Genomic DNA, 57671 nt, shown 5'->3' on the forward strand with positions numbered 1-57671 from the left:
CGATCCGGTGTTCGACGAACGCGCCTCGCCGCTGTCCTTCGCCGGGCCGAAGCGTCACCAGCCGCCGGGCGTGGCGCTCGCCGACCTGCCGCGCATCGACGTGGTCCTGATCAGCCACTCGCACTACGACCACCTGTCGCGCGACTCGCTGCGCCGGCTGTACCGCCAGGCCGGCGGCCCGCCGCTGCTAGTGGCGCCGCTGGGCGTGGACCTGTGGCTGGAAAAGAACGTCACCGGCGGCGACCGTTCGCGCATCGTCAAGCTGGACTGGTGGGACAAGACCGTCTTCCAGGGGCTCGAGCTGCACCTGCTGCCGGTGCACCACTGGTCGGCGCGCTCGCTGTGGGACCGCAACGAGACCCTGTGGGGCGGCTTCGCGGTGACCCGCCCGGGGCATTCCTTCTTCTTCTCGGGCGACCTGGGGTATTCCAAGGACATCCAGGACATCGCGGCGCGCTTCGACGGCTTCGACCTGGCGGCGATCGGCATCGGCGCCTACCAGCCGGTCTGGTACCGCAATTCGCACGTCAGTCCGGACGAAGCGGTGCGCATCCACCGCGAGCTGCGCGTCAAACGCAGCGTCGGCATGCACTGGGGGACGTATCCGATGGGGCAGGAGCGGCTGGACCAGGCCGCGATCGACCTCGCCACCGCGCGCGAGGCGCAGGGCGTGGCCGATGACGAATTCTTCGTCATGAAGATCGGCGAGACCTACCGCGCGTCGGGTCCGCGCTGACACTCACGGTTGTGGCGCGCGCAGGGTCAGCTTGAGGATCTCGCCCGGTTGCCACAGCCGCATGCGCGGCCCCCAGCCGCCGGCGCCGCGGCTGGTCACCAGCTGCATGTCGCCTTCGCGGTGCAGCCCGACCAGGTGCGGGAATTCGCGCTTGACCAGGTAGCTGAACGGCCAGATCTGGCCGCCATGGGTATGGCCGGACAGCATCAGGCTCACGCCTTCGCGCGCCGCGCGTTCGACCAGGCCGGGCGCCGGGATGTGCGCCAGCAGGATGGTGGCGCCCTGCGCGCGGCTCGGAATCGTGCGCTCCAGTCCGGCGTAAATATCGCCGCCGCCGCGCATGGCGCGACCGATGTCGTCCAGGCCCGCCAGGTGCAGGCCGGGCGCGATCTCGACCCGCTCGTCGCGCAGCCATTGCACGCCGCCAGCGGAGAATTCGGCGATCGTGCCGCCGGCGTCGCCGTAGTATTCGTGGTTCCCCGTCACCGCCCACACGCCCAGCGGCGCGCGCAGGCGTTTGAGCACCGGCGCCAGCTGGTCGTCGTTGATCGGCTCGTCCTCGACCTGGTCGCCCAGCATCACGACCGCGGCCGGTTCCAGGGCATTGATCTGGTCGACCCGCTTGCCGAGCCAGGCGGCGCGGCGCTGGGCGCCGAGGTGGGTGTCGCTGATCGCGACCAGGGTCGTGCCGTCGAGCGCTTGCGGCAGTCCGGCCAGCGTCAATTCGTGCTCGACGATGCCGGGCGCGCGCACCGCCTGGAAGATGGCGAAGGCGCTGACCGACACGCCGGCGATGGCGCCGGCCGCCAGGATCCCTGGCGCCCACTGGCGCAGCCATAGCCCGAAGCCGGTCGCCAGGTCGGCCAGCAGCAGGTATTGCGTCATCACGAACAGGATGCCGAGCCAGGTCATGGCGAACTGACCCGGCCACCAGCGCCAGTCGAGGGCGGCGTCGCCCAGGCGCACGCCGAGCAGGTAGACGGCCCAGACCACCACGGCGCCGAGCCACCACCAGCGCGCCTTGACGCGCGTGCGTATCGGCGCCAGCGCATACAGGCGATGCGCCACGTAGAAATGCATCAGTGTGCCGATGCCGTTGAGGATGAGTGAAAACATGCGTACTTACACCGGTTCGGGCCGGCGAGCGTAGTCCAGAACCGGGCAATCATAGCGGGAATGCAATCTGCATGTCGCCAGGAATTATCCTTAGGTCAGTGTCGGGTTTATACTGCGTTGTTCCCGTTCATGAACCATCGCCCCAGTGACAGAACTGCTTAACGCGGTCGCGCGCAACCTGATCCTTCCTCCCGCCAGCCTGCTCCTCCTGATCGCGATCGGCCTGCTGCTGCGCCACCGCTGGCGCCGTGCCGGCGGCATCGTCGCCGGCGCGGCGCTGGCGTTGCTGGTCTTCTTGTCGAGCGGCGCCGGCGCGGGCTTCCTGGTCCGGCCGCTGGAAGCGATGGCGACCCCGCTGCGCGAGCCGGAAAAGGCCGGGGCGCAGGCGATCGTGGTGCTGGCGGCCGGCCGCCTGCGGGCGGCGCCGGAATACGGCGACCGCGACATCCCCGACCATATCGCGCTGGCGCGCCTGCGCTACGCGGCGCACCTGCACCGGCGCACCGGGCTGCCGATCCTGGTCAGCGGCGGCGCGCCAGGTCCAGGCGCCATGAGCCTCGCCGATGCGATGGCCGCCGCGTTGCGCGAGGACTTCGGGGTTCCGGTACGCTGGGTCGAGGGACGCTCGCGCAATACGGCCGAGAATGCGATGTTCAGCGCCGCGCTGCTGCGTCCCGAGAAGGTCGGACGCGTGCTGCTGGTGACCGATGCGATGCACATGGAGCGCGCCCGCACCGTATTCCAGCGCGGCGGGCTGCAGGTGACGGATGCGCCGACCATGTTCTTCGGCGAGCAGGCGCGCGGCGCGGGCGCCTGGGCGCCGAGTGCCGAAGGCATGCGGCGCGCGTGGTATGCCTCGTATGAGCTGATCGGGATTGCCTGGTACCGGCTGAAGTCGAGCTAGGCCGCTTCGGCATGCTCCACCAGCAACTGCACCTTGGTCACCCCATTGTATTCATTCGCATCGAGCCTGAACGCCACCCGCGCGCGCTCGGGCAGGCTGTCGGGATGCCCGAACCAGATCGCATCGTAACGGCGGCCGTTTTTCTCCAGCAGCAGTTTCAAATGGCGCTCCTTCAGGACGCGCTGGCTGATCACGCGGAACTCGTCGCAGAACACCGGCGGCGCGAAGCCCTGGCCCCAGACCTGGCCATCCATCAGTTCGATGAACTGGGTCGAGTAGAACTCATCTTCCAGCGGCCCGTCGGTCTCGACGATGCGCTCGAGCTGGGCCTCGGTCAGCCAGGCCTGGCCGACCGCCTCGAAGGCCTGGCAAAAATGCTCGAAGGCGTCGTGGCGGATCGACAGGCCGGCCGCCATTGAATGGCCGCCGAACTTGTCGATCAGGCCCGGCACGCGCTTGGACACCAGGTCGAGCGCATCGCGCAAGTGAAAGCCCGGGATCGAGCGGCCCGAGCCCTTGATCCAGCCGTCGCCGGCCGGGGCGAAGGTGATCGTCGGCCGATAGAATTTTTCCTTCAGGCGCGAGGCCACGATGCCGATCACGCCCTGGTGCCAGCCTTCGTCGAACACGGCGATGGTGCTGGCGCTGGTGGGCTCGAAGGTATCCAGGTGCAGCAGGGCGGTGTCCTGCATCTCGGCCTCGATCTCGCGCCGCTTGAGGTTGATCTCGTTGAGCTGCTGGGCGATGGCCCAGGCGCGGCCCTCGTCGTCGGTGGTCAGGCACTCGATGCCGAGCGCCATGTCTTCCAGCCGGCCGGCGGCGTTCAGGCGCGGGCCGACGGCAAAGCCCAGGTCGAACGGCGAGGCGCAGCGCGCTTCGCGGCCGGCCACGCGGAACAGGGCGGCCACGCCCGGATGCATGCGGCCGGCGCGCATGCGCTTGAGGCCTTGCGCGACCAGGATGCGGTTGTTGGCATCGAGCTTGACCACGTCGGCCACGGTGCCCAGCGCAACCAGGTCGAGCAGGCTGTCGAGTTTGGGCTGGGTCTGGGCGTCGAACACGCCGCGCCGGCGCAGCTCGGCGCGCAGGGCCAGCAGCACGTAGAACACCACGCCGACGCCGGCCAGGTTCTTGCTGGGGAAGCCGCATTCGGGCTGGTTCGGATTGACGATCACGCGCGCCGGGGGCAGCGTGTCGCCCGGCAGGTGGTGGTCGGTGACCACGACTTCGATGCCGAGCCGGTTGGCCTCGAGCACGCCCTCGATGCTGGCGATGCCGTTGTCGACCGTGACGATGATGTCGGGATTCTTTTCGCGCGCGGTGATCTCGACGATGCCGGGCGTGAGGCCATAGCCGTGCACGACGCGGTTGGGCACGAAGTAGTCGACCTCGGCGCCCATCGCGCGCAGGCCGCGCAGGGCGACCGCGCAGGCGGTGGCGCCGTCGCAATCGTAGTCGGCGACGATGGTCATGCGCTTGCCGGCCTGGATGGCGTCGGCCAGGAACACGGCGGCGGCGTCGATGTGCTTCAGGCCCGAGGGTGGGGACAGCGCCGCCAGCTCGCTCGAGAGTTCGCGCACGTGCTCCAGGCCGCGCGCGGCATAGATGCGCGCCAGCACCGGGTGGACGCCATCCTGGCGCAGCAGTTCCGAGATGCGGAACGGGCAGGGGCGGGTGGAGATACGGGTCTTCTGGGTCAAGTCAGTGAATCCAATGTCGGGCGGCGCCAGAATTTGCGCTGCGCCATCGCGGTCGTCGTGTGCTCGGCCAGGCCTTCGCGGCTGCTCAGGACCAGGCGCAGTTCGCGCACGCGGCCATCCTTGAGGGAAGCCAGCAGCGGCGCGAACAGTGTGTCTTCGAGGTGCTGCATGCCCTGCAGCCAGCCGTTCCAGTCGGCGGCCAGCGCCGCCTCGCCCAGGTTGCCGGCGACCAGCAGGCCATCCTGCGCCAGGATGCCGTCCAGGCGTTCGAGCGACGTCAGGCGCTGCTGGCCGAGGGCGGCCAGCCAACCGGGGACGGCATAGGTGGCCATCGTTGTCGAAGGCGGCTGCGCCTGCATGCTTGCACCCCACACCCAGAACGCGTTCACCACCGGCAGCCGGCGCGCCTCGCGCGCGGCGTTGACGGGGTGCGCGTGCCAGGCCATCTGCACCTCGTTCTGCAGGCGCCGGTAGGCTTGCGCCCCGACGCCCTTCGGCATGAAGTCGGTCAGGTCCATATTGGCGACCGTGTCCGGGCTGGCGGTCTCGAAACCGGTCCAGTCGTCGGCGCGCAGGAACCAGGTGTGGGCGTCGCCGTAGCGCAGTTCGTGGCCGATCTCTTCGCACAGGCCCCGGGCGGCCTCGAACAGCGCGCGGCCGTCCGCGTCGTCCAGGCTCACCTGGCGCGTGTCGGCCATCATCAGGTGGCTGCGCGCGATCTGGATGTGGGCCGGCGTGACGAGATGCCAGCGGCCGGCGCCGGGTTCGAGCCCGAAGCCGCGCATGGCGGCCACGGCGAACGGGGTATGGCCATCGTCGGCAAGGCCGAGCTCGCGCGCCAGCCAGGTTTCATGCGGCAGGGCGTGGGCAATGTCGGCCTTTGGGGCGCGCCGGTCGCTCGACGTGCGCGACAGCAGCGCGCTGAGTGCCGGCGCCTGCAGGGCGCGGACCAGGTCGGGAGCGAATTCGGGGAGCGGGAGGGAGAACGGCAGGACAAGCGTAATATGAGCCATCCCGCTATTTTAGGCCAAAATCGGCCGGCCGGCGGGTTTGATCTTGGCTTGCCGCACAGCGTTTGCACATGGTTTTTTGCTAATCCGCGCCACAAAAGTGGTTTGTCTGGCAAACTGCCGGGTTGGCGCAGCCAAAAGAACAAGAACCGACAGGATTGTATGAGCATCACCCATAAACTTCCGTATGAATGGCAGATCGGCCTGCGTTATACCCGCGCCGGCAAGCGCAGCGGCCGCAACAGTTTTATTTCGTTCATCTCGATGGCGTCGGTGGCCGGCATCGCCCTCGGCGTGGCCGCCCTGATCGTGGTGCTGTCGGTGATGAACGGCTTCCAGAAGGAGGTCACCAACCGCATGCTGTCGATGCTGGCGCACGTCGAGATCTTCGATGCGCGCGGCGCGCTGCCGGACTGGCGCGCGACAAGCGCTGATGCGCTGCGCCATCCCGAAGTGCGCGCCGCCGCACCTTTCCTCGATGCGCAATCGATGCTGCTGGTCGATGGCGTCATGAAGCCGGCACTGCTGCGCGGGGTCGAGCCGACCGAGGAAGCCAGGGTATCCGACGTCGCCAAACAGATGAAGGAAGGCAGCTTCGATTCGCTGCGTCCCGGATCCTTCAACGTCGTGCTGGGCCGTGCGCTGGCCAAGTCGCTCGGCGTCGGCGTCGGCGACCGCGTGTCGCTGCTGGTGGCCAGCAGCGGCATCCTGGGTGGCGCCGCTTCGCCCGGCGAAAATCCCTTGCCGCGCTCGCGGGCGCTGACGGTGTCGGGCATTTTCGAGGCCGGCCACTTCGAATTCGATTCCACGCTGGCGCTGGTGAACATTGTCGACGCCGAGGCCGCGACCGGGGCCACGGCGCCGCTCGGCCTGCGCCTGCGCCTGGCCGACCTGCAGCAGGCGCCGCGCGTGGCCTACGAGCTGCAGCAGTCGATGGGGGGCGACCTGATCATGCGCGACTGGACCAAGGTAAACACCGTGTGGTTCGCCGCCGTGCAGTCGCAGAAAAACATGATGTTCATTATCCTGACCATGATCGTGGCGGTGGCCGCCTTCAACCTGGTCTCGACCCTGGTCATGACGGTCAAGGACAAGCAGGCCGACATCGCCATCCTGCGCACCCTGGGCGCCTCGCCGCGCGGCATCATGAAGATCTTCATCGTGCAGGGCACGCTGGTGGGCATGCTGGGCGGCCTGCTCGGCGTCGGCCTGGGTGTGCTGGTGGCGCTGAACGTCGATGTCATCGTGCCGGCCATCGAGCGCGTGCTCGGCGTGCACTTCCTGTCGCAAGAGGTCTACCTGATCAGCGAGATGCCGTCCGAGCTGCTGTGGCGCGACGTCGGCTGGATCGGCGGCGTGGCCGTGCTGCTGTCCTTCCTGGCCACGATCTACCCGAGCTGGGCGGCGTCGCGCGTCAAGCCGGCCGAGGCGCTCAGGTATGAATAACACCGTAGCAGTCATCACCAATCCGATCATGGGAACACATGAGCATCATCCACAAACTGCCGTATGAGTGGCAGGTCGGCCTGCGCTACACGCGGGCCGGCAAGCGCAGCGGGCGCAGCAGCTTCATCTCTTTCATTTCGCTGATCTCGGTGGCCGGCATCGCCCTCGGCGTCGCGGCCCTGATCATCGTGCTGTCGGTGATGAACGGCTTTCAGAAACAGGTCACCGACCGCATGCTGTCGGTGCTGGCCCATATCGAGGTATTCGACGCTTCCGGCAGTCTGCCCGACTGGCGCGCGTCCGCGCAGGAGGCGCTGCGCAATCCAAACGTGCTGGGCGCGGCGCCATTCGTCGAGACCCAGGGCCTCCTGGTGCGCGACGGCGTGATGCGTCCGTCGATCGTGCGCGGCGTGCTGCCGGGCGAGGAAGACAAGGTCTCGACCGTGGCGCGCCAGGTGCGCGCCGGCAGCTTCGACGCCCTGAAGCCCGGCAGTTTCAACATCGTGCTGGGCTACGCGCTGGCGCGCGCGCTCGGCGTCGGCCTGGGCGACAAGGTCACGATGGTGCTGGCCCAGGGTCAGGTGACGCCGGCCGGCATGGTGCCGCGCACCCGCAGCTTCACCGTCGCCGGCATCTTCGAGGCCGGCCACTTCGATTTCGATGCGGCGCTGTCCTTCATCCACGTGGAAGACGCCCAGCGCCTGGAGCGCTTGCCGGCGCCGTCCGGCCTGCGCCTGCGCATCGCGAACATGCGCGAGGCGCCCGAAGTGGCCGAGCAGCTGAAGGGCCAGATGAGCGGCGCGAAGGAGGGTAACCTCACGGTGCGCGACTGGCCCAAGCTCAACGCCAACTGGTACGCTGCCGTACAGACCGAAAAAAAGATGATGTTCATTATCCTCACCCTGATCATCGCGGTGGCCGCCTTCAACCTGGTCTCGAGCCTGGTGATGACGGTGACCGAGAAGCAGGCCGATATCGCGATCCTGCGCACGCTGGGGTCGTCGCCGCAATCGATCATGAAGATCTTCATGGTGCAGGGCGGGGCGATCGGCGTGCTGGGGACGCTGGCCGGCGTCGGCATGGGGGTGGCGGTGAGCCTGAACATCGATGTCATCGTTCCGTTCATCGAACGTTTGCTGGGAGTGGAGTTCTTGTCCAAAGATATATATTTGATCAGTACCGTGCCGTCCGACCTGCATGGACCGGACGTCGCCGTCATCGGCGTCATCTCGGTGCTGCTGGCGTTTGCCGCCACCGTGTATCCGAGCTGGGCCGCCTCGCGCGTGAAACCGGCGGAGGCGCTGCGTTATGAGTGATGCATTCAACGGCGCCCCGGTGCTGGCCTGCCGCAGCCTCGGCAAAACCTTCAAGCAGGGCGACGCCAATGTGCGTGTGATCGACGGCATCGATTTCGCCGTCCACCGCGGCGAGCGCGTCGCCATCGTCGGCGCCTCCGGTTCCGGCAAATCCACCTTGCTGCACCTGCTGGGCGGCCTGGATACGCCGAGCAGCGGCTCGGTGACCCTGCACGGCGAGGATTTCGCCAACCTGTCCGAGGCGCGCCGCGGCGAGCTGCGCAACACGGCGCTGGGCTTCGTCTATCAGTTCCACCACCTGCTGCCCGAGTTCACGGCGCTCGACAACGTCATGATGCCGCTCCTGATCCGGCGCGAGCAGCGCCCGGTCGCGATGGAGCGCGCGCAGGCGATCCTGGAACGCGTGGGCCTGGGCAAGCGCGTGGCGCACCGTCCGGGCGAACTGTCGGGCGGCGAGCGCCAGCGGGTGGCGCTGGCGCGCGCGCTGGTGACCCAGCCCGCATGCGTGCTGGCCGACGAACCGACCGGCAACCTCGATCACACCACGGCGCAGATCATCTTCGACCTGATGCTCGAACTGTCGCGCACCCTCGGCACCGCCTTCGTGATCGTCACCCACGACATGGAACTGGCGCGCCGCTGCGACCGCGTGCTGCGCATGACGGAACACGGCCTGCAGCCGGCGCAAGGCTGAACCATGTGGATCGATACCCACGTCCATCTGGATGCGCGCGAGTACGGCGGTGACGGCGCTGGCGTGGCGCGCAAGGCGCAGGAAAGCGGCGTGTCGATGATCGTGATCGTTGCGGTCGAGCGGGGCAACTTCGACGCCGTGGCCAGCCTGGCGCACGGCAGCCCGAATGCCTGCTATGCGCTCGGGATACACCCGATCTGCGTGCCGCAGGCGCGGGACGACGACCTGGCCTATATGCGCACGCGGGTCGAGCAGGCGATGAGCGACCCGCGCTTCGTGGGCATCGGCGAGATCGGGCTGGATTTCTTCATTCCCGAACTGAAGGAACCCGCCATGCGCGACAAGCAGGAGCGGTTCTTCCGCGAACAGTTGCGCATCGCGCGCGACTTCGGCCTGCCGGTCTTGACCCATGTGCGGCGCTCGCAAGACCAGGTGCTCAAGCACCTGCGCCAGATTCGCCCGCCAGGGGGCATCGCCCATGCATTCAACGGCAGTTTCCAGCAGGCGCAGAATTTCATTGAGCTGGGATTTCACCTGGGATTCGGCGGCAACATGACCTTCACGCGCGCGCTGCAGATCCGGCGCCTGGCGGCCGAGCTGCCACTGGAATCGATCGTGCTGGAGACCGACTCGCCCGACATCGCACCGAGCTGGATTCATCCGGGACGCAACAGTCCCGATCAACTCCCGGGCATCGGCGCCACCCTGGCCGAATTGCGCGGGATGAGCGTCGACGAGGTGCGTGTTGCGGCATATCGTGCTTCGCTCGCCGCGATTCCCCGTCTTTCCGGGCTGTGTGGCGCCATTTAGATGACCATCAGCCCTGCGGGAAGTTCAATCGATCTCACTCGACAGTTGCTGACACGCCCCAAATCCCGTATTTACCCGCTGTGACAAGATGTGCTTCCTCATGAGTAAAAACCGGACGGGAGAGACACTTGGACAGCGCGAGCGAATTCCTGCGCATGCTGCAGCACGAGAAATCGCTGACGACCGCCCATCGGGCGATCCGGCTGCGCCTGGGCCACGCCGACCACCTTGCCGATGAGGTGCTGCTGCCGCAGCGGGTCAGCGGCAACGAGTCCGTCTGCGGCAGCCTCGAATACGTCGTCACCTGCGTCGCTTCCACGCCGCGCCTGCCGCTCAAGGAACTGATCGCGCTGCCGGCCGAGATCCAGTTCGTCACCGACCGCGGCCAGTTGCGCGGTGCCTGCGGCATCGTGGCCGAAGCCCGCGCCGGCGACTACGACGGCGGCCTGGGCGTTTACCAGCTGGTGATCCGCGACGCGCTGGCGATCATGGAAAAGCGCGTCAACAGTCGCGTGTTCCGCTACCAGAACGAACTCGAGATCGTGCAGGTGCTGTTCGACGAATGGCGTCAATCGAACGGCGTGCTGGCCAGCGCCTTCGAATACGAACTCGATCCGCTGTTCGACATGCGCCAGTTCCCGCCGCGCGAACAGACGATGCAATACAACGAGTCCGACGCCGCCTTCGTGCGCCGCCTGCTGCGCCGGCGCGGCGTGGCCTGGACCTTCCGCCCCGGCCATGCGCGCACCCGGAACCTCGAGGTCGAGCGCGACACCTCGCCGGTGCACACGCTGGTGCTGTTCGCCGACTCCAACTCGCTGCCGCGCAACGGCGCCGGCACCGTGCGCTACCACCGCGGCGGCGCCAGCGAAGAACGCGACACCATCGTCTCCTGGAGCGCCGCGCGCCGCCTGCAGGCGGGCAGCACCACGCGCCACAGCTGGGACTACCGCAACCCGCTCGGCACCCAGTTCATGACCGCCACCGCGCGCAGCATGGCCGACCAGGGCCGCAGCGGCAACCAGCTTGCCGCCAGCCTCGACGACTACCAGGTCGAAATGCCGCATGCCGGCAACGACGTCGAAGACCACTGGCGCCTCGGCCAGGTGCGCATGAACCGGCACGAGTTCGAGACCAAGTGCTTCCACGGCGAGGGCAGCGTGCGCGACCTGCGCGCCGGCGAATGGTTCACCCTGAGCGGCCATCCCGAGATCGACACCCACCCGGCGGCCGAGCGCGACTTCACCATCACCACACTGCACGTCGAGGCCGAGAACAACCTGCCGGCCGATGTCTCGGCGCGCGTGCGGCGCCTGATGGGTGCCTGGATGGACGACGCCGCCTTTCCGGACACGCCGCCATCGCTCGATGCGGTGCGGGTGCGGGTCAGCTTCGACGCGGTCCGGCGCGGCATCCCGCTGGTGCCCAGCTTCGACCCGCGGGTCGACCTGCCGCATCCGCAGCTGCAAAGCGCGATCGTCACCGGCCCGCCGGGCGAAGAGGTGCATTGCGACGCGCTGGGCCGGGTCAAGATCCGCTTTCCCGGCATGCGCACCAGCGACCACCGCCACGCGCATGGCGCCGGCGCGTCCGACACGCCGGCCGATTCGGCCTGGGTGCGGGTGGCGTCCAACTGGGCCGGCGCCGGGCCGGGCAGCCAGCAGCAAGCCGGCACGCTTGGCCTGCCGCGCGTCGGCACCGAGGTGCTGGTGGCGTTCATGGGCGGCGACCCGGATCGGCCGGTGATCCTGTCGCAGCTGTACAACCAGCGTGCGCAGCCGCCGGCGCTGAGCCGGGCGGGGGAATTGCCGGGCAACCGGTATTTGTCGGGGATGCGCAGCCGCGAAATTGGCGGCGCGCGCGGCGGCCAGCTGCTGTTCGACGACACGCCGGGGCAGATCGCGGTGCAGCTGGCCAGCGAACATGCGGCTTCTGAACTCAACCTCGGCTGGCTGTCCGAGCCGCGCGCGAACGGACAGGCCGGCCCGCGCGGCGAAGGAGCGGAACTACGCAGCGACAAGGCGGTGGCGCTGCGCGGCGGCGAAGGCATCCTGCTCAGCGCGGGGGGCAAGCAGATTGATGGCGGCGTCCAGCTGGAGCGCGCCAGCCTGGTCGGGATCGCGGAGGCGATGCATGGCGTGCTGGACACGCTTGGGCGGCTGGCGGGCGACCATGGCGAGAGCGAAGAAGCCAAGCCGCGCCTGGATGCGCTGGCCGAACGGTTGCGCCATTGGCATGACGGCTCGAATGTCGCGCCGGGTTCCGGAACGGGGGGCGAGCCACTGGTGGCCGTGAACGCGCCGGCCGGCGTGGTGATCGCGAGCGACGACAGCATCGCCCTCGGCGCCCAGACCAAGGTCGACATCGTCTCGACCGGCGACGCCGAAATGGCGACCGGCCGCAGCCTCTTCTTGCGCGCCTCGCGCGCGCTCAGCATGTTCGCCTATGAGCTGGGCATGAAGCTGATCGCCGCCCGCGGCGACATCGTGGTGGAGACCCACCGCGGCGACATCGAGATCAAGTCCTCTAACCGTATCCGCCTGATCGCCGCCACCGGCATCGAGCTCGAAGCGCCGTCGGTGAAAGTGGTATCGCAGGGCACGCAGACCGACTGGGACGGCGGCACCATCACACACCAGAGCAGCGGCAAGCACGTGGTCAGGGCGGCCTCGGTCGAGCATCTGTCTCCGGGCGGCGGCACGCCCGCCGGCCTGCGCCTGCCGGCGACCGAACTGGAGACGGACGAGCGGGTGGTCTTGATCGACCGCCAGACCAATCTGCCGGCCCGCGGCAAGCGCTACGTCGCGCGCCACGAAGACGGCACGCGCATCCAGGGCGTCACTGACGACGAGGGACGCACCAGCATCCTGAGCAGCTACGCGATGGGCGACATCGAAATCCGCGTGTTGCCCGACGACGAACCAGACGATCCCGGTGCGGGCCGGGCATGAAGGAGCCGACCCGTCCAATTCCCCAGCCAACTATCGATCGCGATGGAAGCCTGGTAGCGCATACGGTCGCGACGCCGACGGCCTTCAAGGTGAGGGCCCGGGTCACTATTGGGTCGCGCAAGGTGATTCCGGTGATTCTCGTGCCTGGAATCATGGGGTCCAATCTGCGGGCCAGGGCCGACATGAAACCCAGGGCGGATGACATCCTGAGGCCGGGTGAATCGGCCTGGCGCCCGCCAAGCGGCAATATCGACGGCTATCTCGAATCGTTGAAATGGTCTGTGCGCAGTCCTTCCGAACGGCAGCGGATCCTGGACGCAAGCACTCTCGAAGTGGACCCAGGCGGCGAGTTGGCATTCGCACCGAATGTGTTCGATCCAGGGGTTTTGCGTGAGCGTGGCTGGGGCGAAGTGCACGCCGGATCCTATGGTGCGCTCCTCATCGATCTGCAGCGCCATCTGGACAAGACCTTCCAGGTATCGCCTCGTGGTACGCGCGAGATACGTCACTTCTGGCGCAGGGTCATGCAGACCGAGGCGTCGTCGTGGGGTGTACGCCATATTGAGAAAGTGACAGAAGCTGAGCTCGAGAAATTTGCCGCCTACCAATACCCGGTGTACGCGTTCGGCTACAACTGGCTCAATTCATGTGAAGACTCGGCGCGCCGGCTGCGCACTCGCATCGACGCGATCAAGGCATTCTGGGCCGAACGCAAGCACCAGTGCGAAAAAGTGATCCTGATAACCCATTCGATGGGAGGCCTGGTCGCGCGTGCCTGCGCGCGGCTGAGCCCCCCCGGGGATGGGAGCGCGCCGGATATTGCCGGGATCATCCACGCGACGATGCCGGCACTGGGCGCGCCAGTCGCCTACCGGCGCATTGCATGCGGCACCGAAGGCGGGCGTTTCGCGAACGGCTTTGGCGATAATCGCAAGGCGTCCGCCATCGCTGACATCATCGGCGAAAGCAGTGCCGAAACGACGCCGGTCATGGCCGTTTCCCCCGGCGCCCTGCAACTGTTGCCGAACCATCTGTATCCCCGGCCCTGGATTGTCATCAAGTCGATGCGGTCGGTAAATCGCCGTGATGAGGTGCGCGATCTGCTATCGCTACCGGATGGTAATCCTTACGATTTCTATCGTGATATGAAATCCTGGTATCGCATGATCGATCCGACACTTGCCGATCCAGCCAAGCGCCATGACAACATGGACGAATCGGTTGTCGATCGCATTAGCAAGGCAATTGGTGCCGCCGAGCGATTACATACGACATTGCTGATGACTGGGGGCGCAGGCAGTTCGTCTTCGAAACCTTACTACCATCCGCATACCTATGTATTCTACGGTGCGGACAAGGAACTGAAAGCCTTTGGACAAATCCGATGGGTGGCCCGCGAACCGTCGATCAATCCTACCGCGTTATCCCCGTCGCTGATTCGCGCCGCGACACTTGTGTCGGCGACGCGCAACGGCGACCGCGAGGTACGTGTGGGGCGGGATCTACAACTGCGCTTCTTCGTCTGGCCGGAAGACGCCCATGGCGACGAGACCGTGCCGGTCCAATCCGGCGCTGGATCTTCTCCGCATGTACGGCAGACGTTCGCGCCGGCCGGATTCCGGCATCAGCAAAGCCTCGAGCCCGAGGCGATGCGCCTCCTGGTACGCCATCTTATCGTCAAGATCGTTCAGGAAATCAAATGAAGCGGCTCGGCGGCAGACGAGTGCGATGGGTGTGTGGGCTGACAGCGTTCGTGCTGGCGCTCACGTCGCTCATCGCCAGTTCGGTACAGGCGGACTACGACAAGCAGAAGGTGGCAAAAATGACCGAGAAAATGAAGACACGCTGCGTGGGCCGTTTCCTGATCGATTTGCCGGCAGATGCACAGGTCACCATGCGGTACGGCGCATTAGGGGGTTTTGATATCTCCACTTCCAACGCCGAATCCGAGGAGGAGTTTGCCGAGCGCTTGCGCAAGGAAGAACACGAGATAGCGGGCGCCGTCAACGAGGACGGTCAACCCAGCCTGGAGGCGAGCAAGGAGATCACGGTTGGCGCGGGGCGTGGAAAAACCTTCGTGTATAACCGGGAACGCACGAAAATACTGGGAGACGAAGGTTTTTTTTTCAGCGAGAATGTCCAATTTCTCAGCATGCTCCGATTTCCCGGGGTGAGCGTCACCGGCGAGATCGAGTGGGTCGCACCCCGGTATATCGATCGCTTGACCAGGATACTCAGCCGCATCCGGCCACTTGCTGACGAGGAAATACCGAGCGAGAGCGGCTTTTGCCTTGGACATGTCATTCTCCAGGACCCCTACGAACACGACAATGTCGAGACTGTCGTGATGTTCGCCGGAATCCCTGGTCATCCGGACGTCAACATCGCCCTGTCGTCGATGTCGGGAACCAGCCCGGCGCCTGGCCTGCTGGCACGCCACGAAAGAGCGGTATCCCGTTTCCCGATGTTCATGCGGCTCGCGTTTTCGCATCTACGTGAGCACGAGCGCACGATCAATGGACTGCTGGGCGAAGAGTTGGTGTTGCGCGCGCGCGAGCCGAATTTCACGACCGGCTATTCATTTCAATGGGAGATGGCCGGCAACCAGGACGATGTCCACGCGCCGCGCCTGAAGCTCGAACTGGAGTCGGGCGTCAACCCGGTTTCTGGCGGCAAGCCGGTACAGTCGACGCTGACCGAAGAGGCCATGTTCGAATTATGGGAAAGCATCGTCACCAGTATCCGGCCCAGACCGGCTGCCCCGGCGGCCAATACAAAGCCTGACCGTCCCGCGGTAGCGCTGGGAACGAGCGCCCTGGCAGGGGAGACCTGCCCCCAGACCGGATGGTGGCACTGTGGCGACGGAGGGAATGGCATTTCCGTTCTGGGCGGGCAGCGTCAGTTCCTGAAGCAGGGCCAGACCATGCCGCAGGCCCTGTTGCTCCCTGAGCAAACCATGTGGCAGCGCTTGCGGGGCGTGCAGCCCAGCTACGAGAGTGCGAACGCGACTTTATGGGCACTGGTGGACAAGCGCAACAGCGAGCGCAAGACGCAGCTGCCCGGGCTGGAGCAGGCACTGGGCGTTTCCGAGCGTGGCAATATGCCCGCAGGGGCGGCGCCTTTCAATCATGTCGACATGGCAATCGGGAGTGTGGCGAAGACTGGATGGCAGTGCCCGGCGAGCGGCTGGTGGCGCTGTGAAGACAGCCAGGCGCTGGACGGCACCCGCTGGTTCGCGGCTGGCGCCCTGCTGCCAGCTGCGACATTCCAGGCGCTGCCGCGCCGGAATGGCGTCGCCCACACCTAGTTGATCCGTCGACGCAGCGCCTGGCAACTCGTACGCGCGGCGGATTCTGCCTCGGCCAGCTAGATCGTTGCGGCCACCAGGTTTTCCCGTCCTGTCGACAGCGACGAGGATCGAGACACTCAGCCATGCGCTTGGCCATCCTCGCGTTTGCAGCCGGCGCCGCCTGGATGCAGCTGCAGGCGGCGCTGCCCTCGGCGCCGAACCTGCTCGTGTGCGCACTTGCCGCGGTGCTGGCGTGCCGATGGCGAGACCGCGCGCCGACGGTCATCTGCGCGGGCGCACTTCTTGGGTTTGCCTGGGCAGGTTTGACCGCCCACCTGGCCCTGCACAATGCCTTGCCACATAGGGACGAAGGCCGCGACATCACCGTCATCGGCGCCATCGCCAGCCTCCCGCACCGCTTCGACGGCGGCGTGCGCTTCCATTTCGACGTCGCCCACACCGAGACGCGCGGCGCCACCGTCCCGCCCAGGATCGTGCTGTCCTGGTACGGCGCCGCCGCCGCCGATCCCGCCCTCATCCACCCCGGCGAACGCTGGCGCCTGGTGGTGCGCCTGCAGCGCCCCCACGGCAACGCCAACCCCCATGGCTTCGACTACGAAGCCTGGCTGCTGGAACAGGGCGTGCGCGCCACCGGCTACGTCCGCCCCGCAGGCAGCCGGAACGAACGTCTGGACGACTGGACACCTGGCGTCGGCTACGCGATCGAACGCGCGCGCGGTTACCTGCGCACGCGCATCCTGGCGATCCTCGACGGCGAGCCTTACGCGGGCGTCATCGTGGCCCTGGTCATCGGCGACCAGCGCGGCATCGACCAGGACGACTGGGACGTCTTCAACCGCACCGGCATCAGCCATCTGGTGTCGATTTCCGGCCTGCACATCACGATGGTGGCGGGCCTCGCGGCCTGGATCGTCGCCAGCCTGTGGCGCCGCTCGTTCTGGACCGACGCCCAGCTGCCGCTGCGCCTTCCGGCCCAGAAGGCCGCCGCCTTGGCGGGAGCGGCGGTGGCGCTGATCTACGTGCTGCTGGCCGGCTTCGGCGTGCCGGCCCAGCGCACCTTCTACATGCTGGCCGTGGTGGCCGCCGCGCTCTGGTGCGGACGCATCGCATCCAGTTCCCACGTCCTGTGCCTGGCGCTCGGCATCGTGGTGCTGCTCGACCCTTGGGCCATGCTGTGGCCCGGTTTCTGGCTGTCCTTTGGCGCCGTCGCCGCCATCCTGTACGCCTGCAGCGGGCGGCTAGGCGAACGCACGCGTGGCTGGCGCGCGGGGTTGCTGGTGGCCGCGCGCACGCAGTGGGCCGTGACCATCGGACTGGCGCCGCTCACGCTGCTGCTGTTCGGCCAGATTTCGCTGGTCAGTCCAGTGGCGAACGCGGTGGCGATCCCCGTCATCAGCCTGTTCGTGACGCCGCTGGCGCTGGTCGGCAGCATCCTGCCGTCGCCGCTGGCCAGCCTGGTCCTGGGCATGGCCCACCTGGCGATCGAATGGCTGGCCTGGCCCCTGCAGCGGCTGGCGGCGCCTGAGCTGGCGGTATGGACCGCGCCGGCGCCGTCGCCATGGATCCTCGCGCTGGCGCTGCTCGGCGCCGCATGGATGCTGGCGCCGCGCGGCTGGCCGCTGCGCTGGGCCGGCCTCGCTGCCTGGACCCCGCTGCTGACGCAGCTGCCGACGGCGCCGCCAGCCGGCGCGTTCAGCGTCACCGCCTTCGACGTCGGCCAGGGCATGGCGCTCCTGGTCGAAACCCGGCGCCACCGCCTGCTGTACGATACCGGCCCGCAGTATGCGCCCGGCGCCAGCGGCGCGACACGCGTCATCCTGCCCTACCTGCGCGGACGCGGCATCGGGCGTCTGGACACCCTGGTGGTGTCGCACAGCGACCTCGATCACGTCGGCGGCGCCGACGCCGTGCTGGAAACGCTGGAAGTAGGGGAGGTCAGATCGTCGCTGCCGCCGGCGCACCCCTTGCTGCGCATGGCGGCGCGCCGGCAGCGCTGCCTGGCTGGCCAGGCCTGGGAGTGGGACGGCGTGCGCTTCGAGATGCTCGCGCCCGATGCCGCCAGCTACGCCAACCCGCGCCTGAAAGCCAACGCGCGCAGCTGCGTGTTACGGGTGAGCGCCGATGGCAAGGCGATCCTGCTGGCCGGCGACATCGAGGCGGCGCAAGAGGCGGCATTGCTGCGCACGGGCGCGCAGCGCTTGCGCGCCGACGTGTTGCTGGCGCCGCACCAAGGATTATGTAAGCAAGCGTGTTGCAAAGTCTGTGTCGCAGTGACCGAGCGGCCTACATTGTCAACTCAATTATGCACTAAGAGTAGATTTAGCGATAGTTACGTAAAATATTGCCTGGAAGAAATTTATTGGTTGACGAAAAGTTTCATTCTGATAAGCTAGTTGCTCCCACAGAATCAGAAAGCAAGCGATGTCTGAAATGAGTCCTGAGCTGCTAGAGCAGATGCGCGTGCTGGCTGAAGAGTATATCCAACCTCACGGCGGTACCCTGGACGCATGTTTAGGATCGGGTGGGTCTGCTGCGGTATTCAAATGGCGCCGTGGTGACGCTGTTTTAGCACTTAAAGTATATGACCCAACCTTTTTCGACGAAGAAGATGGTCCGGCAGAACGCCAGCGAATCGAACTTCAAGCAGCACTGATCGGTCACGAATGTCCGCAACTCGTCGGAATCGAAAGCGTCGAATTTGCGTTTGGTACGTGTTTCATGTGTATGCAATTCGTCCCAGGGAAAGAGCTTAGCAAATGCTTAGCTGAGGTTCCTCGCGACAAAATCTGGTCTTTGATTGGACAGTTGTCTGACGCCCTAATCTTTCTCGACAAACGCAATTTAGTCCATCGAGACATCAAACCGCATAACATCATGGTGTCAGAAGACTTTTCGACACTTACGCTAATAGATCTAGGTGTTGTCCGCGAAACGAATACTGCGGGCGACTATGCCGGCACAGATCACGGCCGTCGCCGTCCCTTCATTGCAACCGCCCAGTACAGTTCCCCTGAATACCTATTCAGGCTCGTTGAGCCAAGCCCAGATTTTTGGCGTGGTCTAACTTTCTATCAAGTTGGGGGGGTGTTACACGACCTCATCATGCGCAGAGCTCTGTTCCAGGACGAAGTTAGCTCAGCAAACAGGTACATAGTAGCCATGGCGGTGCTTCGGAAGACCCCAGCGCTGAATCCAGATGACATTGTAGAAACCTCTCTTCGCGCGCTCGCTGCAAGATGCCTAACGAAAGATCTTAGCCAGAGACTCAAGCTCGTGACGTGGGCAGATTTCCGGCCAAATTCTACAAGCGCGGCCGATAGGTTGCAGCAACGATTGCAAAAGCTGAGCGTAGCATACGCTGGACCAGCGGAAATTGAGCTTGAAAAAAATCGTCTGCGAATGACGCGGCAGCAATGCGTTTCGCAACTGCTAACTGAAACGCGGTCACAAGTTAAAGAACAGTTTGAAGAAGTGTATTGCGAGCGTGTATCAAACGACGTCCCCGACAGTGCTGGTTTGCTTACGATTCGTGTACCTCAAGTGGGAATCTTTGTTGATATTTCAATACAGGTTAACTGGCCTGAAGATCCAACGCCGCTCCAAGGGCTGGTCACAGTACATGCGTTTGCGCGAACCGAAACCACTGTTGCTGCTTTTCACGCCCCTAAAAATACGATCTGCGCTCTAGACGCCGAAAGTATGGATTTGTCTCTTCCTATCTTTAACCTGCGCGACTTTATAGCTAATGCGGTGTTGAATGCTTTGGACATCGGAGATAGCGGTCAGTTGAACGAACACGGATGTTCGCTAACATTTTAAAGGTCAAATAAATGCAAGAGAGCTGGTGGAAAGATCGAAAAGACCTAGACGAGGATCAGGAACGTGTTATCGTTCTGGAGCCAGACGGCAATCATTTGCTCGTCGGGCCGCCGGGCTGCGGGAAAACAAACTTACTGCTACTGCGAGCAAAGTACTTGAGCAGTAGCGGTAAAAAGAATGTCCTGTTTATTACGTACGGTCGCACGCTCGCTGAATTCATCAAGACGGGGATTGGCCCAAAACAGCTCATCGACCCAGCCAATGTCATGACATTCCGTTGGTGGGCGAAGAAAATTCTTGGTGACTTTGCTCCCGCAGTGCTTAGAAATGAACCGGACCAGCCTTACGACGAAGTTCGATCATGGTATATCGAGCAGCTTCGACAAGCATTGCAATCCGCACCAAAAGATTATTACGATGCAATTTTTGTAGACGAAGTTCAAGATATTACAGGTGATGAACTGGAGATTCTTGGACGACTTACGACGCGATTGAATGTTGCAGGAGATCAGCGTCAGTCTATTTTCAATGGAGATGGAATTACAAAAGCTCACTCCCTGCGATTTAATTTGATCCGGCTACACTACCATTATCGCATCGGGTTAGAAATATGCAAAGTAGCTGATAAAATTCTTCCTCCGTACGATGGAGCTCGGATGCTCGCTGAAACCAGTAATTATCCCGAGAAAAAGAATCCGTCTAGTGCCACTTGCGTGCCATGCGCAACACTTGGAGAGCAGTTAGATAACCTAATCGCTGCTCTGCGGACGCAATTGAAGGCTTTCGTCGGTGAGTCTATTGGTATTTTTGTGCCTTCGTACAAAAACGGCGTGCTTGATGAAATTCAAAGCCGTTTGGACGCTTCAGAATTTGCTAGTCTTGTAAGCTATCATACTCCGGACGCCCGAACATTCCCCGATGGGAAGCGCGTGTTTGTTATGACCTGCCATTCTGCGAAAGGTACTGAATTCCGCGCAGTGCACATAATAACTGCTGAGCGTTTTTCCGGGAATTTAGCGAAACGTACTCTCGTTTTTACTGCAGTTACACGCGCGAAGACATCCTTGCGAATGTATCATGCTGGTAGGATTCAATCGTTTATCGAATCAGCTTTTGCTGAAGAGAAGGTTGGTGATATTGATGCCATATTCTAATATTGTGACCGAGTCGGTCAGGTGGTTCAGTGCGACTCGCAGCGATTTACCCGCTGTGCTAGAGGGCCGCATCCCCGTGGCAAGTTCAATGCTACAAGCACCTACCGCTGAAGTATCAATCGGCATATATACGGACGAAGATGATCACCCAATCTTGACGTTGATTGTGGTTGAGGATAAGCAGCTCACTGAATTGCTAGCCTGGCTATCTACGTTCGCACCTGAACTATTTCCACTTAGTCAAAGTGTCCGAGTATTGACGCGAAGCGATTATTCAGGAATCGAAGGCGAGATGCATAACGGCGAACCGCATCGTCGAGACTTGGTCTGGCCATCTATCATTTTGGGGGAAATGTTGGCACAAGGGGAGCCAGCTCCAAATCTAGCAACTCTGCCTCTTTCACGTGCATCAGCAAGCTTCAGCTTTTGCCAGGCCCGCGCTTCCCTATTATATCCTCTTAATTCGAAAGTAAATAAGGTAACGACGGCCCGCTTGCATCAATTGCAAAATGAGCGATCGTTTACCCAGCGCTTAGTCAATGTCCATGATATGTTAGCAATCTGGTCATTTGTCGATGAGTACGCTAAATGCACCCCATTTCAAAAAGGATGGATCGAAGCGATTTTGTCTATAGTAGAAACGGGCGTCGAACCTAACTATGCTTCAGCTGCCGTCTTGGAGCGCATAGGAATTGACGCACGCAAGATGGCAAGCGGGCCTATCGAAGTACGTGTGCTGGAGTTTGAAAGGGCGATTTCTCTATCGTTTAATGCCGTCTCATCTAATAATGACATGCGGTCCAATATCCCACTTATCGTGGCTGGGCTTTGTTTTCTCGTAGGCGGCGGCACAAGTCATATTAGCTTACTAGATGAGTTTGCAAGCGATTTCCCAACGGTTTACGCATGGTTCGGGTTGCTGGCTGGTTTAGCTGGTCCTGGCACTTGGGACGCACAATGGGCTAGAACTAGTACTTCTGTCGAGAAACTCTTACGATCTGGATTTTCGATGTATGACCCCCCCACTGCAGACATTTGCTGGGCGGAGTACGAATGGATAGCCTCTCAACGCCAAAGCTTGCCATGGTTAAAAGAATTGCCGAAGCTTTACCCGAGGCTTGTTTCAGTCGAGGTCATCCCAGGGGCGACATGCCAATTTAGACTTGGCGATGCTGAAGATGTCGACCGTCAGGTAAATCATGTACGTCCACTGACTCGAAGTGTGAAGATAGTTGAAACTCCTCGAAAAGTGCAAGCCGATGAGAAAGTTGCCTCAATCGAGATAATGTTGCTTGATGTTCTACGGGAGCTTAAAGGGCTAAGAAACGAATCGGTTCATGGGCTGACACAAGAAGACATGTTCCCAGCACCTGAACTGCCAGGCCCTGCCAAAGCGAAGCCCCCTAGGAAGCGAGCGGTAAAAAAGTAATATCTAAAGTTATTCTAACGTCGATGCAGTCTACTGGACAACGATAACGTACTTCTGACGTCAGAAGTGGACAATGGTCAGTGAGCGGAAAGCTATAGGTTTCCGCTCGCGATTTAAGGGCTGCTATCCGATAATATTCAAGATGTAACCGATAATACATTGTTGACAAACGGCTACTGTAGAGGCGTAGTTTGGCTAAAAAGAGCAACACCCATGTACCGATTTCCCTGCCAGCGCCTACGCCATGGCCAGGAGCGAACGCACGTCTTCTTGGTGTAGGAGCCGGACTCCCGATAGATAAGTTAGCGCGTCTGGCAAATTTTAGTTTTGACGAGTTCGAGAGATTCACGCTTGAGTGGGCATCTGGATATCTTCGCGAACAGGAAGAGGTCTTCGAAGTGCAATGGCGCGGAGGAGCAGGCGATAAAGGCCGCGATGTTATCGTTTGGCTTGACGCACCTAACATCAAGCCACGTAGATGGCGTCTCTACCAATGTAAGCGTTATGACGCTAACCTCGGTCTGTCCAAGGCCGGGATAGAAATCGCCAAATTACTTTATTACACTTCCATTGGAGATTACTCAGTTCCAGAAAGCTACCACTTCGTGACTCACCGCGGTCTGACGTCGCCATTTCAAGATCTGCTGGATGATCCGGACCAGCTAAGGGCGAAAATGCTGGCGACCTGGGACGACTACGCTACTTCAATCACCTCGTCCAAAAAAATTGATTTAAGCGATAGCTTGAAGATGTATATTGAGGAGTTTGACTTTAGCATCTTCAGGGGAAAGCAGCCAGAGGAACTGATTAGCGAGCATGCTAAAACTAAATATCACTTAGTGGTTTTCGGTGCCCCCTTAATTGATCGCCCATCACCTCCAGAGCCACCCTCAGACGTTGCGGCGTCTGAGGCAAGATATATTGAGCAGCTTTATGCTGTAATTGCCTCGCACCTCAAATTGTCAGTTCAGTCCGCGGCTGACTTTCAGATTAGTAAATACCATGCTGCATTATTTACTAGATCTCGACTCACCTTTTACAGTGCCGAAGGACTCTTCGAGCTTGCCCGTGATCAGTTTGCAAGTACCGAACTTTTTGATTCCCTAGCCGAGGAGTTCGGGGATGGCTTGGTTTTTTCTTATACCGAGCCAGCTGACGAGCCCATCGAGAGACTCAAAAATACAGTAAAGGCCGCGCAGAGCCTCCAGTTAGGCGCTCATCCTCTCGCTCCACATATGAACACTAAAGATCGAGAAGGAATCTGCCATCAACTTGCGAATAAAGGCACAATTGACTGGTGTGCCTATTAATGACATTACCTATTTAAGTGGAGGTTGGCGATGAGACCATTCAACTCGCCCCTCGAATGCGGACTCAGGACCTTATTCGTGTTGAATGCTTCGCAGCATATGCGTATGGATCTCCAACGTATCGTCGCGTACGACTATCTTCTCGTGCACTCTGGAGATATTGATTTCGGCCCAGAAAGTCTACATCCGGCAGTGCCTTACAGGGGTGTTGAACTTCTTGTGAAGCGTGATTTAGTACGGGCTGGTCTTAATCAACTTATTTCAAAGGAACTCGTGAGGATCGAGTTTGTTCCAGAGGGATTCTTGTATGGCGCCACTGAACTCACTGCAGCTTTTGTGAGCCTATTGAAGTCTCCATATGCAATTGCGTTAAAGAGTCGCGCAGAGTGGGTGGCAAATCATTTCCGATCTTTCACAGACGGAGATCTCGACGCGTATATAACCCAAAACGTTGGTAAGTGGGGCGCGGAGTTTGAAACGCTTACTGCTATCGATTCCTTAGAATTGTAAATATGCTTCAGATCAGAAAAATAACGTTACGGGGTGACGGCGTAAAGGACGCGTCAGTTGTTTTTGAAGCTGGTGCAAATGTTTTAGCCGGCGAGTCCGATACCGGGAAAAGCTATTTATTGCAGTGTTTGGATTTTATATTTGGCGCAGAAAAAATAAAGCGTTTGAAAGAAGCCACGCCAAATTACAAAATGCTGTTTGTTGAATTTGAAAATTCAAGGGGCGAATTTCTAACCTTAGTTCGACCGATTGACGGTGGGAAACTCCGCGCCTATCATTCTTCCATAAAGGAGATATCAGGAAGCGGTGACATCATTGACCCGAAGCGATCTGGGAAGAGCATCCGTCCAGATATCACGTCCGTGGTCCTTCCTTTCGCCGGAATTAATGATGCGCAGCTACGTAAGAATGCCCTCGGAAAAACGCAACGCTTAACTGTACGTACTCTCGCACCGCTATTCTTTGTCGGGGAAGTAACGGTCATCGACGAGTTTTCTCCAGTTCTGGGGCGTCCTGGTTTCGATACGACTGCGTTAAAACGCACGTTATCATATGTACTGACGGGCACTGATGATAGAGATATTATTGCCTCAGAAGCAAATGAGGTGATCAAATCTCGTCTTAAAGCAAAGCTTGAATTGATTGTTGACTTGCTTGCTCCGCTCGAAGCTCGCTACCAAAACGCCGATACCGAGCTTTTGGATGAAGAAGATGAGGCGGATGCTTTTATAGACGATTTGGCTGAAGCAATTAACGATGTTGGGAGGACAAGAAGCAGTATACTTCAATCTCAACAGGATCTCACTAAGTCGAGTATAAAAGCAGATTCACAGCTGCTCGGAATTGGCGAACTTCGTACCAGATACACTCTTTTGGACGAACGATACAGTTCGGATCTGCAGCGTTTAGATTTTATTGCTGAAGGAGCACATTTCATCTCTGCTCTTCAGGATGTAAATTGTCCACTGTGCGACCAAAATATGCCTGACCACGAGCATATTACAAGCAACAACTCTCATATCCGTGCATCGGCAGTCGCTGAAGCTGCGAAGATCAAAGCGCATAGGCGTGACTTGGCGGAAGCCATAGCGGACCTGGATCAGAAGAGGGAAACGGTAATCAACGAGAAGTCAGACGCAATATCCAAAATTGCAAACTTGCAGCATAGCCTTGATACTGATATTGAGCTGCAGATGTCGGATCTACTACGAGCTTATGAGAATCAATTGAAGAGCCGGGCGGACCGAGAAGCAAACCGTTCGGACCGAGAGCATTGGATCAGCCTTCATAAAGTAAAAAACGAACTCGAAATCGAAATCTCCGCGAGCGTTGAGAATAGGCAAGACTGGGGCGGCATCTCTTCGGTCGCACAGCACGGTTTATGTGTCGAGATCGAGGGCGTACTTCGGGACTGGGCATGGGGAAATAATCCAAGAGTTGAATTTGACGAGAAAGAATACGATATTATAGTAGATGGGCAACCGCGTAATTCTCATGGTAAAGGTGTACGGGCGATATTGTACTCCGCATTTACGATCGGTCTTTTGAGGTATTGCGCAAAAAATGGCAAGCCCCATTTTGGGGTTGTCGTAATCGACTCGCCGCTAACCAGCTACAAGAAAAAAGGCGCGAAAAGCGTACGTGGAGCGGACGGGGAGATTCCTGTTGGCGTGGAAGCTGCGTTCTGGGAGTCATTAAAAAATATCCCTAAGGGCATTCAAGTTATTGTGATCGAAAATAAGGAGCCACCGGCCGATGTGGCTAGTGCAGTGCACTATGAGTGGTTTGCTGGCGATGATGCGAACGAGGGGGACCGCGCCGGCTTTATTCCTCAATGATACATCGCTATTCTGCTCGTAGTAACGTGCGCAAGCCAATCTTTTGTGATTAATTGTTATGACAAGTGTTGATGTGGAACTCAAAGAGAAAAAGCTGCCCGATCCGTTCGGTGTAATTGAGAATGCTGGCGACCTATCTCTAGTGATGCAGGTTGCGGCTTTCGCCTTCTTCCTTGATACCCTTTTGCTCGCTTTTAAAGGGAAGAATTTGCTTTCGTTTTCATGGGGTTCGGTAGAATGGTCCGCAGAGGTTGGCGAGATTATGGTGGCAGGACTGTTGTATGCAATCTTACTGTCAGTATTGATTCCAATTTTAGATGCCTCAATAACTGCAATCCTCAGGTGGTACCCTCTTCGCCGATTTTTCATTACCTTCGATGAAAGAGAAGCAAAGCGCAGGCCGACAGGGTGCGTTACTGACAACGAGTTACTTATTAAGGCAGATGCAGAGCAGAGTACCTATCTTCTAGAAAAGTATCGAGAATCAATAACACGTTCTGCAAACGCGATGCGCTTACGGAGTAACATGGGCACCGGTGCGCTTCGGATCTTAGTTATGTTGAGTTTGAATCTTTATTTCAGTACAGAAAAGAATCTATCAACGATCATGAGCGCGAGAGCCGTATTTGTGCCAGCAAATTTCGATTTCGCCTTCGCTATCGCTGTGCTTGCATTATTAGTTCTATGTTTCCGCTCGTGGCTCAGTGAGCCTTATCAGACTATTTGGGTTTACTATCCGCAGTTATTTGAAGAGTTGACCGCAAGGAAGAAGCCAAGATATCTGGGCAGCGAGCAGGCATGACCGTTTTCTCTTTTTGATTCCAAAATTCAAATGAAGCCGGCTGCAAGAAGAGCCGACGCTTTCTCCATCGATTCAGCGGATGGAGGTGAAAGTCCCGCTTCGATTATTAATTCGTTACGCCGCTCTTGACTTAATAAGCCAACGTAGGGAGGAGATTGCCTGAGACGGTTGGCGTTTTCACCGGGGTCGGTCATTGCAAGAATGATCTCTTCGTCCGATCCTGATTGCATGAGAGTTCGCCACTCATCATGCGCGCTACACCAGACTCCATTCGAATTCCATCGGTCTAGATTTGAAAGACTTCGCGCGCGAATAGTTGCTAGTTCAAACTTAGCAAGAATGTCCTTCGACGAAAGCAGTTTGAAGCGGTCGATTTTGTCGTGCTGATTGAGCAGCGCTTCCAGTGTGTTTTTCATCCAATTTTTTTTGATGGAATAGCAATGCCGCCGATGAGCGCGGCTGCGGTGACCAGAGCCAGTTCTAAGTGGTACGTAACGTCCCGGTAGTTCAATGTCTCGACCTGATCTGTAGATCGGGAAAAGAGTGAAAACATAGACGGTTCTTCTGACGTCAGAAGCTCTACTGGACGTCGAATTTCCACTGATGTAGGCATCGCTCTAGTCCGATAACAAGTTAGCAAAAATGCGAAAAACGCGGCGCTTCTTCTGACGTCAGAAGTTTACTGGACATTGAAGTCCAACTGATGTGTTAGAAAAGGTACGCTGAAATCCTAGGCTGTCTTGCTGCGTTAAGCGGTGTCTGAGGCAAACTTCTGACGTCAGAAAGATGCCTAGGCGCCTATCAACTGAAACGCTACTTGACGATCCGTATTTGATGTTCAACACGCTCTGTCAGCTCCTTTATTATCGAGTTCTTCATCTCGATCGTGCGAGTCAACTCTGATATCTGCGCATCTAGCATATAAAGTTGTCGGGCAAGCATGGTTACCTGCTGCTGGGCCTGTTCGGCGAGAGTCCGGTATTCACTCACTTTACTAGCATCGGTTCGTCTGACTTTCGGGGCGGGGCGCGGCGCTTTTGGAGTAATTTCTTTTAAAGAGCAGCGGACCTCCTCTAGCACTATTGAATGAGACCGATACAAGGTTGCTCTGTCTACGCACGCCTCCTCAGCTAATGCTTTAGCTGAAAGTTTCGTCCCAATTGGGACAATGTTTGTATTCCCTGAACGTAGCCGGTCGAGGGCAGCCCACAATCTTTGCCTTGTATCTTCGAGCTGTTTGTCCCGAAAGCTTAATATCGGTGTTAGCGTATTATCCTCAGTCGAAGAGTTCACGACGCACCTCCGTCGAGGCGTTTCAGTACTTTCTCTGCAATCCGCAAAATGTCATTGGCAAGTTCTTTGCCGCCGGGGCCCATGTCGTCAAGCGCTAAAGCGTCTAATTGTTGTTCCCTAATGCCATTCCAAACTGGACGATGCTCCTGGCCGATGATCCCGTAGTGGCAATCGACGCATGTTTGTGCCTCGAAGACACAGAGTCCGCCGCATCCTCTACCTCGTGAATTTCCTGTGCACCAGGAATGACCGGTCCCGTTCAGCGTAATCGTCCCTGCATATTTTTTGATTAGTTCCTCTTTGCTTTGAGCCGTACGAACCGTCTGCCTCCATTGCTTAAGCCATGTGGCGCCGGTCGCTACGGGTGAGTCGCTAAGCAGATATGAGCTTACAATTTCCTCATGGCGTAGCAACTTTTCGTTTCCAACCATTTCAACGAGCTCGGTATCGACTTCATATTCGTCGCTAGCTCCATCGGCATAATAGACGGTCATATCTAACGTCCAGTGCCCTAGGTGTTCCTGCAGCGTAATAAGGTCTCCTAACTCAGCTCGGGCAACAAAGCAGGCGTAGCTCCTGCGGAACTGATGGGCGTGAAGTCTATACTTTCGGTCAGCTTCGTTCATTGCTGAGGAGGCGCTAAAGCTTTTTAGATCATTGCCTACTCTCGTGCCAGATATAACAGAAATTTCGTTACCGTACTTTCTCGCTACGGACAAAAAAAGCTTTCCTTGCTGAGCTCGCGTGGTGTGGAGCCGGCGCAAGAGACCAAGATATGTTGGCTGCTCGCTGACCCCAGGTGTTGCAAGAAGCGATTCCAGCTCATGAAGCTCTTCGCGAAGCTTGTCTCGGAGAGGCGCGGAAAGTTTTTCTAGCACTCCAATCGCGTCAACAACAGGTTGCGGCACGAGCCACTTTTTTGGTCGTCTTCCTAACTTATAAATTGTGCCATGAAGCCAGTAAGCTTCGGTCCCTGCGTCGGTCGTATGCCCACGTGAAATGCACCCCGCTTCAAGCGAAAGCAGTTCGCTGTCACGTAAGCCTGAAAAAAGGTCGATTACGACATAGCATGCTGTCCTGAGGCGCACAGTTTCTGTACGAAGTGCGCTTGCTCCTGAAAATCCTAGTGATCTCGCAGTCGCTGTCCTAGCATCTGACCAAACTTGATCGCGCTTGGTCAGACTATCCCGCGGGATATTCGTTAGCGCGGTTAGAGCTGAAAGGATCAGTGGCGAGCGCTTATAAATGTAATCATAGGCAAGCGCAATTAAATTCTTGGCGATATGATCAGGAATAACCTCTGTAGAAGGCTTACGGTTGGTACCGCCTCGGCGATTGCCGCTAAGCGAGAGTGCGGTCTCAAGCGGCCACGGATGCTCAGTGAGCGAATCAGCAAGTTTCTCACGTTGGCGGTAAAGAAACTCTAGAATGTGCAACCTATAGTGCACTGTGCTCTTGCTGACCAGTTCGCTAGTTGTGCCTTTGTACCTAGCCACTGCGGCGTATTCCAAGGTGTGCCCGTCTAGCTGGTGGAACTGATCCATGCCATGATCTACCATCCAACTTAAAAGTGGCTGTAGTAATCCTGCCTTAGCGATCAATGTCGACATGCCAAGCCGCTGGTAACCGTCCGCAGGGCTATAGAAAAGGGACCAGATAAAGTCTTTTGAAGAATCAAGAAGCCGGGCGTAGCCTGGGTCGGTCAGGCGCTTCCCATTGTTCAATCTAATGTTCCAGTCTAATCGCTTATGACATCTCTTCAAATTTTCTTGAGGGATGTAAGGGTAAAAATCCCAAATCGAATCAGAGTAGCGGCTTATAACTTGAACGTTAGAGTTTTCAGTTGCGATCACAGAGACTGGCATATCTGATTTATGTTGCCGCGTTGAATCATGTAAAGATTCAAGTATGGTCCGCTGAAAATTCAAGTCCACTATACTCTCCAGGCTGGATGTGGATTTTCTTTAGCTTTAACTCTAGCTGCAACTACTTTCTCTGGTGGGAAGAGTGGCGCTATGTCCTCATCTATTCGCCGCACAATTGGGCCATATGTTTTCAGCCAGTGATCGGTGCTTAACTTTGGGCGCTCAGAGAGCAGTTTCTCATAAAAGCTAAAGAGTCGCCACAGATCATCTTCGAAAACCAGCATATTTGGACATCGAAAACATGTGAAGAATTTCTTGCAGACAGATTCGTCATCTCTAAACGGGTTCTTACAATGAGCAATTCCCGTGGAATATCCAGAATGAAGGAGGTTCTTCAGTTCGGATGCCGGTACACTGCCATCTGCCGCGATAATTACGCCGCCTGGCGTCGTTGTGCTACTGAACGCTAAACTCATTGCGTCCAGCACGATCGCATGGTCTCTTGTCGAGTCTGCAGAATTTGTGACGTAATAACGAGCAGTTGTATCGACACTAGCGTGCCCCAGAGCTAAAGATACTTGTCGTATATCTTTTGTCTTCTTGTAGAGTTCTGTTCCGAAAGTTGGGCGCAATCTTGCAAACGAAAGCGAGAAAGAAGTGCCTGATTCCGTGAAAAGTTTATGTCGTTTCGCGAATCGTTGCAAGCCTGCTTTGACCGCTTGGCGTGATAGCCGTTCAACATTGCTCTGCTTTGGACCTTTTGCTATTCGATAGAGAAAAATATATTCGCGGAGATTCGGGGGGGCTTGCTCTGTGAATCTAGAGGTATATGCGCTTAAAGCCCTGATATGGTCGCCGATAAAGCGAGGTACAAAGTCAGCCTTCTTGCTCGAGTCTGGACTACGGTCCATCGACTTGATTGATGCCGCATGAGTAGTCCAGCCTCTTCGCTTTTCAGTTATAAGCATTTCGCGATCGGGCATGGGATGGGATCGTAAACTATCACGCTTAAGCTCGAGTAATGGCTGGAGATTCAGGCCTGTGAGGTGACCTAAGGCGAGTATGTGAATGATCAATATCTCTAGCGCTGAGAGGGAATCGAAGCCCTCTTCGTGGAGCATCTTAAGATCGGCGCCGAGTGCTGCTACAATTCTATCTTGTTCGTCCTGTGAGTATTCTCTTCGGGGGGGCGCGGCACGATTAGAGTATGGGAATGGATTTGAAGGAAAGCTAAGGTCAGTCGAAACGCTTGTCGGGGAGAGCCGTTGACGATTAACGAGAATACCTTTTATTCCCGAGAATATATTTCTCTGGTGCGTTACTGAAAAAGGCTTCCCTGCGTTTCTGTGCGGCTCGGAGATTACTCTCATTGACAACCAGCTGAGAAAAGTATCGACTGTTTTGCGATCGATTTGCGAAAATCGAGAAATCGGGGAAGCGCGCTCTTGTAGGTCATCTAAAAACCGCCAGAAGGTTTTTATCGCGTTCATATAACTTACAAGGCTTGCTGCGGTAGACGAAAATCTCATGCTCCATATTGCATCGCGAAACTGAAGAGCTATTTCGTCGCGGTCGGACCGTGAGTACGGTAGAAAGTCAAAGTTCACGATCTCGCCGTTGTCAAATTTCACGGAAAAGGTCCAGCCAGGCGGTATTTCCGATAAATTGAGGTCTTTTATCGGAGCGCTTCTATCGATTTTTTTTCGCTTTATTGGCATTGGATAGCGCTCCAAGGATTGTTAATTGATACTGGTCTAATTCGTCATTGCTAAGCAAAGCTGCTGTATGAACATACTTCTCGGTATCTGAAATGGATGAGTGTCCCATGCGGTCTCGCAACCATAACAGCGCTTGCGTAGAATTATACTTTCGGTGAACTCTGAGGAACTCATATGTTCCATATGTATGTCGTAGCATGTGCGGTCTGCATGTTATTCCGGTTTTACTCGATATAGTAGATAAGGCGTTGTTCAAGTATCGAATTGAATATTCGTATCCGTGGCTCGATAAAAATAGTTTTTCCGAATCTCGGCCTTCACGTTGTTGGAACTTTAGGTTCCGCAATGGCCATTCTATACAAAAATAATTCCATAGCGCGGCCGCAAGGTCGTAAGGAAGCATTACTGTTCTTGTTTTCGAACCTTTGGTTGGAGTAAGTCTGTTGTCTAGGGTCATAGGGACGAGCTTACTGATATCGCGACCACATGGGTTCGGTAAAACAGTGTACGATAAGTGGACTATCTCTTCTCGTCTCATTCCAGATAATAGCGCTAAATAGATCTTCAATTTTAAGGTTGGAGATTCTATTGCTGCGACGACTTCAAGTGCTTCCTCCAGCCTTAGGAATTTAGGTAGTGTTTGATGCGTAGGAAGTGTGAGAACGCTGGCTACGGTGGAATTGGCAGCACAATCGAGATGAGCAAGCAGGCCCTTATGTTTCGCAGCTCGTACTCTTTGCGAAACAAATGGATGTCCTTTAATCAGCTTCACATTGTCAGCCCATTTGAAAAACGACTGAACGCATCGTAGCCGCTGATTAACCGTCGTGCGAGAGCACTCACGATGAAGCATACTGTCGCGCCATGCAGCTAGTTCTTCTAACCCAATCAATTTCCAAGATAGAGAGTTGGCTTCTAGAAAGCTGAAGAACTCGTATAGATGGTTGCCGTATGTTTCCCACGTCCGAGGGGATGATGTGCGACCGCTGATGGTCGCGATGTATCGCAGGTACTTATTTGGAGCATCGACCAGTCTCATTTGGTCGTCGCAGATGAACGGGATCTTTGGCCGGTTGATGCCGTGATATAAGAAATTCTCGTCTGTGAAGAACAGATGCATCCACTCCCCGCGCGAAGGTTGCTGTTCAGAACACGATAACACGGCCCTGCGACACTCGGTGCAACACTGTGTTTCAGTCATATCACGGCAGCGGCACCTCGTCGACCGCCGCCTTCCTGCAGGCGGTGGGGCCGTCGCTGGGCATCTTCCAGGTTGGCCATCGCAATCGTTACAGGCATCCCAAAAAAGCGGTCTACGAGCGCTACGCCGAGCACGGGATACGGCGCCTGCGCACCGACGAGCGCGGCGCCGTCACGCTGCGCTTCGGTCCCCAACTGCAGGTCGAGACCCATCGCGAGACCCACGCGCGCTATTGGCACGGGCGGTGATGCCCCTCCAGCTTCAGGCCTGCGGCAGCGTGATCGTCACCCGCAGCCCGCCATTCTCGCGGTTGCGCGCCACGATCTCGCCGCCATGGGCCTGCACCACGCGCTGGGCGATCGCCAGGCCCAGGCCGTGGCCGTCGACGCCGGTGCGCGAGGCGCCGGCGCGGAAGAAGGGCTGGAACACCGCCGCCAGGTCTGCCGGCGGGATGCCCGGTCCCCGATCGAGCACGTCGATGCGCGCCAGGCCGCCGCCGGCGCTCAGCGCGACGGTCACGACGCCGCCGTCGGCGCCGTGCTTGGCGGCGTTGCGCACCACGTTCTCCAGCGCGCTCCACAGCAGGTCCGGGTCGCCGGTCACGCCGACGCTGCCCTCGGCCTCGATCAGGATGCGGGTGGCGCTGGACTGGCCCTCGCGCCCCTCGTGCTGCGCGGCCTCGAAGCGGGCGTCGGCCACGATGCCGTCCGCCAGCTCGGTCAGGTCGACCGGCTCGCGCCGCAGCGCGTCGGGAAGGGCTTCCAGGCGTGACAGGGTCAACAGCTCGCCGACCAGCTTGTCCATGCGGTTGCTCTCGCGCTCGATGCGTTCGAGCGTGGTCGCGAACTTGTCCGGCTGCTGGTGCGCCAGTCCGACCGCGGCCTGCATGCGTGCCAGCGGCGAGCGCAGCTCGTGCGAGACGTCGTGCAGCAGGCGGCGCTGGCCATCCATCAGGGCGCGCAGGCGTCCGCTCATGCGGTCGAAGTCGCGTCCCAGGTCGGAGAGTTCGTCGCCGCCCTTGGTGGCGGGGCCGAAGCGCGGCGCCAGGTCGCCGGCGGCGGCGGCCTCGAAGGCGCTGCGCAGGGCGCGGATCGGACGCGAAAAATACCAGGCCAGCAGGGCCGCGAACAGCAGGCTGGCCACGACCGCCGCCCCGATCACGACGGTCTGGCCGAGGCGGCGGCGCGCGCCGGGGTCGAGCGCCGGCGTCAGCGGGTCTGGCGGGCCGCCGCGCGCTCCGTCCGGCCGTCCCGGCTGGCGCGCGACGAAGGCGAGGTACTGCTCGCCGCCGGGCCCGACCAGATGCCGCGCGCCGCGCCAGGCGCCGCGCGGTTCACCGTTGCCGAGCTGGCGCTCGGCTTCCTTCAGCAGCTCGGCCGGCACCGCGCGCCCGAGCAGGTCGCGGCGCGCCGCATCGAGCACGTACAACTGCGGGCGCCGCAGGTCGGCCAGCAGGCCGCGCAGCGCGGCTTCGCCGCCGTGGCGCAGGGTGGCGGATGCCGCGTCGAGGGCGACCGCGGCCGGCGGGCCGGAATCGAGGCTCGAGCTGGCCTTCTGGCGCGCCTGGTCGCGCAGCCAGAAGGCGCCCCCGATGGCGATCGTGGCCGTCAGCTGCGCCAGCAGGATACAAAGGAAGAACTTCCAGAACAGCCGCCCCATGCTACTCCTTGATCAATTGGTAGCCCTGGCGGTAGATGGTCTGCAGGCAGGAGCGGCCGTCGGCCAGCGGTCCCAGCTTGTGGCGCAGGCTGCTCAGGTGGACGTCGATATTGCGGTCGAAGCGCGCCAGCGGCCGCCCCAGGCCCTGCTCGGACAGCTCGTTCTTGCTCACCGGCTTTCCGGCGTTCCGCGCCAGCACTTCCAGCAGGTTGAATTCGGTGCTGGTCAGGTCCAGCGGCTGGCCATCCCAGGTGGCGCGCCGCCCCTCGGGATGCATGGTCAGCTTGCCGACCGTGAGCGTCGCGCCCGGGCTGCTCTCGGGCTGCGCGTGGGTGCGGCGCAGGATGGCGCGCACCCGCGCCGTCAGTTCGCGCGGCGTGCAGGGCTTGGCCACGTAATCGTCGGCGCCGAGTTCGAGGCCGAGGATGCGGTCGGCGTCGTCGCCGCGCGCGGTCAGCATCAAGACCGGGATGCGGCTGGCGGCGCGGATCTGGCGCAGGGCGTCGATGCCGCTGGCGCCGGGCATCATGACGTCGAGGATGGCGATGGCGTGGCGGCCGCTGAGCGCTTCGCGCGCGCCATCGTCGCCGTTGTGGACGCAGGTGACCCTGAAACCTTCCTGTTCGAGGTATTCGGCGAACATGCCGACGAGTTCGACGTCGTCGTCGATAAGCAATACATGGTTCATGGCGACAGGATAGCGCAGTCGCGCGCCGCGGTCTTTTCCGCAAGGCGCGGCTTTACCCGGATTTACCTCTCTTAGGCGCGTTTTACACTTGCCCGCCACACAATGGCTGCTCCAAGACACCGGAGGATCCGTGATGACCCTGCACACCAGATTGACCACGCTGCGCGCCGCCGCGCTGCTTTCCACCTGCCTGCTGGCCGCCCCCGCCGTCCTGGCGCAAGCGATGCCGCCCGCTGAAGACCACGACGCCGGCCCGGGCGTCGTGCAAGCGGACGGCCGCGCCGACGGCCCGTTCGAGCCAAGGGACCCGTTCCCGCCATTCGGACCAGGCCTGCACGCCGGTCCGCCCTTCCTGCGCGGTCTCGACCTGAGCGAGGCGCAGCAGGACCGCGTGTTCGCCATCCTGCACGCCCAGGCGCCAAAGCGGCGCGAGCTGGAGAAGGCCGAGCGCAAGGCCGGCCAGGCGCTGGGCGAACTGGCGCGTGCGCCCCAACTCGACGAGGCGCGCGCCTCCGCCAGCGCCCAGGCCCTGGGCCAGGCGATCGCCGACCAGGAATTGCTGCGCCTGCGGACCGACGCCCAGATCAAGGCGGTGCTCACGCCCGAGCAGCGCGCACGGCTCGACCGGCCGCGCGGCGAAGGCGGCAAGGGCAGGGCCGACAAGAAGGGCGCGCGCGCCAAGCAGCGCGAGGCCGCCAAATGAGCGTCCCGGCCACCATCCTTGGGTCGGACCAGCATCACGACCAGCACGACGATCACCATCTCGGACTCGGCGCCGACCTGGCGCGCCTGCTGGCGCGGCCGGCCACGCGCCGCCAGTCGCTGCGCTGGCTGGGTCTCGGCGTGAGCACGGCGGCCATGCCGCTGGCCGGCTGCGGCGGCGGCAGCGTCGACGATGGCTACGGCATCTCGACCTCGACCACCACGACCGGCAGCGGCACGAGCGGCGGCACGGGGGGAGGCAATGCAGCCTGTTCCGTCATCCCCGAGGAGACCGGCGGCCCCTATCCGGGCGACGGCACCAACCGCAACGCCAACGGCGTGGCCAACGCCTTGATCCTGTCCGGCATCGTGCGCAGCGATATTCGCGCCAGCGTGGGTGGCGCCAGCGGCGTGGCCCAGGGCGTGCCGCTTGTGATCCGGCTGAAGATCGAGAACGTGACCCAGGGCTGCGCCGCGGCCGGCGGCGCGGCCGTCTATCTGTGGCATTGCACGCGCGAAGGCGGCTACTCGATGTACTCGAGCGGCATCGTGGACGAGAACTACCTGCGCGGCGTGCAGGAAGCCGACAGCGAAGGCTGGCTCACGTTCACGACCATCTTCCCGGGCTGCTATGACGGCCGCATGCCGCACGTGCACTTCGAGGTCTATCCAAGCCTGGCCAAGGCCAGCAGCGCGGCCAACCGGATCAAGACCTCGCAGTTCGCCTTCCCGCAGGCGACGCTCATTGATGCCTACGCCAGCAGCGGCTACGCCAGCAGCGTGCGCAACCTGGCCCGCATCAGCTACGCGACCGACAACGTCTTCAGCGACGGCACGGCGCTGCAGATGGCGAGCGTAACAGGCAATGCGGTCCAGGGCTATACCGCCGAGCTGGTAGTAGGCGTTTCCTTCTAAAGGCGGAGCGCCCGGCGGCGCTGGACATTACAATGGGGCGCTCCCGCATTCGATCGCGCCCCATGTCCAGACCCCTGCTTCATTTCGCCCATGGCAACAGCTACCCGGCCGGCACCTACAACCGCCTGCTGGCGCAACTGCGCGAGCACTACGACGTGCGCACCCTGGACATGCACGGCCACGATCCGCGCCATCCGGTCGCCGACGGCTGGGGCGCGCTGGTCGACGAACTGGTCGAACACCTGGAAGGCTATGGCCAGCCGGCGATCCTGGTCGGCCATTCGCTGGGCGGGATGCTGTGCATGCTGGCGGCCAAGCGCCGCCCGGACCTGGCGCGCTGCGTGGTGATGCTCGATTCGCCGGTGGTGGCGGGTTGGCGCGCGCTGGGCTGGCGCCTGGCCAAGCTGGCCGGCTGGGGCGAACGCCTGTCGCCGGCGCGCTTCGCCCGCAAGCGCCGCGAGCTGTGGCCCAGCCGCGAAGCCGCGTATGCGCATTTCAGCGCCAAGCCGATCTTCCAGGCCTGGGCCCCGGGCGCACTGGACGACTACCTGGAACACGGCCTGGCGCCGCACCCGGACGGCGTCACCCTGCGCTTCCGGCGCGACGTCGAATCGGCCATCTACCAGACGCTCCCGCACCACATGGATGCGGTGCTGCGCGCACCGTTCCCGGTGCCGGTCGGCTTCATCGCAGGCACCCGCTCGGAAGAAATGCGCCAGGCCGGCATGGGCTCGACGCGCAAGCTGGTGGGAGAGAACCTGGTGATGATCGAAGGCGGCCACCTGTATCCGCTGGAGAAGCCGCAGGAGACGGCGCGCCTGGCGCACGCCATGATCGAGCGGCTGCTGGCTTAGCCGCTATCTCAGTTGCTGTTGAGCGGCCTGACGGAGGTGTCGAGCGCATTGCGCGCGTCCTGCGCGCCGACGGTCTTGACGGTGCGGTCGCCGCCATCCGCATTGCGCTTGCGGATGCGCGAGCCGGTCATCGGTTCGTCGAGCGGCGCATTGGCGGCGGTTTGCTGCGCGGCCGCGGCCGGGGGCGACGCGGGCGCCTGCTCGGTGGCGGGCGGGGAAGCGCATCCGGCGAGGGCGGCCAGGAGCAGTACCAACGGGACTTTCGAGACGAACATATGAATCTCCATGTAGTGTATTGACTTATGGTATTCAACATCGCGTCGGTGGGCAATCAAATATTCCTGGCGCATGCGCGCCGACCCGCACCGGCGCCGGCATTTCGCGTAAAATCGCGGGATTTTCTTCCTGCTGGAATACCAATAATGACTATCAAGAGCGATAAATGGATCCGCCGCATGGCGGAGAGCACCGGCATGATCGAGCCGTTCGAGCCGAAGCAGGTCCGGGAGCAGGACGGCCGCCGCATCATCTCCTTCGGCACCTCCTCGTACGGCTACGACATCCGCTGCGCCGACGAATTCAAGGTGTTCACCAACATCAACAGCACCATCGTCGACCCGAAGAACTTCGATTCGAACTCCTTCGTCGACGTCAAGAGCGACGTCTGCATCATCCCGCCGAACTCGTTCGCGCTGGCGCGCACCATCGAATACTTCCGCATCCCGCGCAACGTGCTGACCGTCTGCCTGGGCAAGTCGACCTATGCGCGCTGCGGCATCATCGTCAACGTGACGCCGTTCGAGCCGGAGTGGGAAGGCTACGTGACCCTGGAGTTCTCGAACACGACCCCGCTGCCGGCCAAGATCTACGCAGGCGAGGGCTGCGCCCAGGTGCTGTTCTTCGAAAGCGACGAAGTCTGCGAGACCTCGTACAAGGACCGTGGCGGCAAGTACCAGGGCCAGCACGGCGTGACCCTGCCGAAGACCTGATCGGTCATCAGTCTTCCTGGCGCGCCGCGCGCGCCGGCAGGAAGCGCAGCACCTTTTCCTGAGCGAAGACGCGAAAAAAAAGGCCCGGAATCGCTCCGGGCCTCTCTCGGCGGGCGGAGGGCTCGCCCCCCGCTTACGCGTCCTGCATCACGCAATCGACGAAGTAGCCGCGCTTGCCGTCGACTTCGCGCTTGACCAGGCCGTGGACGTCGGTCTCGAAGCCCGGGAAGCGTTCGTTGAAGTCGCGCGCGAAGCGCAGGTAGTCGACGATGGTCTTGTTGAAGCGCTCGCCCGGGATCAGGAGCGGAATGCCCGGCGGGTAAGGCGTCAAGAGGATCGCCGTGATGCGGCCTTCCAGCTCGTCGATCGCGACGCGCTCGATTTTCCGGTGCGCCATATTGGCGAAGGCGTCCGACGGCTTCATGGCAGGCACCATGTCCGACAGGTACATCTCGGTCGTCAGGCGCGCCACGTCGCGCGACTTGTAGAAGGTGTGGATCTCGTTGCACAGGTCGCGCAGGCCGCGGGTCTCGTAGCGTGGGTTGGCCGAGGCGAACTGCGGCATCACGCGCCACATCGGCTGGTTGCGGTCGTAGTCGTCCTTGAACTGCTGCAGCGCCGTCACCAGCGTGTTCCAGCGGCCCTTGGTGATGCCGATGGTGAACATGATGAAGAACGAGTACAGGCCGCACTTCTCGATGATGACGCCGTGCTCGGCCAGGTACTTGGTGACGATCGAGGCCGGGATGCCGGTCTCGCCGAACTGGCCCGACAGGTCCAGGCCCGGGGTCACGATGGTGGCCTTGATCGGGTCGAGCATATTGAAGCCCGGCGCCAGCTTGCCGAAGCCGTGCCAGTTCTCTTCGGCGCGGATCATCCAGTCGTCCTGGGTGCCGATGCCTTCTTCCGAGAACTTATCCGGACCCCAGACCTGGAACCACCAGTCGTCGCCGAAGTCCTCGTCGACCTTCCTCATCGCGCGGCGGAAGTCCAGCGCCTCCAGGATCGATTCCTCGACCAGGGCGGTGCCGCCCGGCGCTTCCATCATGGCCGCGGCGACGTCGCACGACGCGATGATCGAGTACTGCGGCGAGGTCGAGGTGTGCATCAGGTAGGCCTCGTTGAAGGCATCCTGGTCGAGCTTGACCGATTCGGATTCGCGCACCAGCACCTGCGACGCCTGCGACAGGCCCGCCAGCAGCTTGTGCGTCGACTGGGTCGAGAAGATCATCGACTCCTTGGCGCGCGGGCGGTCCTGGCCGATCGCGTGCATGTTCTTGTAGAAGTCGTGGAAGGTCGCGTGCGGCAGCCAGGCTTCGTCGAAGTGCAGGGTGTCGATCTTCCCGTCCAGCATTTCGCGCAGGGTCTCGACGTTGTACACCACGCCGTCGTAGGTCGACTGGGTGATGGTGAGGATGCGCGGCTTCTTGTTGACGGCGTCGCGCGCGAACGGATTCGCCTCGATCTTGCGGGCGATCGATTCGGGCGTGAACTCTTCGAGCGGGATCGGGCCGATGATGCCCAGGTGATTCCGGGTCGGCATCAGGAACACGGGGATCGCGCCGCACATGATGATCGAGTGCAGGATCGACTTGTGGCAGTTGCGGTCCACGACGACGATGTCGCCCGGCGCCACGGTCGAGTGCCACACCATCTTGTTCGAGGTCGAGGTGCCGTTGGTCACGAAGTAGCAGTGGTCGGCGCTGTAGATGCGCGCGGCGTTGCGCTCGGACTTGGCCACCGGGCCGGTGTGATCGAGCAGCTGGCCCAGTTCCTCGACCGCGTTGCAGACGTCGGCGCGCAGCATGTTCTCGCCGAAGAACTGGTGGAACATCTGGCCGATCGGCGACTTCAGGAAAGCCACGCCGCCCGAGTGCCCCGGGCAGTGCCACGAATAGGAGCCGTCGTAGGCGTAGTTGACCAGCGCGCGGAAGAACGGCGGCGCCAGGCTGTCGAGGTAGGCCTTGGCCTCGCGGATGATGTGGCGCGCCACGAATTCCGGGGTGTCCTCGAACATGTGGATGAAGCCGTGCAGCTCCTTCAGGATGTCGTTCGGGATGTGGCGGCTGGTGCGGGTCTCGCCGTAGATATAGATCGGGATGTTGGCGTTCTTGTGACGGATTTCCTTCACGAAGGCGCGCAGGCCGGTCAGCGCGAAATCGGTCTCTTCGAGCGAGCCGCCGCCGAATTCCTCGTCGTCGATCGACAGGACGAAGGCCGATGCGCGCGATTGCTGCTGGGCGAACTGGGACAGGTCGCCATAGCTGGTCACACCGACGACCTCCATGCCTTCCTGTTCCATCGCGGCCGCCAGGGCGCGAATGCCAAGACCGGAGGTGTTCTCCGAGCGGAAGTCCTCATCGATGATGACGATAGGGAAACGAAATTTCATGGACAGCTCCAAAACGAAGCGCCGTGGAAGCGGCAGGTCCGCCGGTCATTCCGGGGGAGCTGGCCGCCGCGCACGGCACCGTAGAAAAATGAGAAGCGGATTTTCGCAGAAAACGCGGGTCCCGGTGCAAGTTTTTTTGCTAGGTTAGCCACTGTTCCGGAAGGGTGGCGCACTCTAGTCGATTCTTCGGCCCGCGCGCCGGATGCCCTCGGTCAGCAGCGCCGCCGCCAGCGCGCCGACCAGCGGGATCGGCGACAGCGCGGTGACGCTGCCGTGCACGAAGGCGAACAGCCCCAGCGTGATGCCGAAGGCCGCCACCGCGCCGGTGAGCGTGAGCAGCCAGGTGCGGCGCGCCAGCAGCGCGACGGCGGCCAGCGAGATCGCGATCTGCTGGGCCACCGAGGCCGCGGCCCACTGGCGCTGGCGGTGCAGGGCTTCCTCGGAGCGGCGGTTCGACTCGCTCGACGCCGCTTCCCAGCGCTCGGCTTCCTTGCGGATGACGTCCTTCTCTTCGCGGTAGCGCTCGGCCTCGCCGCGGTAGCGCGCGCCGTCGACCCCGGGCAGGGTCGCGGCCAGCTCGGCCAGGTTCTGACGGCTCGACTTGGCCTGGTAGTGGCTCCAGGCATTGGCGGCGCTGGTCTTTTCCATCGCCGCCTGGGTCTTGTGCAGGCTGGCGTCGTTGTGCGACGAGGTGCCCAGGAAGGCGAACAGGGTGCCGAGCGTGGCCAGCACCGCGATCAATACCGCGACGCGGGCGGCGAATCCGTCGCCGCCGCGCGAGCCCGGTGGGCGTGCGGTTTCGCTCATCAGGCGGCCCTGCGTTCGTAGGTCACGAAGGCATAGTCGAATCCCTGCTCTTCGGCGCGGTGGGTTTCGCGCGCGGTCTCGACCCATACGTCCGGGTCGATCGGCGGGAAGAAGGCATCGCAGCGGAAGGCGTGGTCGATGTGGGTGACGATCATGGCGTCGGCGACGTTCATGGCTTCGATGAAGACCTGGGCGCCGCCGATGATGCTGGCCGGCTCGCCATCGAGCAACGCGATGGCGGCGCCCAGCGAGGCCGCGCTGTCGACGCCTTCGTGCGACCAGCCGGCATTGCGGGTGACCACGATGTTGCGGCGCTTGGGCAGCGGGCGGCCGATCGAGTCGAAGGTCTTGCGGCCCATGATGATGGGCTTGCCCAGGGTGACGCGCTTGAAGTGCGCCAGGTCTTCGGGCAGGTGCCAGGGCAGCTGGTTGTCCAGGCCGATGCCGTTGTTGGCGTCGACCGCGACCACGAGGGTCAGGCGGGGCGCGCTGTTCATACGGCCACCGGCGCCTTGATCGCGGGATGCGGATCGTAACCCGTGATCTCGAAGTCCTCGAAGCGGTAGTCGAACAGCGAGTCCGGCTTGCGCTTGATCTCGAGGCGCGGCAGCGCGCGGGTCTCGCGCGACAGCTGCAGCTCGACCTGCTCCATGTGGTTCGAATACAGGTGGCAGTCGCCGCCGGTCCAGACGAAGTCGCCCACCTCCAGGCCCGCCTGCTGCGCCATCATGTGGGTCAGGATCGCGTACGAGGCGATGTTGAAGGGCACGCCCAGGAAGATGTCGGCGCTGCGCTGGTACAGCTGGCAGGACAGCTTGCCGTCGGCCACGTAGAACTGGAACAGCGCATGGCAGGGCGGCAGCTTCATCTGCGGCACGTCGGCCACGTTCCAGGCCGAGACGATCATGCGGCGCGAGTCGGGCGTGGTGCGGATCTGGTCGAGCACCTGCGCGATCTGGTCGATGTGTTCGCCCGACGGGGTCGGCCAGTTGCGCCACTGGTAGCCATAGATCGGGCCCAGGTTGCCTTCTGCGTCGGCCCATTCGTCCCAGATGCTGACGCCGTTCTCCTTCAGGTAGGCGATATTGGTCGAGCCCTGCAGGAACCAGATCAGTTCATGGATGATCGACTTCAGGTGCACCTTCTTGGTGGTGAGGAGCGGGAAGCCTTGCTGCAGGTCGAAGCGCATCTGGTAGCCGAACACCGAGCGGGTGCCGGTGCCGGTGCGGTCGGTCTTGATGGCGCCATGCTCTTTCACATGGCGCATGAATTCGAGATATTGGCGCATTGCGTTACGGTTTCGGAGAATCTGTCATTTTAGCATTCGCCACCAGTGCCGCGGCAAACCGCCGCAGCGCTTCGCGCACCGTTTCGTCGGCCATCGACAGCAGGTTGTCGCCGACGTAGATCTCGACGACGCTCGACGCCGGCAGCGCGCCATGCACGGCGCGGTTGAACATCCAGATGCCGTGCTCGCGCGCCAGCGCATCGCGCACCGCCAGCGCGCGTTCGCGGTCCACCGGCAGGTGGACATGCAGCATATTGGATTGAGGCGCGGCGGGATTGACGCGCAGTTCGGGATGCGCGCGCAAGGCCTGGTAAAGAAAGCGGGTGCGCTCGAAATACGCGGGCATCGCCGCCAGCCGCGCGTCGAACTGCATCGCCGCCGCCACGATGTAGGGCGAGCGATGGATGACGTTGCCGCCCTGGCGCCGGAACCACTCGGCGCAGCGTTCCACGAAGGCGCGGCTGCCGAGCAGCATGGCGCCGCCCAGCCCGCCGATGCCCTTGTACAGCGAGACGTAAACGGAATCGAAGCCGGACGCGATCTCGGCGGCATCGCGGCCATAACCGGCTTGCGTCTCCCACAGGCGCGCGCCATCCATGTGCAGGTGGATGCCGCGGCTGCGGCAGTGGCGCTTGATCGCTTCCAGCTCGTCCCAGCTTGATAGCTGGCCGCCGATCTCGCGCATCGGGATTTCGAGGCCGACGGCGCCGAGGCGGTCCGGCACCGCCGCCAGGTCGGCCTCGACCCAGGGACGGTGACGGTCGCCCACGGACAGCGCCTGGAAATGGTCCAGCATCTGGTAGTTGGAACGTTCGTGAACGAAGATGTGCGAGGTCGGATGCAGGGCCACCAGGCGGCTGCCCCGGTCCGACGCCCCGAGCCGCAGCGCCGTGACCTGGGCCATGGTGCCGCTGATGCAGAACACGGCCGCCTCGAAGCCCAGCAGGGCGGCGACCTTGCGTTCGAATTCCTGGATCAGGGCGCCGTTGCCATAGACGTCGTGGTCGACGTCGTGCTCCTCGCACCAGGCGGCCATGGCGGCGAACAGTTCGGCCGGACGCCGCTGGCGATGGCCGGGGAAGATGGTGTGGCAGCGGCGCTGCAGGTCGGTGTCGGACAAAAGGGGCTCCTGGAAGGCGAGCCCGTTACTGTACACCGCGGCCGACGCGGTTCAAAGAACCGCATGGCGAGCTCTGAGAAACTCAGTTCGCGATCAGCGCGCGGCGCGCAGGGGCCGCCAGCGCGGCGGCCTCGCGTTCGTCGGCCAGGCGGAAGCGGCGCACCGAACGCGCCAGCGCGTCGGCCTGCTCGTGCATGGCCTGGGCGGCGGCGCTGGCCTCTTCGACCAGGGCCGCGTTCTGCTGGGTCACGGTGTCCATCTCGACCACCGAGCGATTGATCTCTTCGATGCCCTGCGTCTGTTCCTGGCTGGCGCTGCTGATCTCGGACATGATGTCGGTCACGCGCTGCACGCTGTCCAGCACTTCCTGCATCGTGACGCCGGCCTGGGCGACCAGCTGGCTGCCGGCATCGACTTCGCTGTTGGACGCTTCGATCAGGACCTTGATCTCCTTGGCGGCGGCGGCCGAGCGCTGGGCCAGGTTGCGCACCTCGCTCGCCACGACCGCGAAGCCGCGGCCCTGTTCGCCGGCGCGCGCCGCCTCCACGGCCGCGTTCAGCGCCAGGATATTGGTCTGGAACGCGATGCCGTCGATGACGCTGGTGATGTCCGAGATCTTGCGCGAGGCCTGGGAAATCGAGTCCATGCGCGCCACCACCTGCGACACCGTGCTGCCGCCTTTCTGGGCGACTTCGGACGCGCTGCGGGCCAACTGGTCGGCCTGGCGCGCATTGTCGGCGTTCTGGCGCACGGTCGTGGTCAGCTGGTCCATCGACGAGGCGGTGGTGGCCAGGCTGGCCGCCTGTTCCTCGGTGCGGCTGCACAGGTCGAGGTTGCCGGTCGAGATTTCCTGCGAGGCGGTGGCGATGTGCTCGGCGCCGTCGCGCACCTGGCCGACCACGCTCGAGAGGCGCGCGCCGATCTCGTTGATGGCGCCGGTGAGGCGGCCGATCTCGTCGTCGCGGCGCGCCTTGACCTGGGCGGTCAGGTCGCCGTCGGCGATGCGGGCGGCGACCGCCTGCACTTCGGCCAGCGGGCGGGTGACGGTGGCGCGCACCAGGAAGTACAGCACGCTGGCCAGCACGGCGAGCGCCGCCAGGCCGAACAGGATGAAGCGGTTGCCCAGCTCGGTCGCGGCGGCGGTGATCTCGTCGCGGTAGGTGCCGCCGGCGATGACCCAGTTCCAGTCCTTCATCTCGGAATAGGCCGCGAATTTTTCGCGTGCCTGGAGCTCGCCCGGATTCTGCCAGTCGTAGCTGATCGTGCCCTCCTTCTTCTCCAGCATTTCCTTGATGAAGGCATGGCCGTCGGCCGACTGGCTGTCGAGGATGTTCTCGCCTTCCTTGCTCGGGTGGACGATCAGGTCGCCATAGGTCTTCGGCGCCGACGACAGCACGAAGAAGTAGCCGGTCTCGCCGACCTTGACGGCGCGGATGCGCTCCTTCAGGGCGGCCACGTCGGCGGTGATGTCGACGCCGACGTAGAGCGCGCCGACCACCTTGCCGGAGGCGTCGCGCACCGGCTCGTACTGGGTGATGAACTGCTTGCCGAACAGCGTGGTCAGGCCCACGTAGTTGCGGCCGGCGCGCAGCGCCGGGTAGGCCGGCGAGGCCTTGTCGAGGGCGGTGCCGACCGCGCGCTCGCCGTTTTCCTTCTTGACCGACGTCGACACGCGCACGAAGTCTTCGCCGGACGCGGCGAAGATGGTGGCGTTGCCGCCGGTGCGTTCGGTGAAGGCGTCCGGGGCGCTGAAGTCGAGGTTGAGCGCTTGGCCGGCCACGCTCAGGGTCGGCACCTGGCGGCCGCCGATGTCGACGGTGGTCGCTTCGTCGAGCGCGAAGTCGCCCGGCAGGCCGGCGCGGAAGATGCGGCCGAAGCTGACCGCCTGGCTGCTGACGGTCTTGTTGAACAGCTCGACGGTGCTGGAGACGCCGTGCAGCTCGTTCCTCACGCTGTCGATGGCGCGCCGTTCCAGCATGCCGGAGGTCAGGACGGTGATGGTCGCGATCAGGGCGGCAATGATGGCGCCGGCCAGCAAAAAGGTGACGGCGCTGATGCGCGTGCCAACATTCCAGCTGGCTGGACTAAATTTGCGGTTGCTCATTTATAGCGAGGAAAAATAGAGGGATATAAGCCGCGATCATACCTCGCAAACTTTTCCTACCGCAATATTTAGTAAGTTTTGGAATGCTACCTGGTCGCTCTGTAACAACAGCTTGATGGATTGCTACGTGATACTACGGATTGCCCGGAGCGCCTCGTCATGCTGCCACCGGCGCATGGGTCTGGAACTGCAGCGCAGCCAGGTTGGCATACACGCCACGCAGGGCGATCAGCTCGGCGTGGGTGCCGGATTCGACGATCCGGCCTTCGTCCAGCACGATGATGCGGTCGGCCCGCTGCACGGTGGCCAGGCGGTGGGCGATGATGATGGTGGTGCGGCCGACCATCGCCGCTTCGAGCGCGCGCTGGACCAGGCGTTCGGATTCGGCGTCGAGCGCGCTGGTGGCTTCGTCCAGCAGCAGCAGCGGCGGGTTCTTGAGCAGGGCGCGCGCGATCGCGATGCGCTGGCGCTGGCCGCCCGACAGGCGCACCCCGCGCTCGCCCAGGAACGACGCGTAGCCTTGCGGCAGGCGCTCGATGAAATCGTGGGCCGCGGCCATCCTGGCCGCCGCGATCACCTCGTCGTCGCTCGCGTCCGGACGGCCGTAGCGGATGTTTTCCATGGCGTCGAGCGAGAAGATCACGGTATCTTGCGGCACGATGCCGACCGCGCCGCGCAGCGTCTGCAGCGCCAGGTCACGCACGTCCACGCCGTCGAGGCGGATGCTGCCGGCCTGCGGATCGTAGAAGCGCAGCAGCAGCTGGAACAGGGTGGTCTTGCCGGCGCCGGAAGGGCCGACCACGGCCACCGTCTCGCCGGGGCGGATCTCGAGCGCGAGATGCGACAGGGCGGCTTCGTCCAGGCGCGACGGATAGGCGAAGGTCACGTCGTCGAGCGTCACGCGGGCGCCGTTCTCGGTGCGCGCGGGCAGGTTTTTGGGTTGCAGCGGATCCTGGATCTCGGATTGCGCGCCGAGCAGTTCGAGCAGGCGTTCGGTGGCGCCGGCGGCGCGCTGGGCGTCGCCCATCACTTCCGACAGGGCGCCGACCGAACCGGCCACGATGCCGGCGTACAGGATGAACTGGCCCAGGTCGCCGCCGGTCATGGTGCCTTCGAGCACGGCGTGTGCGCCGAGCCACAGCACGAACACGATGGCGCCGAACACCAGCACGATGGCCAGCATGGTGAGCGTGGCGCGGGCGCGGATGCGGCGCATCGCGGTGCTGAAGGCGCCTTCGACTTCCCTCGAGAAGCGGCCCGATTCATGGCCCTCGCGGGTAAATGCCTGCACGGTCGGCATCGCGTTCAGGATCTCGCCGGCCACCGCCGAGGCGTCGGCGATGCGGTCCTGCGAATCGCGCGACAGCTTGCGCACGCGGCGCCCGAACAGCACGATCGGCAGCACCACCAGCACCAGCAGGCCCAGGATGATGGAGGTCAGGCGCGGGCTGGTCACGAACAGCATCACCAGGCCGCCGAAGAACAGCAGCGTGTTGCGCAGCGCCAGCGAGATGCTGGTGCCGACCACGGTCTGGATCAGGGTGGTGTCGGTGGTCAGGCGCGACAGCACTTCGCCGGTGCGGGTGGTCTCGAAGAATTCGGGGCTCTGGCGCACCACGTGGCCGTAGACGCTGCTCCTGATATCCGCGGTGACGCGCTCGCCCAGCCACGACACCATGTAGAAGCGCGCCGCGGTGGCCACCGCGAGCACCGCGGCGACGCCGAACAGGGCCAGGAAGGTGGCGTTGATGTGTTCCAGGCTGCCGCCTTCGATCGCGGCGCCGGCGGCCGCGCTGGCTGAAGCTGCGCCGAAGCCCAGGTCGATCATCTGCTTGAAGGCCGCCGGGATCGCCAGGGTGGCGCCGGCGGCGAACAGCAGCGCGATGCCGGCCAGCAGGAACTGGCGGCGATAGGGACGCAGGAAGGGGCTCAAGCCCCTGAGGGTGGCCAGGCTGCTCTTGCGGGATGATTCTGGGTCGGTCTTGCTGGTGTTACGGGTGGTCATCGTGTTTTGGCGTGTCGGTCGTTCTTGTTATCGTTATTGTTATTAAAGCTTCATGGGTTGCACATAGCCGGTCATCTCGAGGTAGCCGCGGCCCACCCGGCGGCCGTTCTGCTGGATCGTGACCGCGCCTTCCCAGTACACGGCGCCGGTCGAGCGGCGCGAGTCGAGTTCCTGGTCTTGCTGCAGCGGCACCACCTGCCAGGCCTGGCCGCCCGTGCTGATCGTGGTCGCGATCGGATACGTGGCGCCGGTGCGCGGCGACTTCCAGTGCGTCTGCGGCGCGAAGGTGATCTGCTCGGGCGCGTAGTGCAGCACCTTGCCGGCCTTGTCGCGCCGGGTGGCGTGCGCCCATAGTTTACCACCTTGGCGGTCGCGGATCTGGAAAGCCATCAGGGCGCCGCCGTCGTCGAGGTTGGCGCCGACCCAATCCCAGCCCACGGCGTCCGGCTGCAGCGCCTCGCTCGACCATTCGTGGTCGAGCCACGCGCTGCCGCTCACCTGCGTGGCCGCCATGCCGGCGCGGCCGACCGTGCCGCTCACTTCCAGGTGCGGTTCGCTGTAGTAGTAGCTCGCGTGCTGGGCGCTGGGACCCTTGCGCGAATAGCCGCCCTGGCCCTGCACCAGCACCGGCTGGGTCGGGCGCAGGCGCAGTTCGAGCGTCAGCTGGTTGGATCGGACGGTGACCCGGTAGACGCCGCCCGCATCGCGGACCATGCGCCAGTCGTCGAGTTTGAGGTCGGTGTTGCCGGGCCGCGCCCAGGCCATGCTGAAGCCCTCGCGCGCGCTGCGCTCGTCGTGCACCAGGCGGCCGACCTGGGGATCGGACAGCGCCGCGTGGCCGATCACCAGCTGGCGCGGCGCGAAATGGCTCGGGTTGGCGTTGTCGGCGCCGGTGCGGCTGCGAAAGAAGGTGACCTGGAAGCCGAGCGGGCGCTTGTCGGGCGTCTCGACCCAGCCGGTGACGTACCACCACTCGGTGCGAAACTCCGGATGGGCGCCGTAGTCGCGCGGGAACGACAGGCCGGCGCCCGGGGTGACCGGCGCATACACGGGCGCCGCGGCATGGGCAGACAGCGACAGCAAGACCAACAGGCACAGAATAAAACGCATTACCAATCCTCTCTGACCGCGCGCACCGGGCCGCCGGACAATGCCTGGCGTCCCGAGACGAGCGCGGTAGCAACCGATGCAGCGACCAGCACCGCGGCCACGCTGCCGAGCAGGGGCCAGGGCAGGTGCAAGCCCATGGTCCAGTGGAAGGACTGCGGGTTGATCACGTACACCAGGATCAGGCTGATCACCAGCCCGAGCGCGAAACCGGCGACGACGCCGAGGCCTGTCAGCAACCCGCCCTCGAAGGCGAGCAGTTGCAAGACCTGGCGCCGGGTGACGCCGACGTGGCGCAGCATACCGAATTCTCGCGCCCTTGCCAAAGTCTGGGCCGAAAAACTCGCCGCGATGCCCGACAGACCGATGGCGATCGCGATCGCCTCGAGCAGGTAAGTGACGGCGAAACTGCGGTCGAAGATCTTGAGGCTGGCGGCGCGGATGTCGCCGGGCCGCGAGATGCTCAGCGACGTCCCGAACGGCAGCGCGCGCAGGCTGCCTTCCAGCGTCGCGGCGTCCACGCCGCGCGCGCTCCACAAGGCGGCGTCGGTGACGTCGCGCTCGCCCGTCAGCCGGCGGTAGTCGTGCAGCTGGATCACCACCGAGCCGCCCTGGTTGGCATAGTCGCGCCAGGCGCCGGCGACGAAGAACTCCACCTGCGCGCCGCCCAGGGGCAGGGCCAGGCGCTGGCCGACGCGGGCGCCGTACAGGTCGAGCATCGCTTCCGACACCCAGGCCGGGCGGGCGCCGGATGGGATGGCTGCCGACTCTCCGACCAGGTACAGCAGGCGCGCCGGATCGCTGGCATCAATGTCGCGGGCGATGACGACGACCGGCGGCCGCTCGGGCGCGAGCGACACGCGCCGGGTGCGCAAGAATTGCGCTTTCTCGACGCCTGGAAGATCGATCAGCGCGGCCTGCTGCGCGCCGCTCAGGAAGCCGGCGGCGCCGGCATCGGCCGTGCGCACGTACAGGTCGGCCGGCAGGATGTGGGCCATCCAGTCGTCGACCGAGACCCGGAAGCTCGACACCATGATCCCCATCGCCACCATCAGGCTGAAGCTGGCCAGGATGCCGCCCAGGGCGATCGAGGCCTGGCCCGGCGCGTTGGCCAGGCGCGCCAGCGACAGCGCCAGCACCGCCGGACTGCGCTGGCGCCACCCGAGAGAGGCTTCGAGCGCGCGGAAGGTCAGCGCCGCGAAGCGCGGCATCAGGCCGATGCCGCCGACCAGCAGCAGGGCGATTGCCAGGTAGCCGAACAGCGGCAGCTCGAACACCGGCGGCGCGAAGGCGAACAGCGCGGCCAGCCCCAGGCACACGAGCGAGGGCCAGACCCGCGCCAGGCGCGTGAGCGGCGCCTCGTCGGCGCCGGACTTGATGGCCACCGCCGGCCGCGCGCGCGCCGCCTCCCAGGCCGGCGCCAGGCAGCCCAGCAGGGCCACGCCCAGGCCCAGCGCGAAGAACACCAGGGCGGCGCCGGGCGTGAACGCGACCTGCGGGCGAATCCCGGGGAAGTAGCCGGCGCCAAGGTCGCCGCCAAAGAAATGCAGCGCGGCGGCCGCCAGAGCGTAGCCGGCGCCGATGCCGAGCAGCGCGCCCAGCACGCCCAGGCTGCCCCCTTCGAGCAGCACCTGGCGCAGCAACTGGCCGCGTTCGAGGCCCAGCACCCGCAGCAGCGCGAACTGGCTGCGGCGGCGCATCACCGACAGCGCCTGCGTCGAAAACACGAGGAAGGCACCGGTGAACAGCGCCACCAGCGCCAGCACGGTCAGGTTGACGCGGTAGGCGCGGCTCATGTTGGCGGTGCGGCTTTCCTGGTCGGCGTCGTTCGGCTGGCCGACCGTGAAGCGGCCCGGCCAGGTGCGATCGAGCTGGGCGGCGAGATTGCGCTGGAAGGCGGCGCGGTCGACGCCGTCGCGCAATTTGAGGTCGACCCGCGACAGCTGGCCAAGCCGGTTGAGGCGCCACTGGGCGGCGCCGATGTCCATCACCGCCAGGCGCTGGCCGGCGCGGGCGCGCTGCACCGGGCCGGCCACGCGCAGGGCGACTTCGCCGGTGCCGGCGCGCAGCACCAGGGTGTCGCCGCGCCGCTTGTTCAGCCAGGCCTCGGCCGCCGGCGACAGGAACAAGGCGTCGTCGGCCAGGATGTCGAGCCGGCGGCCCTCGTCCGTCACCCCGAGCAGGTCGGGCGAGATGGCGCCGGCGCGAAACGGGTCGATGCCGACGATGCGCAGCGGAGCGTCGGCGCCCGGCACGCCGGCCTGGACCTCGAGGATGGGCGAGGCCAGCGCGACTTCTGGATGTTCGGCCAGGAAGGGGTAGACGGATTCGTCGAACAGCGGCTCACGGCCCTCTACCCGTATGTCGGCCTGGCCGGACAGGCTCTTGACGGCGGCCGAGAATTCATTGAAGGCGGCGGCGTTGATCAGGTGGATGGCGAAGCCCATCGCCACCCCGACGGCGATCGCCGCGATGGCGACCAGCGCCCGCACCGGATGCGCGCGCCACTCGCCGAGGAGCAGCCAGCGCGACAGCCGGCTCAGGCCGGGCATTCCACCGCCAGCGTCTCGGCCTGGCGCCGCGCCTTGATCCGCGCCGCCTCTTTGGCGTCGCCGCGCGTGCGCGCCAGGTCTTCCTCGAGCCACTGGCGCTGCAGGCGCAGCTTGTCGCAGCGCTTGCGCAGGGCCAGCGCTGCGCGCCGGGCGCGTTCGCCGTCGCGTTCTTCGCGCAGGGTCTGGTCAGCGCGTTGCTTGTCGATACCCATGGCCAGGTCGCGCGCGCGATCCAGGCGCGCCAGCGTTTCGGGATCGGGCGGCGGCGCGGCGCGCACGGGCAACTCCGCGCCGGCGCCGGGGCAGGGACGGTCGGCGTAGGTCACGTGCCCACTCTCCTGGCATTTGTAGATGGCGCCAGCGGCCTGGGCCTGGCACAGGATGCAGGCCGTGGCGATGGAGAGCAAGCGATGCATGCGCGACTCCTGGTCATAATATCTTCCCAGGATTCATGATGCCGAGCGGGTCGAGCGCAGTTTTGATGGCACGCATCATGCCAAGTTCGACCGGCGACTTGTAGCGCGCCAGTTCTTCGCGCTTGAGCATGCCGATGCCGTGTTCGGCCGAGATCGAGCCGCCGAGATCCACGACCAGGTCGTGCACGATGCGATTGACGTCCGCCTGGTGTTCCAGGAAGGCCGCATGCGATTCCCCGGCCGGCGGCGCCACGTTGTAGTGCAGGTTGCCGTCGCCCAGGTGGCCGAAGGTCACCGGCTGGCAGCCCGGAAACGCCTGCTGCAGCGCGGCGTCGGCGCGCGCAATGAAGTCGGGAATGCGCGACACCGCCAGCGAAATATCGTGCTTGATGTTCTTGCCGGCCGCCGCCTGCGCCAGCGGGATGTGTTCGCGCAGCCGCCACAGGTCCAGGGCCTGCTTGTGCGAGGTCGCCACCACGGCGTTGCGCGCGGTGCCGGCTTCCAGCGCCTCGCCTATGCCCGATTCCAGCAGGCCGCGGGCGTGTTCATCGGATTCATTGCTCGAGAGCTCGACCAAGGCGTATTGCGGATGCCGATCCGCGAACGGCCGCGGCAGGTCGGGAAACTGCGCCGCGACCAGGTCCAGGCAAAACGCGGACATCAGCTCGAAGCCGGTCAGCGCCGCCCCGCAGCGCGCGTGCAGCAGGCCGAGCAGATCGACGGCCTGGCGCGGTGAGTCGAGGGCGACCAGGGCGGTGAGGGCGGCGCGCGGCGCCGGGTACAGTTTCAGCACCGCCGCCGTGATCACGCCCAGCGTGCCTTCGGCGCCGATGAAGAGCTCGCGCAGCGCATAGCCGGTATTGTCCTTGCGCAGGCCGCGCAAGCCGTCCCAGATCTCGCCCTGGGCGTTGACGACTTCGAGGCCCAGGCACAGCTCGCGGGTATTGCCGTAGCGTAGGACGGCGGTGCCGCCGGCATTGGTCGACAGGTTGCCGCCGATCGTGCAGCTGCCTTCGGCCGCCAGCGACAGCGGATACAGCATCCCGGCCTCGCTCGCCGCAGCCTGCACATCGGCCAGGATGCAGCCGGCCTCGACCGTCATGGTGCGGTTCAGGGGATCGATGGCGCGGATGCGGTTCAGGCGCCGCAGCGACAGCACGATGGCCCGGCCCGAGGTGTCCGGGACGCTGCCCATGACCAGGCCGGTGCGCCCGCCTTGCGGGACGATCGGCACGCGCGCGGCGGCGCAGGCGGCGACGATGGCCGCCACTTGCGCGGTGTCGGATGGCAGGACCACCGCCAGGCCGCGTCCGTTATAGCGGCCGCGCCAGTCCGCCATGAACGGCGCCATGGCGGCCTCGTCGGTGATCACGTGGGGGTCGCCGGCGATCGCGCGGCAGCGCGCCAGCAGGGCATCGGGGCACGGCTCAGCCATGCGGCACTTTGACCTTGTCCAGCAATTCCTTGGCCAGGCGCTGCGCCTCCTTCTTGTAGGGGCGCAGGTAGAGCAGGGCGCAGAAGTAATACACCACGACCAGGGCGATCTCGCCGATGGCCATGTGGCGCGAGGCCGGGCTCTGGTCGGCCCAGGCGCGCACCACGCCTTCGGCAAAATAGATCAGGATCAGCATCGACGACCATTGCAGGGTGTACAGGTCGCGCTTGATGACGCCGCGCAGCGGCAACAACAGGGGCAAAGCCTTCAGGGCCAGCAGCCAGCTACCAGGCTGCAGGGGCGCCACGTAGGCTTCCCAGGCGACCAGCCAGCCGATCAGCCAGATCAGGCTGGCGATCGCTCCCACGTGAAAGACTTTTTTCCCTGTTCCCATCAGCGGTTTCCCTGCAGTTTCAGGGCCGCCTCTGCCAGGCGGCGACCGAGCGCTATCGCCAGCGTACGCTCTTCTTCGGTAACGGGGCGCTTGCCATCGACGCCGGCCCAGTGGGTCGCGCCGTAGGGGCTGCCGCCGCTGGCGGTGTTCATCAACTCGGGATGGGTGTAGGGCAGGCCCATCACCATCATCCCGTGGTGCAGCAAGGGGATCATCATCGACAGCAGGGTCGCTTCCTGGCCGCCGTGCAGGCTGCCGGTGGAGGCGAAGACGACGGCCGGCTTGCCGGACAGCGACCCGTTGACCCATTCGGTCGCGGTGCCGTCGAGGAAGTACTTCATGCTCGCGGCCATATTGCCGAAGCGCGTAGGCGAGCCCAGCGCCAGGGCAGCGCATTCGCGCAGGTCGTCCAGCTCGACATAGGGCGAGCCCTGGTCGGGAATCCCGGGCGCGGTCGCTTCGGCCACCGACGACACCGGCGGCACGGTGCGCAGCCGGGCCTCGGCCCCCGGCACGCTGTCGATGCCCTGGGCGATCAGTTCGGCCAGCTTGCGCGTGGCGCCATGGCGCGAATAGTAGAGGACGAGGATGCTCAGTGGGGTCATGTTCATCCTTGGTATTATAGTGCGGTTTGTTGAAATGACATGCTGGCGACGATGACGAATACGGTAAATCCAACACCATGGTGAACAAGACGGTGACCGGGGCGGTGAGTGGCGTGTCGCGCGCGAGTGGCGAGTTCGCGGGTGGCGGCGCCGAGCGCGGCCTGACCTGGCCCGAGGCGCGCGACCTGGTGCGCTTCGCCGTGCGTCGTCTGCGCGAAGAGCGCCTGCCGCAGGTGGCGGGCAGCCTGACCTTCACCACGACCCTGGCCCTGGTGCCGTTGCTCACCATCGTGCTGGCGATCTTTACCATGTTCCCGGCCTTCGGCCAGGTGCGCGAGATGATCGACGCCTGGTTCGTGCAGAACCTGATGCCCAAGGCCATCGCCAGCACCATCAGCGGCAACCTGACCCAGTTCGCCGACAAGGCCAAGGGGCTGTCGGCCCTCGGGGCGGTGGCGCTGCTGTTCACCACGGCCGCCACGATGAGCCTGATCGAGCGCGTGTTCAACCAGATCTGGAGCGTGCGCCAGCCGCGCCCGCTTCCCCAGCGCCTGCTGGTCTACTGGGCCCTGCTGACGCTGGGGCCGCTGCTGTTCGGCCTGTCGATCAGTTTCACCTCGCAACTGGTGGACGTGACCGGCGGCCTGGAGCAGGGCGCCTCCCTGCTCGGCACCCTGTTCTTCACCCTGGCCTCGGTGGCGGTCACCACCGCCGGCTACACCTTGCTGTACGTCGTGGTGCCCAACCGCAAGGTGGCCTGGCGCGACGCGTTCTGGGGCGCGCTGGCGGCGGCGATCGCCTTCGAGATCGCCAAGCGCGGCTTCGGCCTGTTCATCCGCCAGTTCCCGACCTACGCCATCATCTATGGCGCGCTGGCGGCGCTGCCATTGTTCCTGGTCTGGATCTATGTCACCTGGATGATCACGCTGGTCGGCGCGGTATTGACGGCGGCGCTGCCGGTGGTCAAGCATGAACGCTGGTGGTACCAGCCGGCGCCGGGTGGCGCCTTCGTCGACGCGATGTCGGTGCTCAAGGTGTTGTACGGCAGCGCGAAGCTGAGCGGCAATGCGCTGGTGGCGAGCAGCACGATCCGCGATCACACCCGGATCGGCTACGACGAGCTGGGCCGCCTGCTGGACCGGATGGTGACCGAGGGCTGGGTCGGCCGGGTGCAGGACGACGCCCCGGCGCGGGCCGGCTGGCGTTTCAACCGCGGCGGCAGCCAGGAGAACTGGGTGCTGCTGGCCGATCCGGCGAGCCTGCGCCTGGCCGACGTCTACCGGCTGTTCGTGTTCGACTGCGCGGCGGCGGAAGGCGCGCAGCGCGAAGAGGGCGGGCCGGACACGCCGCTGGCGCTCGACGTCGGCAACCTCGCGCGCCAGGTCGAGGAGGCGGTCGAGGCGGGGCTGGAGCAGACGCTGGCGGCGCACTTCGGCGATCCCGAAGATGCCGTGCTGGCGGACATCGAGGCGCGCGCTACCAGCTGAGCTCGCCGTCGTGACGGCGCTTTCTTGACTCACGCTATGTTTTGACGCGTTGGCCGGGCCGGCGATATTGCCTCCGGCGACACTCACGCTTAGGCTGAAGACACTGTCCGGAAATCAATACCGGGCGTGTTTTTCCAGCCAGGAGTGATGATGAACACCATGCGGATGCCAACCCCGGCGAGATGGCGCTCACGCGATATTCGGCCACGACAAGCTCACCATCGACGAGGTCACGTCCGCCATCACCGCCTTCGAGGAAACGCTGGTCACGCCCAATGCGCGCTTCGACAAGTGGCTGCAGGGGGACAAGACGGCGATCAATGCGCAGGAGTTGCGGGGCTACGAGTTGTTCAAGAGCAGCGGCTGCATCGCCTGCCACAACGGCCCGAACGTCGGCGGCGTCTCGTTCCAGAAGATGGGCCTGATCGAAGCCTGCAAGACGACCAGCACGGCCGAAGGCCGCTTTGCCGTCACCAAGCAGGACATCGACCGCTTCTATTTCAAGGTGCCGACCTTGCGCAACGTCGAGCTGACCTATCCCTATTTCCATGACGGCGCGGCCGATACCCTGGGCCAGGCCGTGGACACGATGGGCCGCCTGCAACTGGGCAGGAAGTTCAGCGAGGCCGAGATCGCCGACGTGGTCGCCTTCCTGAAGACGCTGACCGGCGAGCAGCCCCGGGTCGTGCTGCCGATCCTGCCGCCGTCGAGCGACGCGACCAAGCGGCCTCAGCCTTTCGACTGAGTGGGCAGCTGGGTTGGCGTTCTGGTCAAAGCGAAGCCGGGGTGGCTTTCAGATGCTGGTCGAAGAATTCGATGACGCTGGCGTTCATGCGCGCATGGAAGGCTGGCCGGTCGAATCCCTCGCCATCGTCGCACAGCGCCGGTGGTCCCAGGACGCCGCACGGCACCAGGAATGAAAAATGTCCGGCCCCGGGAACCGAGTGGAATTGTGCGCGCTCGCCCAGCGCATCGCGCAGCGGCTTGCTGTTGCTGGCATAGCTGACGAGCCGATCCTGCTCGCCACTCCACAGCTGGACGGGCACGCGGACGTCCCGCAAGGCATCCGGTCCCATCAGGAAGCCCAGGCCGGGCGCCGCCACGACCAGGGCCTTGATTCGTGGATCATGGGAATAGTTGTTGCCCAGTTGCGCTGCCTCGGGGTCCAGCAGCGGAGAGTGCCCGTCCCGGAACAGCTGGCAAACGAACTCGGGCGTCTC

47 protein-coding genes and 1 pseudogene (2 of these 48 cut by a window edge) are annotated in these 57671 nt (G+C 62.8%); 24 read left to right on the forward strand and 24 right to left on the reverse strand.

Translation table 11 applies throughout. The annotated features are described in order from the left end of the window. On the forward strand, positions 1 to 736 hold the 3' portion of the coding sequence (locus tag KY496_RS03435) for an MBL fold metallo-hydrolase (protein ID WP_219863882.1). Its footprint begins 353 nt before the window's first position; the window shows 736 of its 1089 coding nt (coding positions 354-1089); the start codon falls outside the window, past its left edge; its stop codon occupies positions 734 to 736. A gap of 3 nt (positions 737 to 739) precedes the next feature. On the opposite strand, the gene KY496_RS03440 is transcribed toward KY496_RS03435, so the two are convergent. Next, positions 740 to 1852, reverse strand: a complete 1113-nt coding sequence (locus KY496_RS03440) for a metallophosphoesterase (protein ID WP_219863884.1) — start codon at positions 1850 to 1852, stop codon at positions 740 to 742. 145 nt (positions 1853 to 1997) lie between these two features. Between KY496_RS03440 and KY496_RS03445 the strand changes: the two genes are divergently transcribed. Then, positions 1998 to 2756 carry a YdcF family protein gene (locus tag KY496_RS03445; protein ID WP_005670255.1) on the forward strand — a complete coding sequence of 253 codons (759 nt, stop codon included), beginning with the start codon at positions 1998 to 2000 and terminating at the stop codon, positions 2754 to 2756. On the opposite strand, the gene recJ is transcribed toward KY496_RS03445, so the two are convergent. Together recJ and KY496_RS03455 are read right to left on the reverse strand one after the other, a co-directional pair. Then, the gene (gene recJ, locus KY496_RS03450) at positions 2753 to 4456 is read right to left on the reverse strand and encodes a single-stranded-DNA-specific exonuclease RecJ (RefSeq protein WP_005670258.1); all 1704 of its coding nucleotides are present in this window, start codon (positions 4454 to 4456) and stop codon (positions 2753 to 2755) included. The two genes, KY496_RS03445 and recJ, sit on opposite strands and share 4 nt — an antisense overlap. Then, positions 4453 to 5469: a hypothetical protein gene (locus KY496_RS03455; RefSeq protein WP_219863886.1), complete on the reverse strand. Its 1017-nt coding sequence runs from the start codon at positions 5467 to 5469 to the stop codon at positions 4453 to 4455. The genes recJ and KY496_RS03455 overlap by 4 nt, the downstream gene beginning before the upstream one ends. 159 nt (positions 5470 to 5628) lie before the next feature. Here KY496_RS03455 and KY496_RS03460 point away from each other — a divergent pair, with 159 nt between their 5' ends. The 15 genes from KY496_RS03460 (at position 5629) to KY496_RS03530 (ending at position 26855) form a co-directional block, all read left to right on the forward strand. Then, positions 5629 to 6912, forward strand: a complete 1284-nt coding sequence (locus KY496_RS03460; RefSeq protein ID WP_219863888.1) for a lipoprotein-releasing ABC transporter permease subunit — start codon at positions 5629 to 5631, stop codon at positions 6910 to 6912. A 38-nt stretch (positions 6913 to 6950) separates the two neighbouring features. Then, on the forward strand, positions 6951 to 8228 hold the full coding sequence (locus KY496_RS03465; protein ID WP_219863890.1) for a lipoprotein-releasing ABC transporter permease subunit: 1278 nt from the start codon (positions 6951 to 6953) through the stop codon (positions 8226 to 8228). Continuing rightward, positions 8221 to 8922, forward strand: a complete 702-nt coding sequence (lolD, locus tag KY496_RS03470) for a lipoprotein-releasing ABC transporter ATP-binding protein LolD (protein WP_071363058.1) — start codon at positions 8221 to 8223, stop codon at positions 8920 to 8922. Before KY496_RS03465 ends, lolD begins: the two co-directional genes overlap by 8 nt. A gap of 3 nt (positions 8923 to 8925) precedes the next feature. Next, positions 8926 to 9732 carry a TatD family hydrolase gene (locus KY496_RS03475; protein WP_219863892.1) on the forward strand — a complete coding sequence of 269 codons (807 nt, stop codon included), beginning with the start codon at positions 8926 to 8928 and terminating at the stop codon, positions 9730 to 9732. A 128-nt stretch (positions 9733 to 9860) separates the two neighbouring features. Beyond that, positions 9861 to 12683: a type VI secretion system Vgr family protein gene (locus tag KY496_RS03480; RefSeq protein WP_219863894.1), complete on the forward strand. Its 2823-nt coding sequence runs from the start codon at positions 9861 to 9863 to the stop codon at positions 12681 to 12683. Then, a complete protein-coding gene (locus KY496_RS03485) occupies positions 12680 to 14386 on the forward strand; it encodes a triacylglycerol lipase (protein ID WP_005670271.1) in 1707 nt (568 codons plus the stop codon). Before KY496_RS03480 ends, KY496_RS03485 begins: the two co-directional genes overlap by 4 nt. Next, positions 14383 to 15990: a T6SS immunity protein Tli4 family protein gene (locus KY496_RS03490; RefSeq protein ID WP_219863895.1), complete on the forward strand. Its 1608-nt coding sequence runs from the start codon at positions 14383 to 14385 to the stop codon at positions 15988 to 15990. Before KY496_RS03485 ends, KY496_RS03490 begins: the two co-directional genes overlap by 4 nt. Positions 15991 to 16115: 125 nt before the next feature. Next, entirely contained in the window at positions 16116 to 18386 is a 2271-nt protein-coding gene (locus tag KY496_RS03495) for a DNA internalization-related competence protein ComEC/Rec2 (protein ID WP_229520407.1), read from the forward strand. Between the two features lie 28 nt (positions 18387 to 18414). Further along, positions 18415 to 19812, forward strand: a complete 1398-nt coding sequence (locus tag KY496_RS03500) for a protein kinase (protein ID WP_219863897.1) — start codon at positions 18415 to 18417, stop codon at positions 19810 to 19812. Between the two features lie 11 nt (positions 19813 to 19823). Next, positions 19824 to 20966 carry an ATP-binding domain-containing protein gene (locus KY496_RS03505; protein ID WP_219863899.1) on the forward strand — a complete coding sequence of 381 codons (1143 nt, stop codon included), beginning with the start codon at positions 19824 to 19826 and terminating at the stop codon, positions 20964 to 20966. After that, positions 20890 to 22395, forward strand: a complete 1506-nt coding sequence (locus tag KY496_RS03510) for a hypothetical protein (protein ID WP_219863900.1) — start codon at positions 20890 to 20892, stop codon at positions 22393 to 22395. The genes KY496_RS03505 and KY496_RS03510 overlap by 77 nt, the downstream gene beginning before the upstream one ends. Positions 22396 to 22586: 191 nt before the next feature. After that, the gene (locus tag KY496_RS03515) at positions 22587 to 23705 is read left to right on the forward strand and encodes an ABC-three component system protein (protein WP_219863901.1); all 1119 of its coding nucleotides are present in this window, start codon (positions 22587 to 22589) and stop codon (positions 23703 to 23705) included. Positions 23706 to 23735: 30 nt separating this feature from the next. Next, positions 23736 to 24215, forward strand: coding sequence for an ABC-three component system middle component 2 (locus KY496_RS03520; protein WP_307729065.1), 480 nt, complete (start codon positions 23736 to 23738; stop codon positions 24213 to 24215). Positions 24216 to 24217: 2 nt separating this feature from the next. Further along, entirely contained in the window at positions 24218 to 26053 is a 1836-nt protein-coding gene (locus KY496_RS03525) for a hypothetical protein (RefSeq protein WP_219863905.1), read from the forward strand. Positions 26054 to 26126: 73 nt separating this feature from the next. Then, positions 26127 to 26855, forward strand: a complete 729-nt coding sequence (locus KY496_RS03530; RefSeq protein ID WP_219863907.1) for a hypothetical protein — start codon at positions 26127 to 26129, stop codon at positions 26853 to 26855. A 26-nt stretch (positions 26856 to 26881) separates the two neighbouring features. Here the strand turns inward: KY496_RS03530 and KY496_RS03535 are convergent, their stop codons facing one another. From KY496_RS03535 to KY496_RS03550, 4 genes are all read right to left on the reverse strand, one after another. After that, a complete protein-coding gene (locus KY496_RS03535; protein WP_219863909.1) occupies positions 26882 to 27271 on the reverse strand; it encodes a hypothetical protein in 390 nt (129 codons plus the stop codon). A gap of 873 nt (positions 27272 to 28144) precedes the next feature. After that, positions 28145 to 30082 carry an integrase gene (locus KY496_RS03540; protein ID WP_229520408.1) on the reverse strand — a complete coding sequence of 646 codons (1938 nt, stop codon included), beginning with the start codon at positions 30080 to 30082 and terminating at the stop codon, positions 28145 to 28147. Continuing rightward, positions 30082 to 31644 (reverse strand): site-specific integrase, encoded by a 1563-nt coding sequence (locus KY496_RS03545; RefSeq protein WP_219863911.1) that lies wholly within the window; start codon positions 31642 to 31644, stop codon positions 30082 to 30084. The genes KY496_RS03540 and KY496_RS03545 overlap by 1 nt, the downstream gene beginning before the upstream one ends. 58 nt (positions 31645 to 31702) lie before the next feature. After that, positions 31703 to 32932, reverse strand: coding sequence for a tyrosine-type recombinase/integrase (locus KY496_RS03550; protein WP_307729066.1), 1230 nt, complete (start codon positions 32930 to 32932; stop codon positions 31703 to 31705). Here KY496_RS03550 and KY496_RS03555 point away from each other — a divergent pair. After that, positions 32920 to 33180: a ComEC/Rec2 family competence protein gene (locus KY496_RS03555; protein WP_219863914.1), complete on the forward strand. Its 261-nt coding sequence runs from the start codon at positions 32920 to 32922 to the stop codon at positions 33178 to 33180. The genes KY496_RS03550 and KY496_RS03555 overlap by 13 nt on opposite strands. Positions 33181 to 33193: 13 nt before the next feature. Here the strand turns inward: KY496_RS03555 and KY496_RS03560 are convergent, their stop codons facing one another. After that, the gene (locus KY496_RS03560) at positions 33194 to 34591 is read right to left on the reverse strand and encodes a cell wall metabolism sensor histidine kinase WalK (protein WP_219863915.1); all 1398 of its coding nucleotides are present in this window, start codon (positions 34589 to 34591) and stop codon (positions 33194 to 33196) included. Position 34592: 1 nt separating this feature from the next. Beyond that, positions 34593 to 35279, reverse strand: coding sequence for a response regulator transcription factor (locus KY496_RS03565; RefSeq protein ID WP_005670278.1), 687 nt, complete (start codon positions 35277 to 35279; stop codon positions 34593 to 34595). A gap of 133 nt (positions 35280 to 35412) precedes the next feature. Between KY496_RS03565 and KY496_RS03570 the strand changes: the two genes are divergently transcribed. The 3 genes from KY496_RS03570 (at position 35413) to KY496_RS03580 (ending at position 37750) form a co-directional block, all read left to right on the forward strand. Beyond that, positions 35413 to 35982: a Spy/CpxP family protein refolding chaperone gene (locus KY496_RS03570; RefSeq protein ID WP_071363052.1), complete on the forward strand. Its 570-nt coding sequence runs from the start codon at positions 35413 to 35415 to the stop codon at positions 35980 to 35982. Continuing rightward, complete coding sequence (locus KY496_RS03575) at positions 35979 to 36896, forward strand: intradiol ring-cleavage dioxygenase (RefSeq protein ID WP_184237419.1); 918 nt, start codon at positions 35979 to 35981, stop codon at positions 36894 to 36896. The genes KY496_RS03570 and KY496_RS03575 overlap by 4 nt, the downstream gene beginning before the upstream one ends. Before the next feature lie 62 nt (positions 36897 to 36958). After that, complete coding sequence (locus tag KY496_RS03580) at positions 36959 to 37750, forward strand: alpha/beta fold hydrolase (RefSeq protein WP_219863917.1); 792 nt, start codon at positions 36959 to 36961, stop codon at positions 37748 to 37750. Positions 37751 to 37758: 8 nt separating this feature from the next. Here the strand turns inward: KY496_RS03580 and KY496_RS03585 are convergent, their stop codons facing one another. Beyond that, the gene (locus tag KY496_RS03585) at positions 37759 to 38037 is read right to left on the reverse strand and encodes a hypothetical protein (RefSeq protein WP_219863919.1); all 279 of its coding nucleotides are present in this window, start codon (positions 38035 to 38037) and stop codon (positions 37759 to 37761) included. 135 nt (positions 38038 to 38172) lie between these two features. Here KY496_RS03585 and dcd point away from each other — a divergent pair, with 135 nt between their 5' ends. Next, on the forward strand, positions 38173 to 38739 hold the full coding sequence (dcd, locus tag KY496_RS03590) for a dCTP deaminase (protein WP_005670287.1): 567 nt from the start codon (positions 38173 to 38175) through the stop codon (positions 38737 to 38739). A gap of 133 nt (positions 38740 to 38872) precedes the next feature. Here the strand turns inward: dcd and KY496_RS03595 are convergent, their stop codons facing one another. From KY496_RS03595 to wrbA, 13 genes are all read right to left on the reverse strand, one after another. Further along, on the reverse strand, positions 38873 to 41131 hold the full coding sequence (locus KY496_RS03595; protein ID WP_219863920.1) for an arginine/lysine/ornithine decarboxylase: 2259 nt from the start codon (positions 41129 to 41131) through the stop codon (positions 38873 to 38875). A gap of 174 nt (positions 41132 to 41305) precedes the next feature. Further along, positions 41306 to 41938: a DUF4337 domain-containing protein gene (locus tag KY496_RS03600; RefSeq protein ID WP_184237407.1), complete on the reverse strand. Its 633-nt coding sequence runs from the start codon at positions 41936 to 41938 to the stop codon at positions 41306 to 41308. Beyond that, positions 41938 to 42435 (reverse strand): dihydrofolate reductase, encoded by a 498-nt coding sequence (locus tag KY496_RS03605; protein WP_005670292.1) that lies wholly within the window; start codon positions 42433 to 42435, stop codon positions 41938 to 41940. Before KY496_RS03605 ends, KY496_RS03600 begins: the two co-directional genes overlap by 1 nt. Further along, on the reverse strand, positions 42432 to 43226 hold the full coding sequence (locus tag KY496_RS03610; RefSeq protein WP_184237404.1) for a thymidylate synthase: 795 nt from the start codon (positions 43224 to 43226) through the stop codon (positions 42432 to 42434). The genes KY496_RS03605 and KY496_RS03610 overlap by 4 nt, the downstream gene beginning before the upstream one ends. A gap of 4 nt (positions 43227 to 43230) precedes the next feature. After that, a complete protein-coding gene (locus KY496_RS03615) occupies positions 43231 to 44346 on the reverse strand; it encodes a low specificity L-threonine aldolase (RefSeq protein WP_219863922.1) in 1116 nt (371 codons plus the stop codon). Between the two features lie 82 nt (positions 44347 to 44428). Beyond that, complete coding sequence (locus KY496_RS03620; protein ID WP_184237398.1) at positions 44429 to 46450, reverse strand: methyl-accepting chemotaxis protein; 2022 nt, start codon at positions 46448 to 46450, stop codon at positions 44429 to 44431. Between the two features lie 157 nt (positions 46451 to 46607). After that, positions 46608 to 48455: an ABC transporter transmembrane domain-containing protein gene (locus KY496_RS03625; RefSeq protein WP_005670301.1), complete on the reverse strand. Its 1848-nt coding sequence runs from the start codon at positions 48453 to 48455 to the stop codon at positions 46608 to 46610. A 42-nt stretch (positions 48456 to 48497) separates the two neighbouring features. Beyond that, on the reverse strand, positions 48498 to 49565 hold the full coding sequence (locus KY496_RS03630; RefSeq protein ID WP_184237395.1) for a lipocalin-like domain-containing protein: 1068 nt from the start codon (positions 49563 to 49565) through the stop codon (positions 48498 to 48500). Then, complete coding sequence (locus KY496_RS03635; protein ID WP_219863923.1) at positions 49565 to 52114, reverse strand: FtsX-like permease family protein; 2550 nt, start codon at positions 52112 to 52114, stop codon at positions 49565 to 49567. Before KY496_RS03635 ends, KY496_RS03630 begins: the two co-directional genes overlap by 1 nt. Next, positions 52102 to 52530, reverse strand: a complete 429-nt coding sequence (locus tag KY496_RS03640; RefSeq protein ID WP_219863925.1) for a DUF4124 domain-containing protein — start codon at positions 52528 to 52530, stop codon at positions 52102 to 52104. The genes KY496_RS03635 and KY496_RS03640 overlap by 13 nt, the downstream gene beginning before the upstream one ends. A gap of 13 nt (positions 52531 to 52543) precedes the next feature. Then, positions 52544 to 53965, reverse strand: coding sequence for an FAD-binding oxidoreductase (locus tag KY496_RS03645; RefSeq protein ID WP_219863927.1), 1422 nt, complete (start codon positions 53963 to 53965; stop codon positions 52544 to 52546). Continuing rightward, positions 53958 to 54359 (reverse strand): DUF2069 domain-containing protein, encoded by a 402-nt coding sequence (locus KY496_RS03650; protein ID WP_071363037.1) that lies wholly within the window; start codon positions 54357 to 54359, stop codon positions 53958 to 53960. Before KY496_RS03650 ends, KY496_RS03645 begins: the two co-directional genes overlap by 8 nt. Beyond that, entirely contained in the window at positions 54359 to 54970 is a 612-nt protein-coding gene (wrbA, locus tag KY496_RS03655) for an NAD(P)H:quinone oxidoreductase (RefSeq protein WP_184237383.1), read from the reverse strand. The genes KY496_RS03650 and wrbA overlap by 1 nt, the downstream gene beginning before the upstream one ends. A 71-nt stretch (positions 54971 to 55041) precedes the next feature. Between wrbA and KY496_RS03660 the strand changes: the two genes are divergently transcribed. Both KY496_RS03660 and KY496_RS03665 read left to right on the forward strand, forming a co-directional pair. Further along, positions 55042 to 56451 (forward strand): YihY family inner membrane protein, encoded by a 1410-nt coding sequence (locus tag KY496_RS03660; protein WP_184237380.1) that lies wholly within the window; start codon positions 55042 to 55044, stop codon positions 56449 to 56451. 196 nt (positions 56452 to 56647) lie between these two features. Next, a pseudogene (locus KY496_RS03665) lies at positions 56648 to 57196 on the forward strand (cytochrome-c peroxidase); the annotation flags it as partial. Positions 57197 to 57221: 25 nt separating this feature from the next. Here the strand turns inward: KY496_RS03665 and KY496_RS03670 are convergent. Further along, positions 57222 to 57671, reverse strand: the 3' portion of a protein-coding gene (locus tag KY496_RS03670) for a dienelactone hydrolase (protein ID WP_219863929.1). 585 nt of this gene lie beyond the right edge of the window; only the last 450 of its 1035 coding nucleotides appear in the window; the start codon falls outside the window, past its right edge; the stop codon is at positions 57222 to 57224.

Source organism: Massilia sp. NP310 (genome assembly GCF_019443485.1).
Lineage (GTDB): Bacteria > Pseudomonadota > Gammaproteobacteria > Burkholderiales > Burkholderiaceae_D > Telluria > Telluria timonae.

Coding starts and splice junctions, on each gene's coding strand:
- dcd (WP_005670287.1), top strand. CDS start 38,173: ATGACTATCAAGAGCGATAAATGGATCCGCCGCATGGCGGAGAGCACC.
- KY496_RS03640 (WP_219863925.1), bottom strand. CDS start 52,530: ATGCATCGCTTGCTCTCCATCGCCACGGCCTGCATCCTGTGCCAGGCC.
- KY496_RS03600 (WP_184237407.1), bottom strand. CDS start 41,938: ATGAGCGAAACCGCACGCCCACCGGGCTCGCGCGGCGGCGACGGATTC.
- lolD (WP_071363058.1), top strand. CDS start 8,221: ATGAGTGATGCATTCAACGGCGCCCCGGTGCTGGCCTGCCGCAGCCTC.
- KY496_RS03475 (WP_219863892.1), top strand. CDS start 8,926: ATGTGGATCGATACCCACGTCCATCTGGATGCGCGCGAGTACGGCGGT.
- KY496_RS03510 (WP_219863900.1), top strand. CDS start 20,890: ATGCTGGTAGGATTCAATCGTTTATCGAATCAGCTTTTGCTGAAGAGA.
- KY496_RS03495 (WP_229520407.1), top strand. CDS start 16,116: ATGCGCTTGGCCATCCTCGCGTTTGCAGCCGGCGCCGCCTGGATGCAG.
- KY496_RS03490 (WP_219863895.1), top strand. CDS start 14,383: ATGAAGCGGCTCGGCGGCAGACGAGTGCGATGGGTGTGTGGGCTGACA.
- KY496_RS03560 (WP_219863915.1), bottom strand. CDS start 34,591: ATGGGGCGGCTGTTCTGGAAGTTCTTCCTTTGTATCCTGCTGGCGCAG.
- KY496_RS03550 (WP_307729066.1), bottom strand. CDS start 32,932: ATGACTGAAACACAGTGTTGCACCGAGTGTCGCAGGGCCGTGTTATCG.
- KY496_RS03485 (WP_005670271.1), top strand. CDS start 12,680: ATGAAGGAGCCGACCCGTCCAATTCCCCAGCCAACTATCGATCGCGAT.
- KY496_RS03570 (WP_071363052.1), top strand. CDS start 35,413: ATGACCCTGCACACCAGATTGACCACGCTGCGCGCCGCCGCGCTGCTT.
- KY496_RS03575 (WP_184237419.1), top strand. CDS start 35,979: ATGAGCGTCCCGGCCACCATCCTTGGGTCGGACCAGCATCACGACCAG.
- KY496_RS03625 (WP_005670301.1), bottom strand. CDS start 48,455: ATGACCACCCGTAACACCAGCAAGACCGACCCAGAATCATCCCGCAAG.
- KY496_RS03455 (WP_219863886.1), bottom strand. CDS start 5,469: ATGGCTCATATTACGCTTGTCCTGCCGTTCTCCCTCCCGCTCCCCGAA.
- KY496_RS03505 (WP_219863899.1), top strand. CDS start 19,824: ATGCAAGAGAGCTGGTGGAAAGATCGAAAAGACCTAGACGAGGATCAG.
- KY496_RS03465 (WP_219863890.1), top strand. CDS start 6,951: ATGAGCATCATCCACAAACTGCCGTATGAGTGGCAGGTCGGCCTGCGC.
- KY496_RS03595 (WP_219863920.1), bottom strand. CDS start 41,131: ATGAAATTTCGTTTCCCTATCGTCATCATCGATGAGGACTTCCGCTCG.
- KY496_RS03565 (WP_005670278.1), bottom strand. CDS start 35,279: ATGAACCATGTATTGCTTATCGACGACGACGTCGAACTCGTCGGCATG.
- KY496_RS03580 (WP_219863917.1), top strand. CDS start 36,959: ATGTCCAGACCCCTGCTTCATTTCGCCCATGGCAACAGCTACCCGGCC.
- KY496_RS03650 (WP_071363037.1), bottom strand. CDS start 54,359: ATGGGAACAGGGAAAAAAGTCTTTCACGTGGGAGCGATCGCCAGCCTG.
- KY496_RS03645 (WP_219863927.1), bottom strand. CDS start 53,965: ATGGCTGAGCCGTGCCCCGATGCCCTGCTGGCGCGCTGCCGCGCGATC.
- KY496_RS03630 (WP_184237395.1), bottom strand. CDS start 49,565: ATGCGTTTTATTCTGTGCCTGTTGGTCTTGCTGTCGCTGTCTGCCCAT.
- wrbA (WP_184237383.1), bottom strand. CDS start 54,970: ATGAACATGACCCCACTGAGCATCCTCGTCCTCTACTATTCGCGCCAT.
- KY496_RS03440 (WP_219863884.1), bottom strand. CDS start 1,852: ATGTTTTCACTCATCCTCAACGGCATCGGCACACTGATGCATTTCTAC.
- KY496_RS03620 (WP_184237398.1), bottom strand. CDS start 46,450: ATGAGCAACCGCAAATTTAGTCCAGCCAGCTGGAATGTTGGCACGCGC.
- KY496_RS03525 (WP_219863905.1), top strand. CDS start 24,218: ATGCTTCAGATCAGAAAAATAACGTTACGGGGTGACGGCGTAAAGGAC.
- KY496_RS03460 (WP_219863888.1), top strand. CDS start 5,629: ATGAGCATCACCCATAAACTTCCGTATGAATGGCAGATCGGCCTGCGT.
- KY496_RS03610 (WP_184237404.1), bottom strand. CDS start 43,226: ATGCGCCAATATCTCGAATTCATGCGCCATGTGAAAGAGCATGGCGCC.
- KY496_RS03605 (WP_005670292.1), bottom strand. CDS start 42,435: ATGAACAGCGCGCCCCGCCTGACCCTCGTGGTCGCGGTCGACGCCAAC.
- KY496_RS03585 (WP_219863919.1), bottom strand. CDS start 38,037: ATGGAGATTCATATGTTCGTCTCGAAAGTCCCGTTGGTACTGCTCCTG.
- KY496_RS03535 (WP_219863909.1), bottom strand. CDS start 27,271: ATGAAAAACACACTGGAAGCGCTGCTCAATCAGCACGACAAAATCGAC.
- KY496_RS03500 (WP_219863897.1), top strand. CDS start 18,415: ATGTCTGAAATGAGTCCTGAGCTGCTAGAGCAGATGCGCGTGCTGGCT.
- KY496_RS03660 (WP_184237380.1), top strand. CDS start 55,042: ATGGTGAACAAGACGGTGACCGGGGCGGTGAGTGGCGTGTCGCGCGCG.
- KY496_RS03635 (WP_219863923.1), bottom strand. CDS start 52,114: ATGCCCGGCCTGAGCCGGCTGTCGCGCTGGCTGCTCCTCGGCGAGTGG.
- KY496_RS03520 (WP_307729065.1), top strand. CDS start 23,736: ATGAGACCATTCAACTCGCCCCTCGAATGCGGACTCAGGACCTTATTC.